This window comes from Streptomyces sp. M2CJ-2 (genome assembly GCF_016757295.1).
Taxonomy (GTDB): Bacteria; Actinomycetota; Actinomycetes; order Streptomycetales; family Streptomycetaceae; genus Streptomyces.
Genome location: NZ_JAESIF010000005.1, coordinates 1 through 57671, shown reverse-complemented (window position 1 = coordinate 57671; position 57671 = coordinate 1). Strand labels below are relative to the sequence as shown.

Annotated in this window: 48 protein-coding genes and 3 pseudogenes; 37 read left to right on the top strand and 14 right to left on the bottom strand. The window is 70.4% G+C overall.

Features of this window, described 5'->3' with window-relative positions:
• Positions 1-298 precede the first annotated feature (298 nt).
• The 3 genes from JL475_RS06935 (at position 299) to JL475_RS41440 (ending at position 4730) form a co-directional block, all read left to right on the top strand.
• Positions 299-2479: a DEAD/DEAH box helicase gene (locus JL475_RS06935; protein ID WP_202276457.1), complete on the top strand. Its 2181-nt coding sequence runs from the start codon at positions 299-301 to the stop codon at positions 2477-2479.
• Between the two features lie 136 nt (positions 2480-2615).
• Positions 2616-3806: a hypothetical protein gene (locus JL475_RS06930; protein ID WP_202276456.1), complete on the top strand. Its 1191-nt coding sequence runs from the start codon at positions 2616-2618 to the stop codon at positions 3804-3806.
• A 114-nt stretch (positions 3807-3920) separates the two neighbouring features.
• Positions 3921-4730, top strand: coding sequence for a LysR family transcriptional regulator (locus JL475_RS41440; protein WP_202276455.1), 810 nt, complete (start codon positions 3921-3923; stop codon positions 4728-4730).
• Here the strand turns inward: JL475_RS41440 and JL475_RS06920 are convergent.
• Together JL475_RS06920 and JL475_RS06915 are read right to left on the bottom strand one after the other, a co-directional pair.
• Positions 4622-5278 carry an MFS transporter gene (locus tag JL475_RS06920; protein ID WP_202276453.1) on the bottom strand — a complete coding sequence of 219 codons (657 nt, stop codon included), beginning with the start codon at positions 5276-5278 and terminating at the stop codon, positions 4622-4624. The genes JL475_RS41440 and JL475_RS06920 overlap by 109 nt on opposite strands.
• Positions 5275-5823: an isochorismatase family cysteine hydrolase gene (locus tag JL475_RS06915; protein WP_202276451.1), complete on the bottom strand. Its 549-nt coding sequence runs from the start codon at positions 5821-5823 to the stop codon at positions 5275-5277. Before JL475_RS06915 ends, JL475_RS06920 begins: the two co-directional genes overlap by 4 nt.
• A 402-nt stretch (positions 5824-6225) precedes the next feature.
• On the opposite strand from JL475_RS06915, the gene JL475_RS06910 reads away from it, so the two are divergent.
• Complete coding sequence (locus tag JL475_RS06910) at positions 6226-7356, top strand: FUSC family protein (RefSeq protein WP_307824988.1); 1131 nt, start codon at positions 6226-6228, stop codon at positions 7354-7356.
• A gap of 66 nt (positions 7357-7422) precedes the next feature.
• Here JL475_RS06910 and JL475_RS06905 read toward each other — a convergent pair whose 3' ends face one another.
• Positions 7423-7749 carry a plasmid stabilization protein gene (locus JL475_RS06905; protein WP_202276449.1) on the bottom strand — a complete coding sequence of 109 codons (327 nt, stop codon included), beginning with the start codon at positions 7747-7749 and terminating at the stop codon, positions 7423-7425.
• Positions 7750-7973: 224 nt separating this feature from the next.
• On the opposite strand from JL475_RS06905, the gene JL475_RS06900 reads away from it, so the two are divergent.
• From JL475_RS06900 to JL475_RS06850, 11 genes are all read left to right on the top strand, one after another.
• Positions 7974-8954: an SDR family oxidoreductase gene (locus tag JL475_RS06900; RefSeq protein WP_202276437.1), complete on the top strand. Its 981-nt coding sequence runs from the start codon at positions 7974-7976 to the stop codon at positions 8952-8954.
• An 81-nt stretch (positions 8955-9035) separates the two neighbouring features.
• Positions 9036-9926, top strand: coding sequence for an SDR family oxidoreductase (locus tag JL475_RS06895; protein ID WP_202276436.1), 891 nt, complete (start codon positions 9036-9038; stop codon positions 9924-9926).
• A 522-nt stretch (positions 9927-10448) separates the two neighbouring features.
• Positions 10449-12029, top strand: a complete 1581-nt coding sequence (locus JL475_RS06890) for a S8 family peptidase (RefSeq protein WP_202276435.1) — start codon at positions 10449-10451, stop codon at positions 12027-12029.
• A 289-nt stretch (positions 12030-12318) separates the two neighbouring features.
• Positions 12319-13584, top strand: coding sequence for a DUF4190 domain-containing protein (locus JL475_RS06885; protein WP_202276434.1), 1266 nt, complete (start codon positions 12319-12321; stop codon positions 13582-13584).
• Positions 13585-13731: 147 nt separating this feature from the next.
• Positions 13732-14484, top strand: a complete 753-nt coding sequence (locus JL475_RS06880) for a GntR family transcriptional regulator (protein ID WP_202276433.1) — start codon at positions 13732-13734, stop codon at positions 14482-14484.
• Positions 14485-14892: 408 nt separating this feature from the next.
• Positions 14893-15081 (top strand): SPOR domain-containing protein, encoded by a 189-nt coding sequence (locus JL475_RS06875; protein WP_202276432.1) that lies wholly within the window; start codon positions 14893-14895, stop codon positions 15079-15081.
• 65 nt (positions 15082-15146) lie between these two features.
• A complete protein-coding gene (locus JL475_RS06870; RefSeq protein ID WP_202276431.1) occupies positions 15147-15560 on the top strand; it encodes an NUDIX domain-containing protein in 414 nt (137 codons plus the stop codon).
• Positions 15561-15857: 297 nt separating this feature from the next.
• Positions 15858-16265, top strand: coding sequence for an ATP-binding protein (locus tag JL475_RS06865; protein ID WP_202276668.1), 408 nt, complete (start codon positions 15858-15860; stop codon positions 16263-16265).
• 291 nt (positions 16266-16556) lie between these two features.
• Positions 16557-19337 carry a SpoIIE family protein phosphatase gene (locus tag JL475_RS06860; RefSeq protein ID WP_202276430.1) on the top strand — a complete coding sequence of 927 codons (2781 nt, stop codon included), beginning with the start codon at positions 16557-16559 and terminating at the stop codon, positions 19335-19337.
• A gap of 51 nt (positions 19338-19388) precedes the next feature.
• Entirely contained in the window at positions 19389-19961 is a 573-nt protein-coding gene (locus JL475_RS06855) for a GNAT family N-acetyltransferase (RefSeq protein WP_202276429.1), read from the top strand.
• An 86-nt stretch (positions 19962-20047) separates the two neighbouring features.
• Positions 20048-21232: a glycosyl hydrolase family 18 protein gene (locus tag JL475_RS06850; RefSeq protein ID WP_202276427.1), complete on the top strand. Its 1185-nt coding sequence runs from the start codon at positions 20048-20050 to the stop codon at positions 21230-21232.
• A gap of 6 nt (positions 21233-21238) precedes the next feature.
• On the opposite strand, the gene JL475_RS06845 is transcribed toward JL475_RS06850, so the two are convergent.
• Genes JL475_RS06845 through JL475_RS06830 form a run of 4 tightly spaced genes read right to left on the bottom strand, consistent with a single transcriptional unit; the run spans position 21239 to position 25140 of the window.
• A complete protein-coding gene (locus JL475_RS06845; RefSeq protein ID WP_202276425.1) occupies positions 21239-22003 on the bottom strand; it encodes a succinate dehydrogenase/fumarate reductase iron-sulfur subunit in 765 nt (254 codons plus the stop codon).
• Complete coding sequence (locus JL475_RS06840; protein ID WP_202276423.1) at positions 22000-23943, bottom strand: fumarate reductase/succinate dehydrogenase flavoprotein subunit; 1944 nt, start codon at positions 23941-23943, stop codon at positions 22000-22002. The genes JL475_RS06845 and JL475_RS06840 overlap by 4 nt, the downstream gene beginning before the upstream one ends.
• 18 nt (positions 23944-23961) lie before the next feature.
• Entirely contained in the window at positions 23962-24798 is an 837-nt protein-coding gene (locus JL475_RS06835; protein ID WP_202276421.1) for a hypothetical protein, read from the bottom strand.
• Between the two features lie 48 nt (positions 24799-24846).
• Positions 24847-25140: a hypothetical protein gene (locus tag JL475_RS06830; protein WP_202276419.1), complete on the bottom strand. Its 294-nt coding sequence runs from the start codon at positions 25138-25140 to the stop codon at positions 24847-24849.
• 302 nt (positions 25141-25442) lie between these two features.
• Between JL475_RS06830 and JL475_RS06825 the strand changes: the two genes are divergently transcribed.
• The 12 genes from JL475_RS06825 (at position 25443) to JL475_RS06770 (ending at position 42434) form a co-directional block, all read left to right on the top strand.
• Positions 25443-27836 (top strand): ABC transporter family substrate-binding protein, encoded by a 2394-nt coding sequence (locus tag JL475_RS06825; RefSeq protein WP_202276417.1) that lies wholly within the window; start codon positions 25443-25445, stop codon positions 27834-27836.
• A 385-nt stretch (positions 27837-28221) separates the two neighbouring features.
• Complete coding sequence (typA, locus tag JL475_RS06820) at positions 28222-30138, top strand: translational GTPase TypA (protein WP_202276415.1); 1917 nt, start codon at positions 28222-28224, stop codon at positions 30136-30138.
• A gap of 671 nt (positions 30139-30809) precedes the next feature.
• Positions 30810-32432, top strand: a complete 1623-nt coding sequence (locus JL475_RS06815; protein ID WP_202276413.1) for an ABC transporter substrate-binding protein — start codon at positions 30810-30812, stop codon at positions 32430-32432.
• A gap of 132 nt (positions 32433-32564) precedes the next feature.
• A complete protein-coding gene (locus JL475_RS06810; RefSeq protein WP_202276411.1) occupies positions 32565-33494 on the top strand; it encodes an ABC transporter permease in 930 nt (309 codons plus the stop codon).
• Positions 33487-34452: an ABC transporter permease gene (locus tag JL475_RS06805; RefSeq protein WP_202276409.1), complete on the top strand. Its 966-nt coding sequence runs from the start codon at positions 33487-33489 to the stop codon at positions 34450-34452. The genes JL475_RS06810 and JL475_RS06805 overlap by 8 nt, the downstream gene beginning before the upstream one ends.
• Before the next feature lie 11 nt (positions 34453-34463).
• Positions 34464-35519 carry an ABC transporter ATP-binding protein gene (locus JL475_RS06800; protein ID WP_307824987.1) on the top strand — a complete coding sequence of 352 codons (1056 nt, stop codon included), beginning with the start codon at positions 34464-34466 and terminating at the stop codon, positions 35517-35519.
• Positions 35512-36660, top strand: a complete 1149-nt coding sequence (locus JL475_RS06795) for an ABC transporter ATP-binding protein (RefSeq protein WP_202276407.1) — start codon at positions 35512-35514, stop codon at positions 36658-36660. Before JL475_RS06800 ends, JL475_RS06795 begins: the two co-directional genes overlap by 8 nt.
• 217 nt (positions 36661-36877) lie before the next feature.
• Positions 36878-38512 (top strand): ABC transporter substrate-binding protein, encoded by a 1635-nt coding sequence (locus JL475_RS06790; RefSeq protein WP_202276405.1) that lies wholly within the window; start codon positions 36878-36880, stop codon positions 38510-38512.
• Between the two features lie 5 nt (positions 38513-38517).
• A complete protein-coding gene (locus tag JL475_RS06785; protein ID WP_202276403.1) occupies positions 38518-39441 on the top strand; it encodes an ABC transporter permease in 924 nt (307 codons plus the stop codon).
• Positions 39434-40414: an ABC transporter permease gene (locus JL475_RS06780; protein WP_202276401.1), complete on the top strand. Its 981-nt coding sequence runs from the start codon at positions 39434-39436 to the stop codon at positions 40412-40414. Before JL475_RS06785 ends, JL475_RS06780 begins: the two co-directional genes overlap by 8 nt.
• A 9-nt stretch (positions 40415-40423) precedes the next feature.
• Positions 40424-41398: an ABC transporter ATP-binding protein gene (locus JL475_RS06775; protein ID WP_202276399.1), complete on the top strand. Its 975-nt coding sequence runs from the start codon at positions 40424-40426 to the stop codon at positions 41396-41398.
• Entirely contained in the window at positions 41391-42434 is a 1044-nt protein-coding gene (locus JL475_RS06770; RefSeq protein ID WP_202276397.1) for an ABC transporter ATP-binding protein, read from the top strand. The genes JL475_RS06775 and JL475_RS06770 overlap by 8 nt, the downstream gene beginning before the upstream one ends.
• A 150-nt stretch (positions 42435-42584) precedes the next feature.
• Here JL475_RS06770 and JL475_RS06765 read toward each other — a convergent pair whose 3' ends face one another.
• Positions 42585-43628, bottom strand: a complete 1044-nt coding sequence (locus JL475_RS06765) for a hypothetical protein (RefSeq protein ID WP_202276395.1) — start codon at positions 43626-43628, stop codon at positions 42585-42587.
• A gap of 230 nt (positions 43629-43858) precedes the next feature.
• On the opposite strand from JL475_RS06765, the gene JL475_RS06760 reads away from it, so the two are divergent.
• Positions 43859-44509: a DUF6518 family protein gene (locus tag JL475_RS06760; RefSeq protein ID WP_307824986.1), complete on the top strand. Its 651-nt coding sequence runs from the start codon at positions 43859-43861 to the stop codon at positions 44507-44509.
• Between the two features lie 45 nt (positions 44510-44554).
• Here JL475_RS06760 and JL475_RS06755 read toward each other — a convergent pair whose 3' ends face one another.
• On the bottom strand, positions 44555-46675 hold the full coding sequence (locus JL475_RS06755) for a S9 family peptidase (protein WP_202276393.1): 2121 nt from the start codon (positions 46673-46675) through the stop codon (positions 44555-44557).
• Positions 46676-46851: 176 nt separating this feature from the next.
• Between JL475_RS06755 and JL475_RS41435 the strand changes: the two genes are divergently transcribed.
• Positions 46852-47046, top strand: coding sequence for a hypothetical protein (locus tag JL475_RS41435; RefSeq protein ID WP_202276665.1), 195 nt, complete (start codon positions 46852-46854; stop codon positions 47044-47046).
• 183 nt (positions 47047-47229) lie between these two features.
• Here the strand turns inward: JL475_RS41435 and JL475_RS06745 are convergent.
• Positions 47230-48210: pseudogene (locus JL475_RS06745) on the bottom strand (BtrH N-terminal domain-containing protein); the annotation flags it as partial.
• Positions 48211-48322: 112 nt separating this feature from the next.
• On the opposite strand from JL475_RS06745, the gene JL475_RS06740 reads away from it, so the two are divergent.
• The gene (locus JL475_RS06740) at positions 48323-49234 is read left to right on the top strand and encodes a helix-turn-helix domain-containing GNAT family N-acetyltransferase (RefSeq protein WP_202276391.1); all 912 of its coding nucleotides are present in this window, start codon (positions 48323-48325) and stop codon (positions 49232-49234) included.
• Positions 49235-49293: 59 nt separating this feature from the next.
• Here the strand turns inward: JL475_RS06740 and JL475_RS06735 are convergent, their stop codons facing one another.
• A complete protein-coding gene (locus JL475_RS06735; protein ID WP_202276389.1) occupies positions 49294-49503 on the bottom strand; it encodes a DUF397 domain-containing protein in 210 nt (69 codons plus the stop codon).
• The gene (locus JL475_RS06730) at positions 49500-50384 is read right to left on the bottom strand and encodes a helix-turn-helix transcriptional regulator (RefSeq protein WP_202276664.1); all 885 of its coding nucleotides are present in this window, start codon (positions 50382-50384) and stop codon (positions 49500-49502) included. The genes JL475_RS06735 and JL475_RS06730 overlap by 4 nt, the downstream gene beginning before the upstream one ends.
• 146 nt (positions 50385-50530) lie before the next feature.
• Here JL475_RS06730 and JL475_RS06725 point away from each other — a divergent pair, with 146 nt between their 5' ends.
• From JL475_RS06725 to JL475_RS06710, 4 genes and pseudogenes are all read left to right on the top strand, one after another.
• On the top strand, positions 50531-51007 hold the full coding sequence (locus tag JL475_RS06725) for an ATP-binding protein (protein ID WP_202276663.1): 477 nt from the start codon (positions 50531-50533) through the stop codon (positions 51005-51007).
• A gap of 220 nt (positions 51008-51227) precedes the next feature.
• Positions 51228-52147, top strand: a pseudogene (locus JL475_RS06720) (helix-turn-helix domain-containing protein).
• A gap of 52 nt (positions 52148-52199) precedes the next feature.
• A complete protein-coding gene (locus JL475_RS06715) occupies positions 52200-52802 on the top strand; it encodes a Uma2 family endonuclease (RefSeq protein WP_202276387.1) in 603 nt (200 codons plus the stop codon).
• Between the two features lie 287 nt (positions 52803-53089).
• Positions 53090-53557: a hypothetical protein gene (locus JL475_RS06710; protein WP_307824985.1), complete on the top strand. Its 468-nt coding sequence runs from the start codon at positions 53090-53092 to the stop codon at positions 53555-53557.
• Between the two features lie 118 nt (positions 53558-53675).
• Here the strand turns inward: JL475_RS06710 and JL475_RS06705 are convergent, their stop codons facing one another.
• Positions 53676-54866 (bottom strand): flotillin family protein, encoded by a 1191-nt coding sequence (locus tag JL475_RS06705; RefSeq protein ID WP_202276383.1) that lies wholly within the window; start codon positions 54864-54866, stop codon positions 53676-53678.
• Between the two features lie 61 nt (positions 54867-54927).
• Positions 54928-55098 carry a hypothetical protein gene (locus tag JL475_RS06700; protein WP_202276381.1) on the bottom strand — a complete coding sequence of 57 codons (171 nt, stop codon included), beginning with the start codon at positions 55096-55098 and terminating at the stop codon, positions 54928-54930.
• A gap of 247 nt (positions 55099-55345) precedes the next feature.
• On the opposite strand from JL475_RS06700, the gene mshB reads away from it, so the two are divergent.
• The 3 genes and pseudogenes from mshB to JL475_RS06685 all read left to right on the top strand — a co-directional run.
• Positions 55346-56239: an N-acetyl-1-D-myo-inositol-2-amino-2-deoxy-alpha-D-glucopyranoside deacetylase gene (mshB, locus tag JL475_RS06695; protein ID WP_202276379.1), complete on the top strand. Its 894-nt coding sequence runs from the start codon at positions 55346-55348 to the stop codon at positions 56237-56239.
• A 95-nt stretch (positions 56240-56334) separates the two neighbouring features.
• A complete protein-coding gene (locus tag JL475_RS06690) occupies positions 56335-56727 on the top strand; it encodes a DUF6113 family protein (RefSeq protein WP_202276662.1) in 393 nt (130 codons plus the stop codon).
• Between the two features lie 195 nt (positions 56728-56922).
• Positions 56923-57671 (top strand): annotated as a pseudogene (locus JL475_RS06685) (hypothetical protein); the annotation flags it as partial.

Genomic DNA, 57671 nt, shown 5'->3' with positions numbered 1-57671 from the left:
GTCGCCCTCCCGCCGGGGCCGCATCGGGGGCAGGCCCGCACCCGGAACCCCACCCCGGGACGGGTCACGCCACGAGACCGTGGACGGGAACCTGCTGTCGCTCGGGGTGGTCCTCTCGGGATGGTTGCTCATTCCGCGCGTTTGTCCGCTCTCCTGTCACTTGCACACCCGGTGCACACCCCGGGCCCGGGCCGAGAACGCGTGGGGTCGGGACGATCCGCAGCGCACCGCGGACGTCCGACGGGGCCCGGCGGGGGCGGTGGGAGGATGCGGGGAGGGCGAGGGAAGGGCGGGAAGCGTGGGGCGGGGCGAGCGGGACACGGTCGCGAGGGGAGCGCGACTGTACGAGGCGGCGCAGGCGGTGGTCGGTGACCACGGCGGGGCCGTCGAGGCGGTGCGGGCGGCACTGGAGCCGATCCACGACGCGGCGGTGCGGCGGGAACTCGACGCCGTCCCCGTCGCCCGGCTGCAGGACGTCACCGAAGGGCGGCTCCGGCTGGGCGGCGTCGAGAAGAGCGGACTGCGCACGGTGGGCAGCGTGCTCGAAGCGGGCCCCTACCGGTTGCGGCAGATTCCCGGTGTCGGGCAGCGCACCGTCGACCGGATGCTCGCCGCCGCCCGCCGGCTTTCCGAGGCCGCGCACGAGACCGTGGCCGTCCACATCGACGTGGACCGGCCGGAACCGGGCACCACCGCGCTCGTCAGGGCCCTGCACGTACTGGTGGAGGCCGGCCCGGACGCCCGGCGCGCCGTCGACAGGGCCACCGCGCTGTCGGAGCGGCTCGGTCCGTTGCTGGCCGATGCCAGGCCCGCCGCCGGGCGTCTTCGGATGCTCATGGCGGGCCGGGAGAAGAGGGCTCGCGCGCTGGCCGCGGTCACCGGGATCCGGGCGCTGGTGGACGAGGAGGAGCAGGCGGGCCTGCCCGGACTGCTCGCCCAGGCTTCGGTGGACCTGCTGCGGGGGCCCTCGTCCGACGTCGCGGCCTGGGTGGACTTCGAGCTCCGCTCGGCCGAGTACTACAGCCTGCTCGCCGAGATCTCCGGACGGCTGCCCGACGCGGCCGCCACCGAGGGGTTCCTGCCCGACGAGATCGCCGAGCGGGTGCGGACCCAGCATCTCGACGACTCCCACCGGCGGGTCTCCCTGCGCGGTTACCAGGCGTTCGGCGCGCGGTTCGCCCTCACGCAGCGCAAGGTGATACTCGGCGACGAGATGGGGCTCGGCAAGACCGTCCAGGCGATCGCCGTGCTGGCGCATCTGGCCGCCGAGGGACAGAGCCACTTCATGGTCGTCTGCCCGGCGAGCGTCCTCGTGAACTGGACCCGGGAGATCGAGACCCGCAGCGCACTGCGCGCCATGGTGCTCCACGGCCCCGACCGGCACGACGCGTTCGCCGACTGGAAGGGGCGGGGCGGGGTCGGGGTGACCACGTTCGACGCGCTGCGGGGGTTTCCCATGCCGGGAGGCGGAGAGGTCGGACTGATCGTGGTCGACGAGGCGCACTGTGTGAAGAATCCGAAGGCCAAGCGGTCCCAGGCGGTCGCCCTGTGGGCGGAGCACTGCGAGCGCGTCCTCTTCATGACCGGAACCCCGATGGAGAACAGGGTCGCGGAGTTCCGCAACCTGGTCCGGATGCTCGACCACGGTGTCGCGGAATCCCTGGGCGAGGGGGACGCGCCGGCCGGATCGGTCGCCTTCCGCAAGGCCGTCGCCCCGGTCTACCTGCGACGCAACCAGGAGGACGTGCTGACGGAACTGCCGAGTCTCCAGCAGACCGACGAGTGGGAGGAGCTGAGCGCTTCGGACGAGGAGGCATACCGTGAGGCCGTGCGCGCCGGAAACTTCATGGCGATGCGCAGGGCCGCGTACGCGCGCCCCGGGAAGTCGGCCAAGCTGGGCCGACTCCGGGAGATCGTCCAGGAGGCCGGTGAGAACGGGCAGAAGACGGTGGTCTTCTCCCACTTCAAGGACGTCCTGGGCGTGGTGAAGGAGGCACTCGACGCAGGGCCCGCTGACGGCACCGCGGTCTTCGGTCCGCTCACCGGAGGCGTCCCGGCCGGACGACGGCAGCAGATCGTCGACGACTTCGCCGGTGTCCCGGGCCCCGCGGTGCTCCTGGCGCAGATCCAGGCGGCGGGCGTCGGCCTCAACATGCAGGCCGCATCGGTCGTCATCATCTGCGAACCCCAGATCAAGCCGACCCTCGAGCACCAGGCGGTGGCCCGGGCCCACCGCATGGGCCAGGTCAGGCCGGTCTGCGTGCACCGCCTCCTCGCCACCGGGGGAGTGGACGAACGCATGGTGAGGATGCTGGAGGACAAGACCCGCCTGTTCGACGCCTACGCACGCCGCAGCGCCGTGGCCGAAGCCACCCCGGACGCGGTCGACGTCTCGGACACCGAGTTGGCGCGCCGGATCGTCGAGGAGGAGCAGGCACGCCTGGGCATGACCGGCGGGAGGCCCACGGCACCCGAGTGAGCGACAGAAAAGCGGCAGCTCACCGGGCCCGGTCGCCGACGGGCCGTCCACTGCCCGAGACCGTCGTTGATCAAGTCCATCGCCCGAGGGGACACTGGGCCGCGTCGAATGGGTGCGGGGTGCCGGAGGTGGGTCGGTGAGGACGGCGGGGGCGGGCCCGGTGTTCCGGTGGGTACTGCTTCTGGGGCTGCTGCTGGTGGGGGCCGGGGCCTGCGTGCATGAGACGGCGACCGAGATCGAGCTGGTCGAGCTGACGGTACTGGAGGAGCAGTCCGACGGCCGGTGCGTGGTCGAGTGGAACGATCCCTGGGCCGGCCCGCGGGAGGGTGAGTACCTCTGCGATCTCGGGCGCGATCCGTCGCTGTTCGGCCCTCCGGTCCGAGGGGACGGCCCCGAAGGGTGGGACACGGGCTGGATCGAGATGGAGGGCCCGGACCGTGGGGACCTCACCTCGGTCGAGACGTGGAACGACCGGATGGACCTCTCCTACGAGTTGTTCCTGCTCGCTCTGCTGTCGGTGTCGGTGGGCCTGGTGGGCGGAGGTGCCCGCCTGGTGCTGCGGTTGCGGGGGAGGGGCCGCGGGCCGGTCGGGGTGGGCTCGATGCTGCCCTGGCACACGGTGGGGAAGCAGGCGGGGGGTGCGGTCCTCCTGATCGTCGCGCTCTTCCTGGGGCTTCTCGGCCAAGACCTGTTCACCGGTATTCCGGAGGACGTCGCCCGCCACCGGGCCTACCGGGCCGCCGTTCCCTGCTCGCCGGCCACGCCCTACGAGAAGGGGGAGGAGTGCCTGCGTGCGGTGGACTTCCGGGTGGTGGACGTGGTGACGGTGACGCATGCGAAGGGTTCGGACGATCACGAGCTGACCCTGGCCGGCTCCGGCCGCTGGGACGGCACGGTCCGGATGCGAGGCGAGGAACCGCTCTTCCACCGCCTGGAGCGGGGGGACCGGGTCACCGGAACCGTCTGGCGCGGCGAGGTGGTGGCCGTCGCCCGGGGCGACGTGCGGCAGGTGACGCAGAACGAACCGCTGTACCAGCCTCAGCTGATCGCCGCCACCAGCGTCTACCTGGGCTACCTGGCGGCCCTGGGGGCGCTGGCCGGCTTCGCCCACCTGCTCCGTCCGCGGCGTTACGGCAGCGCTCTGTGGGGCTGGTTCGTTCTTCCGCTGGTGGTGACCGGGGCGGGGGTCGCCCTGGCGGCCTGGGCGATCGGGGCCGCGGGCGACCGGCCGGTGTCCCCCCTGGCCCTGGGCACGGCCGTGGTGCTGCTGGTGCAGGCAGGGCCGGTCGCGGCGCTGTCCCACCGGGCGAGGCGTGCGTGGGGGTGAGGAACGGGGCGGCGAGCGGCCCGCGGTCGCGTCGGTCCGCGGCAGGTCACAAGGGCTCCGGGAGGAAGTAGGGTCCGTCTCATCCAGTTCGCTCGTGACCGGGACGGGGCATTCGTGGACCTTGAGGCCCTTCACTCCTTCCTCGCGGTGGCCAGGCACCGGAGCATCTCCAAGGCCGCCGCCGCCCTCTACGTCACCCAGCCGACCATGAGCCAGCGGCTGCGCAGGCTGGAGGAGAGCCTCGGTTTCGCGCTGTTCGAACGCGGCTGGACCGGCGTGGTGCTCACCCCCCAGGGGTCCTACTTCCTGCCCTACGCGGCCCAGCTCATCCAGGACCTGTCGAACGCCTCGGCGGTCCTCGGCGACAAGGACCCGGCCAAGCCGCGGAGCTTCGCCGAAGTGGCCGGCCATCCGCACCGGGTCATGTTCGGCGTGGACAACTGGCTGTCCGAGCGCTCCGTACGGGCCGTGGTCAGCAGCGCGCTCGGTGACTACGGAGCCGGCGAGTTCCGGGTCACCAGCCGGCCCGCCACCACCCTCATCGACCTGTTGGAACTCAACCAGCTCGACGCCGGGCTCTTCTACTCCACGGAGCCCGACCACCCGTTCGGCACCGAGGTCATCGGCACCGAGGACATGGCGCTGGTCCATCCGCCGGGGACCGTCCTGGAGGAGATCAGCGCCCTGGCCCTGAAGGACCTCCTCTCCCGTCACCGGTTCGTCCTGTTCGACAACCCCGTGCTGACCCACCACGCGCGGATCACCACCACGCTGATCGAGACGTACGAGATCTCCCGGTTCCACGCGGTGGACGACTACCGGACCATGTACGCGCTCATCCGGTCCTGGGGAGAGACGGGGGCGACGGCGGACTCGAAGGCCGGCAGCTGGTGCGGCTCGCGGATGGTCCGGAAGACGAAGTAGGCCAGCACCAGGCCGGGCAGCAGCATGATGGCGAAGACCCAGTGCCAGCTCGGCAGGATCCTCAGCAACTGGGTGGCGATGATGGGCCCCAGGCCGACCCCGAACAGGGCGAAGGTGCTCTGCTGGATGTCCATGTTCAACCCGCGCCGCTCGGGTCGCGACGCCTCCGCCGTGGCGGCCACCGCGGTCGGGGAGAACGCCTCCTCGGTGACGCCCATGACGACCCGCACCAGGAGCAGGCTGACGAGCCCGCCGACCATGCCGGTCAGCAGCGAGCAGACCGAGAAGAACACGATCGAACCGACCAGGACCCCGCGCCGTCCCAGCCGGTCGGAGAGACCGCCCATGAGGAGGGAGGAACAACCCCAGGCCAGACCGAGGACACCGATGATGTTGCCCAGGTCCTGGTAGTCGAGCCCGAGTTCCTTCATCATCGAGGGGAAGAGCGGGCTGATGATCCAGCGGTCCAGGCCGACGAGACCGAATCCCAGGGACAGCAGCAGAACAGCCGAGCGCTCATAGCGGACGTCGTACTCTTTTGTCGTCATGCCGCTCTTCCTTCTCTGCTTTCGCTTTCACGGATTTCCGCGACCAGTTCTCCGCTCTTGAGGACCCGGCCGAAGAACGTGCCCATGGTGTCCTCCGTCGCCTTCTGTGCCGCGTCGCTGCGCGCTCCGGTGGCGTCGGAGACGAAAGCCACCTTGAAGTCGCGCATGTACGCGCCGCGCGCGGTGGAATCGCAGCAGACCTCGGTGAGGGTGCCGATGATGATCACCGTGTCCACCTGGCGCAGGCCCGAAATGCCGGCCAGTACGCTTTCCAGCCGCGTGTTGTGGAAGGCGTCGTAGCGGTGCTTCTGAACGACGACGTCCTCGGGCTCCGGTGCGAGGGCGTCGACGACCTGCGCGCCGAACGTGCCGCCGCGCATGCCCGCGGTCAGCAGCGCCGGGTTGTAGGTGGATTCCAGCGGCGACACGTCGAACGTGTCGAGCAGAATGTGCCGGGTGTAGATCACCGGAATTCCGGCCTCTCGGCACCCGGTAATGACCTTCTGCATCTCCGGTATCCGCCGGCGTGCCATCGGCACCTCCATCGGATACCCTCCAGAACGAAATCGTTCTGCATGTCGATCACGAGCAGTGCCGTATTCTTCGGCTGTACGCGCCACATCGCGTTCAACGGATGGACTCCTCTTGCGCGGCGAAATGCGGAAGGCCTGGATCCCGGCCCGGATGATTGAGGCACGAGCCTAGCCGCGAAGAGTGTTTCCTCGGATATAGGAATTCTTTATACCGTCCAGGCCGGCCGGGTGCGCGTGTCCCGGGCTGCGCCGGGGTACTCGCGCCGATGCGAAGGGGTGGAGCGGGGGTTGTCGCCGACGCGCAGGCCGCACCGACTGGGCGGCCGGGAGAGGCCGGACGCGGAACAGGAGGAAGATCGGTTGGCGGCGTGGCTTCGAACGGTGGCTCGCCGGCTGGGGTGGGAGCTTGCCGCGGTGGGCCGTAGCGCCCGCTCCGCACTGAGGCACCCGGGCCCCGAACGGGACACCATGGTGCAGTCGCTCAAGGCCGCCGGCGCGGCGATCGCCGCCTGGGCGCTGACCGGATGGTGGCTCGAGGCGCCGATGGCCCTGCTGGCACCCTGGACCGCCATCGTGCTGGTGGCGAGCACCGTCTACCGGTCGGTGCACTCGGGGGTGCAGCAGTTCGCCGTCATCGTGGTGGGCACGCTGTGGGCTTCGGCGGCACTGGCCGTCACCGGAGATTCCACCCTGGGCGCGATGGCGCTCACCCTGCCGCCCCTGGTGCTGATCGGCAACCATCGCCGACTGGGCAGCCAGGGCATCTACGGCGCCACCACGGCCCTGTTCGTCATCACCTACGGCGCGTCCACAGCGGGAGACGTCGGCCACCGGCTGCTCGAGACGCTGATCGGTGCCGTGGTCGGTGTCGCGGTCAACGCGTTCGTGCTGCCGCCGGTGCATCTGCGCAGTGCGCGGGAGAACCTTCACGCACTGGTCAGTCGCAGTGGGGAGCTACTGGCATCGGTGGCCGAGGGGCTCCGCGGGGAGGACGGGATCTCGGACGCCGGAGAGTGGTACGACCGCGCCTGGCGGCTGGGTGGGACGGTGCAGGCCCTGGCCGATGCCAGGCAGTGGACCGCGGAGAGCTACCGGTTCAACCCCGGGCGGCGGATGCGCCGCAACGGTCCCGCGCTGCCCCCGGCCGAAGCGGACATGGCCTGGGAGCGGATCAGCGGTCACCTCGTCGCCATCACCCGCACCCTCGAGGGCGCGGCCGGCAACGAGCCGCGCCTGGTGGCCCCCTCCTCCGCGTACCTGGCCCGCTGTGCCGAAGTGCTGGGGCGGGCGGCGACCGTGTGTCGCGTGGACGCGGAAATCCTGGAGAAGGTCGGACGGCCCCCCTCCGCAGCGCAGCAGGACCGGCGGGACGCCGCGCTGGAAGAAGCGCTGGCCGCCCACGACGCACTGGCCACGGACATCCAGCGGGAGGAAGGGGCGGCGGTCGCCACGGGCGGCGAACTCGTCGTCGAGACGCACCAGCTTCTCCGCGAGCTGGCGAACGCGGCTGAACGCCATCGCCGCGCGCCCGCACCGGGGCGGTAGGGGCGGGCGCGCGGCGCCGGCGTTCAGCCGCGGGGCGGCCCTGCCGGTCCGTTCCGGCGTGGGCGGTCAGCGCCCGACGGCCTTGCGCAGTTGTTGCTTGTTCATGGACGAACGGCCTTCGATGTTCTTCTTCTTCGCCTCTTCGTAGAGCTGATCCTTCGTGGGGCCCTGCGCACCCCTGTGGGAACGCTCTCCGCCACGCTGCGAGGCGGACTTCGGGTCCTGTGTGGAGGTCTTGCTCGAGGTCTCGGCCTCACCCGAACGCGCACGCTCCTTGTCCACCGTGCGTGCGGCGATCTCCTCCGCACGCTCCTTCGACCTGCCGCGCTCCTCGGCGCTCTCCTTGATGTGCTCGTACTGCCGCTCTCGTTTGGCGCTCGATCCGGACGGCATGACGCGTCTCCTCTGTCTCGCGTGTCTCACACGGATGTCACAGGCACTGGCGCTCTGCGGGTACCCGCAACCAGCGGCACGCCACACCGCGCTGCCGCACCGCGCTGCTCCACCGCGCCGTGCCGCAGGCGTTAACCGCGCACGACAGGGGCACTCGTCCGCGAGGCACCCCGGTCCGCAACGCCAGGAAGCCGCGCGGGCCGCGCACGTACAAGGAGGCCGTGATGTCACCTCTGACCGCTTCCCCGTCCATCCGGGGACTGTCAGCCGTGGTCACCGGCGGCTCGCGGGGGCTGGGGCTGCTCCTCGCGGACGAGCTGGCGGCTCAGCACTGCGCCGTGACGATGGTCGCCCGGGACGGCGAAGAGCTGACCCGGGCGGCGGACCTGCTCCGGCGGCGCCGCGGGGCACGCATCCGTACAGCGGTGTGCGATGTGCGGAACCGTGCGGCCGTGCGGGACGTGCTCGGCGAAACCGCCCGGGAATGCGGAGGCGTCGACCTGGTGATCGCCAACGCGGGGATCATCCAGGTGGCGCCCGTGGAGGCCGTCGGCGCCGAGGAGTTCCGGTCCGCGATGGACACGATCTTCTACGGCGCGTTGCACACCTCGCTGGAGGCGCTGCCGTATCTGCGGAGGAGCCCGGCCGGCGGCCGGCTCGCGCTGATCGGTTCGGTCGGCGGGCTGCTCGCCGCCCCGCACCTGCTGCCGTACTCCTGCGCCAAGTCCGCCGTGGGAACGCTGGCGGAGGGGCTTCATGCCGAAGCCGCCCGCGACGGGGTCACCGTCACCGCCGTCCATCCGGGCCTCATGCGCACCGGTTCGCACCTGCACGCCGTCTTCGGGGGTGAGCAGGAGAAGGAATTCGCCTGGTTCTCGACGGTGGCGGGCATGCCGTTGGTGTCCATGGACGCCGGCCGTGCGGCGAAGGCCATCGTCCGCGGCATCCAGCGGCGGCGTACGCGCCTCGTGCTCACGCCCGCCGCCCGCGCGGCCGGCCTCGCGCACGGTGTGGCACCGGCGCTCACCACCCGGGCCACCTCCCTGGCCGCCCGCATGCTGCCGTCTGCCGGAGACGGCCATCGAGGGCTTCGGAGGGGCGCCGAGGTCGGACCCCCGTCCCATCCGGTGGCGCGCAAGGTCCGTGCGTGGGGCAGCGCGCTCAACGACCGCGCGTCGAGGGCGTACAACCAGCGTTCCGTGTGACGGCCGGGTGCGAGGCGGACAGAGCGCGGCACGGACAGAGGGCGGCGCGTACAGAGGCGACGTGAACAGGAAGGCGACACGATGACGGACGGAAACGACGCACCGCAGGACCCCACCAGCCTGCACCCGCAGCCGGACTTCCCCTCGCAGGACCAGCCGCACCCGGGGTGGACCGGCCCGATGGACCCGCCGCCCGACCACGGCGAGGATTCCTACCGCGGCAGCGGGCTGCTGAAGGACCGGAAGACCGTGATCACCGGAGGCGACTCCGGTATCGGCCGAGCGGTCGCCCTCGCGTTCGCCCGGGAGGGCGCCGACGTCCTGTTCACCCATCTGCCGGAGGAGGAGGACGAGGCGCGCGAGACGACGCGGCTCGTGGAGGAGGCGGGCCGGCGCGCCGTGGCCGTCGCCTGTGACATCCGCGAGGAGTCCCGGTGCCGGTCGCTGGTCGACGGGGCCGTGGCGGAATTCGGGCGCATCGACGTCCTCGTCAACAACGCCGCCTACCAGATGGCTCAGCCGAAGGGCATCGGCAGCATCTCCACCGAGCAGTTCGACCGGGTCGTGCGCACGAACCTCTACGGCATGTTCTGGCTGTGCAAGTTCTCCCTGCCGCACATCCCGGCGGGCGGCTCGATCATCAACTCCGCGTCCGTCCAGGCCTACAAGCCCACCCCCCATCTCCTCGACTACGCGATGACGAAGGGGGCGATCGTCACGTTCACGCAGGGCCTGGCCCAGATGCTCACGTCCGACGGGATCCGGGTGAACGCCGTGGCGCCCGGGCCCGTGTGGACCCCGCTGATCCCCGCGACGCTGGAGGACACCGCCGAGTTCGGCAAGCAGAGCCCTCTCGGCCGCCCCGCCCAGCCGGCGGAGATGGCGCCGGCCTATGTCTATCTGGCCTCGGCGCAGGCCAGTTTCATCACCGCGGAGATCCTCAACGCGACGGGTGGTACGCCCCTGCCCTGACCCCATGACGGGGTCGCCACGGCCGGCCACCGGCGGGAGCGGCGCGCCGGCCGTCCCGCGGGTGGGCAGGCCCGTACGACGAAACCGCTGTCCGTCCGCCGGCCCGCGCTGACGTCGCCGCCCGGGGCGTCGACCCTTTCGGATCCGTTCGCGGGGCCTGGCGGGGCCCCGCGGTCATCTCGTTTTCACTGAGCCGCACTTCGACCGAAGTGCGGCTTTCGCGTGTTCGCTCGAGGGTGTTCGGCGGGGCCTCCCGCGTGGCGTGGCGCGCCGCCGGGGGAGGCCCCGCCGAAGACCCGGCGGGAATATGACGCGTGCATGGCAGCTCTGTTTCGTTCGTGCAGGGCCCTTGTGCGATTCCTGTGGAACCCTCAATCTTTCATCTGGCGCACGGAGTTGACCGGTCACTGAGAGTTGTCATGGGCAGGTCATTAATGGGCCCGCTGTGCCACCTCCGCAGCACGTGCGCCGCCCGCACCGCCCCCCACAGCAACGCACCACCGACTGAGGAGGAACCCTCACATGGCAGTGATGCGTCATCCCCGGCGAAGAATGGCCACCCTCGGCGTCGCGACCAGCGCGGCGCTCGTGGCGGGGCTCGTCGCCGCGTTCCCCGCCGGCGCGGCCCCCGCCGCTGCCGAAGGCCGCATCCAGTACGAGGGTGCGGCGAACGCCGTCGCCGACAGCTTCATCGTGACCCTGAAGGCGGACGAGGCGAAGGCCGGCTCCGCCAAGGGCCGTGCCCTGGCGGAGAAGTACGGCGCCGAGATCGAGCGGACCTACACCAAGGCCCTCAACGGCTACGAGGTCGAGGCGTCCGAGGCCGAGGCGAAACGTCTCGCCGCCGACCCGGCCGTCGCCTCGGTGATCCAGAACCGCACCTTCCACATCACCGCCACCCAGCCCAGCCCGCCCTCCTGGGGCCTGGACCGCATCGACCAGCGGAACCTGCCGCTGAACAACTCGTACACCTACCCGGACTCGGCCGGGGAGGGCGTGACCGCCTACGTCATCGACACCGGCGTCCGCATCACGCACAACGACTTCGGCGGCCGTGCCTCCTACGGCTATGACGCCATCGACAACGACAACACCGCCCAGGACGGCCACGGCCACGGCACCCATGTCGCGGGCACCGTCGCCGGCAACGCCTACGGCGTGGCCAAGAAGGCGAAGGTCGTCGGCGTCCGGGTGCTGAACAACTCCGGCTCCGGCACCACCGCCCAGGTCGTCGCCGGCATCGACTGGGTCGCCCGGAACGCGGTCAAGCCCGCCGTCGCCAACATGTCCCTCGGCGGCGGCGCCGACAGCGCCCTCGACACGGCCGTACGCAACGCGGTCGCCTCCGGCGTCACCTTCGTCGTCGCGGCAGGCAACGAGTCCACCAACGCCTCCACCAAGTCCCCGGCCCGCGTCGCCGAGGCGATCACCGTCGGCGCCACCACCTCCAGCGACGCCCGCGCCAGCTACTCCAACTACGGTTCGATCCTCGACCTGTTCGCCCCGGGCTCCTCCATCACCTCCGCCTGGAACAGCGGCGACACCGCCACCAGCACCATCTCCGGTACGTCCATGGCGAGCCCGCACGTCGCCGGAGCGGCCGCCCTCCACCTGGCCGCCAACCCCTCGGCCACCCCCGCCCAGGTCTCCTCCGCGCTGACGGCCGCCGCCACCACCGGCGTCGTCGGCAACCCGGGCAGCGGTTCCCCCAACCTCCTGCTGAACGTGGGAGAGGGCGGCACCACCCCGCCGCCCACCGGTGACCGCTTCGAGAGCACCCAGGGCGTCGCCATCCCCGACCGGTCCACCGTCGAGTCCCCGATCACCGTCTCGGGCGTCTCCGGCAACGCACCCTCCGACCTGGCCGTCGAGGTGGACATCACCCACACCTACATCGGTGACCTCCGGGTCCAGCTGATCGCCCCCGACGGCACGGCGTACACGCTGAAGTCGTACGGCACCGGCGGCAGCACGGACAACATCAAGACCACGTACACGGTCAACGCCTCCTCGGAGACCGCGAACGGCACGTGGAAGCTGCGGGTGAGCGACAACGCCTGGTTCGACTCGGGCCGGCTCAACGGCTGGGCCCTGCAGTTCTGACACAGGACCTGACTCCGCGTCAATGCTGTTCCTGTGCCTCGTCCCCGTGGTCGGGCTCCGGGTCGGTGACCCGGCCGCCCGCCGCGGGGGCGGGGCGTGTGGCATGCCGTGAGGTCCTGAGAGGCCCCGAGGGGTACGCGGTCCCGCGGACTCGGCCCGGCCCGAACCGGGACGCCCCGACGGTCCCCGCGTACAGCCCGCTTACGATGCGCGCGGAGCCGTATGTCGGCTCGCGTCCAGCGTATGCACCTCTCCGCGTCAGCACGGCAGAACCAGGAGCACGGCACCCGTGTCCATACCCCCGCCCCCCGGGCCCCGTCAGCCCGAGGGCTTCCAGGGCCCGCACGCCCAGGGGCAGTACCCCCAGAGCCCGTACGCCGCTCCGCAGCCGCAAGGGGCCCATCCACCACCGCAGTTCCCCTACGGGCCTCAAGGCCCCCACGGCCCCCACGGCCCTTATCCACCGTACGGCCCCTACGGGTTCCAGCCCCCGGCCGGCGCCGTCAACGGGGTCGCCATCGCCGCCCTCGTGTGCGGCCTGCTGTGCTTCCTGCCGGCCGTCGGGCTCGTACTGGGGCTGATCGCGCTGTGGCAGATCCGGCGGCGCTCGGAGCGCGGCCGGGGCATGGCGATCGCCGGGTCCGTGCTGTCCTCCGTCGGGCTGGCGCTGTGGGTGCTGTCGCTCTCCACCAACGCCGCGGCCGACTTCTGGGAGGGCTTCAAGGAGGGGGCGCGCGGCAACACGATCCTCCTCCTGGAGGAGGGCGACTGCTTCGACTCGCCCGACGGCCTGGTGGGCTGGACGATCGAGGCCGACCAGGTGCCCTGCTCGCAGGAGCACGACGGGGAGGTCTTCGCCCTCGTCACCCTGCCCGACGGCGCCTTCCCGGGCGACGACAGCCTCGTCGAAACCGCCGACGACCGGTGCTACGCCCTCCAGGACGGTTACGCCATGGACGCCTGGGCCCTGCCGTCCGACGTGGACGTGTACCACATCACGCCGTCCCGGGAGAGCTGGGACTACGGCGACCGCGTGATCACCTGTGTGTTCGGCAACCGGGACGCGGACGCCACCCTCACCGGGTCGCTGCGCCGGGACGAGAGCACGCTCGACGCGGACCAGGTGGCCTATCTGAAGGCCACGCACGTCCTCAACGCGGCGCTGGACCAGATCCCCGTGGAGGAGGCCGAGGAGGACCTGCCCGGCAACCAGAAGTGGGCAGGGCAGATGTCCGAGGCGCTCGCCGAGCAGAGCGGGATGCTGCGGGAGCACGAGTGGCCCGCCGACGCCGAGCGGCCGGTGACGAAACTCGCCGGTGAGCTCGAGAAGGCCGAGGCCGCATGGGCGAAGGCCGCCGAGGCCGACGGCCTGGACGCCTTCTACGAGCACTCCGCTCAGGGGTGGGAGCTCATCGATTCCCGCAAGACGGTCACCGCGCGCAAGGCTCTGGGCCTGGCCACCACCCCGCCGACGTTCGGCGAGGACGAGAGTGAGAGCGAGGACGGGACCGGAAGCGGGGACGGCGGGGCCGATGACGGCAGTATCGAGGTGTGAGGGCTCCTGCGACGGGGAGAAAGTGCCTGGGTAAAGACCATGGCAAGGACCCTTCATCACTTCGAGTGATTCTCTGGCCTTCACTTGCCCGGTACAACCTACGGTTGCCACCCTGTCGCTATCTGTACAACCTGACGGGAGCGGCCAGTGACATTCGGTGAGCAGCCGGCATATCTGCGTGTCGCGGGTGATCTCCGTAAGAAGATCGTCGACGGTCGGCTGCCACCGCACACCCGTCTCCCGTCCCAGGCGAGGATCCGCGAGGAGTACGGCGTCTCCGACACGGTCGCGCTGGAGGCGCGCAAGGTGCTCATGGCGGAGGGCCTGGTCGAGGGCCGCTCCGGCTCGGGGACCTACGTCCGGGAGCGGCCCGTCCCCCGGCGCATCGCCCGTTCGGGGTTTCGTCCGGAGCGCGGCGCCACCCCGTTCCGGCAGGAGCAGGCGGACGGGAGCGTGCAGGGCACCTGGGAGTCGAGCAGTGCGCAGGCCGATGCCTGCGGGGCCATCGCCGAGCGGCTCGAGATCGAGCCGGGCGACCGGGTGATGCGCACCCGGTACCTCTTCCGGGAGGCAGGCGAGCCGATGATGCTCTCCACCTCCTGGGAGCCGCTCGCCCTGACCGGCCGGACGCCCGTGATGCTGCCCGAGGAGGGACCGCTCGGCGGCATGGGCGTGGTCGAGCGCATGCGCGCCATCGACGTGATCGTGGACAACGTCACCGAGGAGGTCGGCGCCCGCCCCGGCCTCGCCGAGGAGCTGGCGTCGCTGGGCGGCGTCCCCGGTCACGTCGTCCTGGTCGTCCGGCGCACGTACTACGCCTCGGGCCGCCCGGTCGAGACGGCCGACGTGGTGATCCCCGCCGACCGCTACCGGGTCGCGTACCACCTTCCGGTGAAGTAGCCGCCCCGCCCCGTCCCGGAGCATCGCGGGCGGACGGCCCCTGGGGATCGCTCCGGGGCCTCGCCCGGCCCGAAGTGCTCCGTCTGCGCCCCATCCGCGCTCCGTTCCTGCGTCCGGGCGGGGCGGGGGCGGCGGCATGCCCGGTCGGGCGACGTAGAAATCTGGCCGTTCTCGCAGGTGGCCCCGAGCGGGGGTGCCGGGGCGGCATGCGGCTGACCGGATACGTCGGGCTTGCGTACGGCGCGTTCGCCCCCGTGCGCCCCCTGGGTACTGGCTGGTTGCGTACCTCTTTGTGCAAACCCATGTTCGCTGCGTAAAGGTAAGGCGTAGGCTCGGGCATATGCGGATTGGGGTTTCCTTACCGGGCTGGGCGCGGCGCAGGTCGCGGGCGGGAAGTGGAGGGGCGCGATGAGCGACGGCACGGCCACGCTTCCCTGGCTCGTGGTGCGGCAGGACGACAACGGCAACCGGTACCGCGTGGGCCGGTACGCGACCCGGGCCGAGGCGCAGAAGATCGCGGACAGCCTCGACGGCCGCGGGCACAAGCAGCTGTACTGGGTCGAGCGCATCGGGCAGAACGCGACGGCCGCCGACTGACGTCACGCGTCCCGGTAGGGTCCCGTTCGACTGCGGTTCGGACGAGCGGAAACGGGACGGGTTCGGTGCTGATCGACACGGTGGCCTGGGTGCGGATCGAGAAGGGCCGCATCCTGTGCGCGCGCCCGCGCGGAAAGGACGTCTTCTACATCCCCGGCGGCAAGCGCGAGGGGGCGGAGAGCGACGTCGAGACGCTGCTGCGGGAGATCAGGGAAGAGCTTGCGGTCGCACTCGACCCGGACACGGCCGTCCACGTGGGCACGTACGAGGCGGCGATCCCCGGGACCCTCGGAACCGCCGGCCTTCCCAAGGGCGCGGTCGTCCGGATGGCCTGCTACACCGCCGAGGGCGAGGGTGAGCCGGAGCCGAGCAGCGAGATCGAGGAGATGGCCTGGTTCTCGTACGCCGACCGGGAACTGGTGCCGCCCGTGGACCAGTTGCTCTTCGACGATCTGGCCGCCACCGGCGAACTCGCCTAGCCCGCCCGCCCGACCTCGTACCCGCCCGAGGGCCCTGCCGCTTGATGCGCGGTGGGGCCCTTCGAGGTCCCGGGACCGGGAGGAGTCGCCGGACTCGCCTTCCCCGAGGCGGGTACCCGTCCGTTCGCCTCGCACCTCATGGGCGACGCCGAACGCGGAGCCCGCGGTGCGTTCGAGGTGACGGACCTGTGACCGATGTCCGTATGCGCGATACCCGGGCAGGGATGCCGGGTATGTATCTCTTGACCCCATGAAGCCTGATATGGGGAGCCTGTTGTCAGCCCCGGAGTGACGGAAGTGGTCCGCGTGATCGACACCGACGACGACCGGGTCACGTGGACCTTCCCCGCGGAGCCGGGTGCCGTGGGCGCCGCGCGCTCCACGGTCCGTGCGCAGTTGCACGGCTGGGGTCTCGACGGCGTCGGTGACCTGGCGGCCCTGCTGGTCAGCGAGCTGGTCACCAACGCCCTGCGGCACGCCACCGGTCCCATCGGGGTCTGCCTGTCGCGTTCCTCCGGCCCGGACGGCGTGCTGCGGGTCGAGGTCTCCGACCCGCTGCCGGACCTCCCGCACGAGCGCGTCGCCCGGCCCGAGGACGAGGGCGGGCGCGGGCTGCAGCTCGTCGCCCGCACCGCCCGCCGCTGGGGCACCCGGCCGGGCGAGGTGGGCAAGACGGTGTGGTTCGAACTCACGGTGCCCGAGTGAGGCGTTCGCGTCCGGCTGAAACGAGGCGCTGTGCCGCGCCTCGGCCGTGTACGCACGGGCCACTCCTGTCGAGCGGCCGGTTCCGGCCCCTGATGGTTGTCGAAGAAGGGGGTTCGATGACGTGTCCGCTGGTTAGAAGACTGGGAGTGTTCTCACAGTTAGGACCGAAAAGCATCGGGAGCGTGCTGTGATCGTGAACACCGTGTTGTGTGGCGCCGTAGTGCTGGATACTGCGGGCAGCCGCCCCCGGCGACCGGTGCCGGACGCGGTGAGCTGGAGGGGACGGTTCGCGTGAGCGAGATACCAGCGAAGGCCACGGAGTCCGAGGACCCGTCGGACGGCGCAAGGGCCGAGGCCACTGACGGCCTCACTTCCGGCGACGCCTCGTCCGGCGACGTCCCGCCCGCCGGCGCAGCGGCCGGCGTTTCTCCCGTCGAGGCGTTGGCCGCCGACGCCTCTTCCGTCACTCCTTCCGGCACCCCTCCCTCCACCGGCGCCCCGACCGTCGACGGGATGTGGCAGAGCAGCCCTCCCGGCTCCATGTACGACTACATAAAGGTCGCGTCCTTCTCCATCGGCCCCGACGGACTGGTCGACCAGTGGAGCCTGAGGGCCGAACAGCTCCTCGGCATCCCGGCGGAGCGGGCCGTCGGGATGGACCCCATCGCGGCGTTCGTCGACCCGGACCGGCGTGAGCGGGGCCAGCGCAAGATGGCCGAGATCCTTGACGGCCGGGAGTGGACCGGAGTCGTGCCCTTCCGGATCCCCGACACCGTGGACGACGAGCCCGTCCGGGAGGGGATCGCCGAGGTCTACGTCATGCCGACGCGCACCGAGGACGGCGAGAAGGCAGCCGTCTGCATCGTCGTCGACGTGCGCACCCTGCGCAGCATCGAGACCGATCTCGCCGCCTCGCAGGCCATATTCGGCCAGTCCCCTTTCGGCTTCCTGCTGATCGACCTCGACCTGCGGGTACGCCGCGCCAACCAGCGGTTCGCGTCCACCTTCGGCGGCATGCCCGACGACCACCGGGGCAAGGGTGTCCACGACTACCTGCCGCGCGCCGAGGCCGAGCGGGTGGCCGCGACCATGCGCAGGGTGCTGGAGACCGGCGAGTCCATCACGGACATGCACGTCACCGGATTCATTCCGGACGCCGACGGGCGCCGCCACTGGTCGGTCAACCTCTACCGCGTGCACAGCGGCAGCGGCCGTCCCATCGGCATCGCCTGGCTGGGAACCGACATCACCGCCCGCCGTGCCGCCGCCCGCGAGGCCGCTGCCGCACGGCGCAACCTCGCCCTGCTCAACGAGGCCGGCGCCCGGATCGGCAATTCCCTCGACCTGGAGACCACGGCCCGCGAACTCCTGGACGTGGTCGTCCCCGGCTTCTGCGACCTGGCCACCGTCGACCTCTACCAGGGGCTGCTGGTCGGCGACGAGACCCCGCCGGGACTGGCCGACGGCAGTGCGGACGTGCGCCGCGTCGCCTTCGCCAGCGCCGTCTCCGAAGCGCCGTTCAGCGTCACCGGCGAGCCCGTCAAGCTGGGTGCCGTCCACAACTACGCGTTCAACTCGCCGTGTGCGGACGCCCTGCGCACCGGCCGCCCGCGACTGGTGCCGGGCGAGGAGGGCGGGCTGGTGCGGACCACGCTCGCCGTGCCGATGGTCGCCCACGACACGGTGGTCGGGCTCGCCCAGTTCGCCCGTACCAAGGGCAGCGAGCCGTTCGGGGACCGCGACCGCGACCTCGCCGTGGAGCTGGCCGCGCGCGCCGCCGTCTGCATCGACAACGCCCGCCTCTACCGGCGCGAGCACGAACGCGCCCTGCTGCTGCAGCGGTCCCTGCTGCCGCCCGGCGACCCGGAGGCCTCCGGCCTCGACATCGCCTGCCGCTACCTGCCCGGCAGCGCGACGACCGGCCGGTCCGGCGAGGTCGGCGGCGACTGGTTCGACGTCATCGAACTGCCCGGCCACCGCACCGCGTTGGTCGTCGGGGACGTGATGGGGCGGGGGCTGCGTGCCGCGGTGGCCATGGGTGAACTGCGCAGCGCCGTCCGCACCCTGGCCCAGCTCGACCTCGAACCCGCCGAGGTGCTCTCCCATTTGGACGAGATCGTCCAGGGGCTCGGTGCCCCCGGAGGGGTCCAGCAGGCGACCCGGGCCGCCCGCCGTCCCCGGGAGGCCGACCTCTCCGAGGTCTACCTGGCGACCTGCGTCTACGCGGTCTACGACCCGGTGACCAGGCGGTGCACCTTCGCCAACGCGGGCCATCTGCCGCCGGTCCTGGTCGAACCGGGGGAGGCCGCCCTGATGCTGGACGTGCCGCCGGGCATGCCGCTCGGCGTGGGCGGGGAGCCCTTCGAGGAGGTCGAGGTCGAACTGCCCGAGGGCGCCCTGCTCGCGCTCTACACGGACGGGCTGGTCGAGAGCCGCGACCACCCCCTCGACGAGGGCCTCCAGGCCTTCGTGGGCGCCCTCACCGACCCGCCCCGCCCGTCGCCCGGCCGTCACCCCGCGACGACGGCGCCGCGCGCCGACACCCACAGGGACCTGGAGGACGTCTGCGACCACGTCCTCAACACCCTCAACACCCATCACGGCGAGGACGACATCGCGCTGCTGATGGCCAGGGTCCAGGGGCTGCCCGCCGATTCCGTCGGCGACTGGACGCTGCCGCGCGAACCCCGCAGCGTGGGCCGCGCCCGCGAGTACGCCCGCGCGCAACTGCTCGCCTGGGACCTGGAACCCCTCGTCGACACCACGGAACTCCTGGTCAGCGAGCTGGTCACCAACGCCCTGCGGTACGGCGAGGGAGAGATCAGGCTCCGCCTCCTGCTCGACCGCACCCTGGTCTGCGAGGTCTGGGACTCCGGCCTGGTCCAGCCGCGCCGCCGCCGCGCCCGCGACACCGACGAGGGCGGCCGCGGTCTCCAGCTCGTCGGCCTGCTCAGCGCGGCCTGGGGCTCCCGCCGCACCCCCCGCGGCAAGACCGTCTGGTTCGAACTCCCCCTCCCCGGCGGGGAAACCTCCCTCCCCGACCCGGCCGAAGCCCTCATGAGCCTTTTCTGACCTCGACACTTCGACACCTCGACCGACAGCCGCTCGTCTACGCTCGTCCCCATGCCCCCGATCCCGACGCCCCCGATCCCGTTACGCCTGGCAGCCGGCGCCCTCACCCTGCGGCCCTGGAGCCCGGAGGACTCCGCAGGCCTGGTCGAGCTGTTCCAGGACGAGGCGATGCGCCGCTGGACGAGCGCCGCCGTGCACGACGAGGCGAGCGCGGCGCGCTGGGTGACGGCGCAGCAGCGGGGCTGGGAGGCGGGGGACAGGTTCGCGTTCGCCGTGCGGGAGACGGGGGTTCCCGGCTCCGCTCCGCGGCTCGTCGGCCACGCCGTCCTCAAGTACGCGGCCAGGGGATCGGGTTCCGCCGAGGTGGGCTACTGGACCGCGGCGCACGCCCGCGGCCGGGGAGTGGCCCACCGGGCTCTGACGGCACTGACCGACTGGGCGTTCGCGGCCTTCACCCGGGAAGGCCTGACCCGCCTGAAGCTGGTGCACCAGGCCGACAACGTGGCGTCCTGCCGCGTCGCCGCGAAGGCCGGTTTCGCACTGACCGGTGTCCTCCCGGCGGCACCGCCCGCCTTCCCCCTGGACGGACACGTGCACGAACGGCACGCGCCCACCGCCGCCTGAAACGCAACCGCGGGCCTCCCGGCGTCGTCCTCCTCCGCAAGATCAGCCGCGCGGCCCGGACGGACCGGCGGCGGAGGGGACGCGCGATGCCGGGCACGGAGTCCACGAAGTCCACTGAACCCACGGAGCCCACTGAACCCACGGAGCCCACTGAACCCACGGAGCCCACTGAACCCACGGAGCCCACTGGACCCGCGGAGTCGGCCGCACCCCGATCCGCTGACGCGGAGCACACCCGGGACCGGCCGGGGGACCGGCCCCGGAGCTGGAAGCGCCGACTCATGTGGACCGCGCTCGCGGTCGTGCTCGTCGTCCTGGTGCCGCTGCTGACCGTCGGGGCGGTGTTACGGGTCAACTTCGCCGGCGACCCCGCCGACGGGACGTACACCCGGGACCGGGACGCCCTCTGGCTCGGGCACGCCTGGGTCGACGGGCGGAAGAAGGACGCCGACGTCACCGCGCTGGCCCGTCGGCTCGACGGCACCGGCATCCGCGACCTGTACGTCCACACGGGACCCATGGAGCACGACGGCACCCTGCCCGAGTCCCTGTACCCCGAGGCCGGCTGGCTGATCGACGCCGTGCACCGCGAGCTGCCCGGCGTCCGCGTCCAGGCCTTCCTCGGCGACGTCCTCGCCACCGAGGGCCCCGACGGCATGCGCCTGGAACGCACTGCCACCCGCGCCGCCGTCGTCCGCAGCGCCGGTCAGGTCCTGGACGTGGGCTACGACGGCGTCCACCTCGACCTGGAGCCCCTGCACTCCGGCGACCGGGACTACCTCTCCCTCCTGGACGACCTGCGCGCCGTCACCCGTGCCCGGGACGCGCAACTGTCCGTGGCCGCCCACCAGATCGATCCGCTGCCGGCCCTCCACACCGTCGCCGGTCTCTTCGCCGAGCACCCCAAGTGGTGGTCCCAGGAGTTCTTCGGCCAGGTCGCCCGGCGCGTCGACCAGATCGCCGTGATGTCGTACGACACGGCGCAGCCGCTGGAGAGCACCTACGGCGGTTACGTGGCCCTGCAGACCTCCCTCGCCCTGGAGGTCACCCCGCCCACCACCCATCTGCTGATGGGCCTGCCCTTCTACCACGAGAGCAACTTCAGCCACTGGGGCCATGCCGAGACCGTCGCCGCCGCCGTGCGCGGCGTCCGCCTCGGCCTCTCCCGCACGGACGCCGACCGGAAGCTCTTCGGTGTCGCCCCGTACATCGACTTCGCGGCGACGGAGACGAACTGGGACGAGTACCGGGAGGGCTGGGTGACCCCCTGACGACCCCTAACGCCGCCTGATCTTCGACCCCAGCCACACCAGCGGGTCGTACTTGCGGTCGACCGCCCGTTCCTTCAGCGGGATCAGCGCGTTGTCCGTGATCCGGATGCCCTCGGGGCACACCTCCGTGCAGCACTTGGTGATGTTGCAGTAGCCGAGCCCGTGCTCGTCCTGGGCCGTGGCCCTGCGGTCCAGGCCGGTGTCCTCGGCGGCGTCCAGCGGATGCATGTCCAGCTCCGCCACCCGCATCAGGAACCGCGGCCCCGCGAACGCCCGCTTGTTCTCCTCGTGGTCGCGGACCACATGGCAGACGTCCTGGCACAGGAAGCACTCGATGCACTTGCGGAACTCCTGGGAGCGTTCCACGTCCTCCTGCGTCATCCGGTACTCGCCGGGCCCGAGGCCCTCCGGCGGTACGAAGGCCGGCACCCGGCGGGCCTTCGTGTAGTTGAAGCCGACGTCGGTCACCAGGTCGCGGATCACCGGGAAGGCCCGCAGCGGGGTCACCGTGATCGTCTCGTCCCGGTCGAACACCGACATCCGGGTCATGCACAGCAGCCGGGGACGCCCGTTGACCTCAGCCGAGCACGAACCGCACTTGCCGGCCTTGCAGTTCCAGCGCACGGCCAGGTCGGGGGCCTGGGTGGCCTGGAGCCGGTGGACGATGTCGAGGACCACCTCGCCGTCGTTCACCTCGACCCGGAAGTCCTCCAGGCCACCGCCCTCGACATCCCCCCGCCACACCTTGAAGCGGGCCTCGTAGCTGCTCACTCGTAGAGCTCCTCTTCGGCGAGGTACTTGACCAGCTCCTCCTTCTCGAAGAGGGCGAGCAGGTCGGGGCGGATGGGTTCGGTGGTCTCACGGGTCAGGGTGATCTGGCCGCGCTCCGGGGCGGTGGCCGCGATGCCGCCGGTGGGATCGGTCATCGCGCACAGCAGATTGACGTTGCGCCAGGCGCGTTCCATCTCGGAGTGGTCCTCGCGGGTGTGCCCGCCGCGCGACTCGGTGCGCTCCCGCGCGGCCCGTGCCACACACTCGCTGACCAGCAGCATGTTCCGCAGGTCCAGGGCGAGGTGCCAGCCCGGGTTGAACTGCCGGTGCCCCTCGACCCCGGCCCGGCGCGCCCGTACCCGCAGCTCGGCGAGCTTGTGCAGGGCCTCCTCCATCTCGTGCTCCCGGCGGATGATGCCGACCAGGTCGTTCATCGTCTGCTGGAGTTCCTGGTGCAGGGTGTACGGGTTCTCCGGAGCGGTCGCCGGGCCCTTCGCCGGTTCCCCGGCCTCGGCGGAGAAGGGGCGCAGGGCCTCCGCCGCCGCGGCGTCGACCTGGGCGTCGTCCACCCGGGGCCGCTCGGCGGTGTACGCCCCCGCGTGTTCGGCCGCGTGCAGGCCCGCCCGGCGCCCGAACACCAGCAGGTCGGACAGGGAGTTCCCGCCCAGCCGGTTGGAGCCGTGCATCCCGCCGGCCACCTCGCCGGCCGCGAACAGCCCCGGCACCCCGCGTGTCGCCGCCGTCTCGGAGTCGACGGCGATGCCGCCCATCACGTAGTGGCAGGTCGGGCCGACCTCCATCGCCTCCGCCGTGATGTCGACGTCCGCCAGCTCCTTGAACTGGTGGTACATCGACGGCAGCCGGCGCTTGATGACGTCGGCGGGCATCCGGGTGGACACGTCCAGGAAGACCCCGCCGTGCGGGGAGCCGCGGCCCGCCTTCACCTCGGCGTTGATCGCGCGGGCGACCTCGTCGCGGGGGAGCAGTTCGGGGGGACGCCGGTTGCGGTCCGGGTCGTCGTACCAGCGGTCGCCCTCCTCCTCGGACTCGGCGTACTTCTCCTTGAAGACGTCCGGCACGTAGTCGAACATGAACCGCTTGCCCTCGGAGTTGCGCAGCACCCCGCCGTCGCCGCGCACCGACTCGGTGACCAGGATGCCCTTCACCGACGGCGGCCAGACCATGCCCGTCGGATGGAACTGCACGAACTCCATGTTGAGCAGCGGGGCCCCGGCCAGCAACGCCAGCGCGTGGCCGTCCCCGGTGTACTCCCACGAGTTCGACGTCACCTTGAACGACTTGCCGATGCCGCCCGTCGCGAGGACCACGGCGGGCGCCTCCAGCACGAAGAAACGGCCGGACTCCCGCTCGTAGCCGAAGACGCCGGAAACGTGGGAGCCGTCCTTGAGGACGCGGGTGACCGTGCACTCCTGGAAGACTTTCAGCCGGGACTCGTACTCCCCGGTCTCCCGGAAGTCCTCCTGCTGGAGCGCGACGATCTTCTGCTGGAGGGTGCGGATCAGCTCCAGGCCGGTGCGGTCGCCGACGTGGGCGAGGCGGGGGTACTCGTGGCCGCCGAAGTTGCGCTGTGAGATCCGGCCGTCCTCCGTCCGGTCGAACAGCGCTCCCCAGGTCTCCAGCTCCCACACCCGCTGCGGTGCCTCCTGGGCGTGCAGCTCGGCCATCCGCCACTGGTTGAGGAACTTCCCGCCGCGCATGGTGTCGCGGAAGTGGACCTGCCAGGTGTCGTGCTCGTTGGCGTTGGCCATGGCGGCGGCGATGCCGCCCTCGGCCATCACGGTGTGCGCCTTGCCGAACAGCGACTTGCAGATCACCGCCGTACGCGCACCCCGCTCGCGTGCCTCGATGGCGGCGCGCAGCCCGGCGCCGCCCGCACCGACCACGACGACGTCCCATTCCTGCCGGTCGACCACGGTCATCTCAAAAGGCCCCACTCATCAGAAGAAGCGCGGATCGTCGAAGGCGCCGGACGCGAGGAGATAGACGTAGAAGTCGGCGACCGCCACGCTCACCAGCGACGCCCAGGCGAGTTGCATGTGCCGGGCGTTCAGCCGGCTCACCCACTGCCACATCCGGTAGCGCACGGGATGCTTCGAGAAGTGCTTGAGCTTTCCGCCGACGATGTGCCGGCAGGAGTGACAGGAGATGGTGTAAAGCCAGATCAGCGTGATGTTGACCAGGAAGACGAGGGTGCCGAGCCCCATGTGGCCCCACGCGTAGTGCTCGTCGCGGAAGGCGAGGACGGCGTCGTAGGTCAGCACCCCGGCGACCAGGAGCGCCGCGTAGAAGAAGTACCGGTGGACGTTCTGCAGGATCAGCGGGAAGCGGGTCTCCCCGGAGTACTTCTTGTGCGGCTCGGCCACCGCGCAGGCCGGCGGGGCGGCCCAGAAGCCCCGGTAGTAGGCCTTGCGGTAGTAGTAGCAGGTCAGGCGGAAGCCGAGCGGGAAGACCAGGATGATGATCGCCGGTGAGATGCCCCACCAGCCGCCGAACAGCTCCCAGTTGGGTCCGGCGCGCATCGTCTCGCAGTTCTCCGCGAGGCACGGGGAGTAGAACGGCGAGACGTACGGCGCCGCGTAGTAGTCGGCGTTCGCGAAGGCCCGCCAGGTCGAGTAGACGACGAAGGCGAGCAGACCGGCCGCGGTGGCGGCCGGGGCCAGCCACCAGCGGTCGGTCCGCAGATGCGGAGCGGCGATCGCGGCGCGGCTACCGGCGCGCACGCCGGTACGTCGGGGGTGGGGTTCGGTGGCAGGGGGTTCCGTACCAGTGGCCACTTGTCCGCTCCGGTAGGGGTCAGGGGGCACTGCGGGTCCGGTGGGGGGTCAGGGGGCGCGGCGGTCGCGGACGCCGAGGCCCTCGTCGTCCGAGTCCACCCACAGGGAGGGGTCGTACGGCGTGTCGGAGATGGTGACGAGGTCGGGCCGCTTCGGCGCGGTGGTCCCGGTCGTGGCCGTCTCCCGCAGCAGCGCGACGCTCTCCCGCAGATGGTTGGTGTCGGATCGGACGCGGCGCATCTCCAGGCCGCCGCTGCCGAGCTGTTTCTCCAGGCGTCCCACCGACCGGATCAGGTCGTCGAGGCTGCGCTGGACGGATGCCAGTTCGTCGTGCACGGACATGACTTGCCCTCACTTCCCGCGGGTCCTTCATGGTCCTTCAGGCCCAAGGCGGCAACGTTCATGCGCCTGCGAGTGTCGCGCGTCACACCTTGCGCTGTGAAGGGATGTGCACCGATTGGCCGAGGCGCAGGGGTGCATCGTGCGGTGCGCTACGTCGTACGGGTGAGCTTCCCGCCCGTGGTCGCCGTGTCGCTCTCGGTTGCCGAACCCTTTCCTCTTCAGTGGCCGCATACATCAGATGAACACTAAAAATGCTAGCAAAAGTGATCATAACGCCCGCGGCTTCCCGGAGGTAACCAGAGATGTCCCACGACGGCGTCGCCCCGCGCGCGGTCATGCGCTCGGTCGTCTTCCTCACCGCGGGCGCTCTCGTGGTGCCCGCTCTGGCCGGATGCAGTTCCGAGGACCCGGCCGGCCTGCCTCTCGCCGCGGGGGACGTCGCACGCGCCGACCGCACGGCGATCGCCGACGGCGGCACCCTGCGCTGGGCGGTGGACACCGTCCCGGACACCCTGAACACCTTCCAGTCGGACGCCGACGCCACCACCACCCGGATCGCGCAGGCCGTCCTGCCGTCGATGTACCGGATGGACGACCGGGGACGCCCGGTGCGCAACGCCGACTACCTGGAGTCCGCCGAGGTCGTCGAGACCGAGCCCAAGCAGGTCGTCCTCTACCGGCTCAACCAGCAGGCCGTCTGGAGCGACGGCCGGGAGATCGGCGCAGCCGACTTCGCCGCCCAGTGGCGTGCCCTGTCCGGCGAGGACACCGCCTACTGGACCGCCCGCAACGCCGGCTACGACCGCATCGAGAAGATCGAGCGCGGCAAGAACGACCTGGAGGTCAAGGTCACCTTCAGTCGCCCCTACGCCGACTGGAAGTCCCTGTTCACACCGCTGTACCCGAAGGACGTCATGGGCGCCCCGGACTCCTTCAACGACGGGGCCCGCAAGAAGCTGAAGGTCACCGCCGGCCCGTTCAAGGTGAAGAAGGTCGACCGCAAGGGCGAGGAGGTCACCCTCACCCGCAATGCCCGCTGGTGGGGCGAGCCGGCCCGGCTCTCGACGATCGTGCTGCGCGCGGTGCCCCGCGACGAACGGATCGCCGCGCTCACCGCCGGCACCCTGGACCTGGCCGAGATCGACGCCACCGGCGCCCGCCGCATCGTCGCCGCCGGCCCGCGGGGCGAAAGCGCACGCGGGAGCGGGGAGGGCGGCGAGCAGGAGAGCGAGCGGGACGGGAAGGGAGGGGCCGAACGGGTGAGTGCGCCCCTGGCGGGGCCCCTCGGTGCCGGTAGGTCCGCCGCCCACGCCCTGCGCTCCTGGGCCGTCGCGAACGGCTCCGACGAGGACGCCGCGGACGAGGAGATCTCCGCCCGCGAGCAGCGGCGCGAGGCCGCCGCGACGCACGCGCGTCGGCAGAAGGCCCTCAGCGGGTTCGAGGTGCGCAAGTCGCTGGAGCCCGCCTACACCCAGCTCGCCCTCAACGGCGACGAAGGCCCGCTCGCCGACGAGCGGGTCCGCCGTGCCGTGGCCCGTGCCCTGGACCGGGAGGCCCTGGCGAAGGCGGTCCTCGAGCCGCTCGACCTGCCCGCCGAGCCCGTCGGCAGTCACGTCGCGCTGTCCGGGCAGGCCGCCTACGCCGACGGGAGCGGCGCCCTCGGCGCCCAGGACACCGCGGAGGCGCGCGCCCTGCTCGCGGACGCCGGCTGGGTGCCGGGGGGCCCGGTCGACCAGGAGAAGGACGAGAAGGACGAGAAGGAGGAGAAAGCCGAGAAAACCGAGAAGGAGGAGAAGGACGAGAAGGACGAGAAGAAGGGGGACGAGGAAGAAGAGGACGGCGAGGAGGCGGCCGGTGCGGAGGGCAAGAAGGCCGGGTCGTCCGACAAGCGCTCCAAGAGCGGGTCGAAGGACGACGACACGTACATCGTCGGCGAGGAGGGCGCGGCGGACGACGACAAGAGCGGTGCCGACGGCACCGCGGAGCACCTCGCGCAGGACGGCACCGAGCACACACAGCTGCACCGGGGCGGTGCCCCCGGCGCCTACGCCCCCAAGGGCACCGCCGCCCCCGCCCAGGCGGAGAACGCCCCGCTCGCCAAGGACGGCAAGGCGCTCACGCTCGACTTCGTGCTCCCCTCCGGGCCCGGCTCACAGACTCTGGGCGTCGTGGCCGACCGGATCACGCGGATGCTGGAGCGGGTCGGTATCCGCACCGACATCTCCACGGTCGACGACGAGAGCTATTTCACGGACCACATCGCCGCCGGTGAGTACGACCTCGCCCTCTACTCCTGGCCCGCGACCGCCTTTCCCGCCACCGACGCCCGCCCGGTCTACGCCAAGCCGGTCCCGGCCGCCGACGGCTCGCTGAACGTCGGGCAGAACTACACCCGTGTCGGCACCGACCAGGTCGACCAGCTCTTCGACCAGGCCCTCACGACGCTCAACGACGCGAAACGTGCCGAGCTGCTCCGCAAGGCCGACTCCCGCATCTGGGCGGCGGCCGGTTCGATCCCCCTCTACCAGCGCCCCCAGCTCACCGCGGCCCGGAAGGACCTGGCCAACGCGGGCGCCTTCGGTTTCCGCACCCCCGTCTACGAGGACATGGGCTTCCTGAAGAAGAGCGCGCGGGGCCCGGCCGGGACACCGGTGGAGAAGACAAGGAAGCCTTCGGGCTCCTCCTCGGCGCGGTAGTCCCGGTCACCGGGCCGACGTGAGGCAGATCTCGGCACTTTTTCCGCACTCCCCGCCCCCGGCGGAGCGGCCACCGCGGGTGGCCCGCGGACGGGGCGGGCGCCGGGGACGGCCTCCCGTCCTGCTGAACTGGGGTGAGGCCGGACCACGGGGTTCTTGACGGGGCCCGCGTCGTGGGCCCCGGGCCGCCCGTGCGCGCGGGGAGCGGCCACGACGAGGGGAAGGCCACCGGCCCCTCGAGGCACCCCGGCGGAGGAGGCGCGAGTGTCCGGTTCCATGGGCCCGTAACATGGGGAGAGGCCGTGGCGTGTTCAGCCCGGCAGGGCCCGCGCACCACAGCCGTCTGCGCAGGGCGCTTCTCACCATTTCGGGAGTACGCCAACCCATGGCTTCGTCCATCCAGCGTCACGACATCCGCAACGTCGCCATCGTCGCTCACGTCGACCACGGCAAGACCACCATCGTCGACGGCATGCTCAAGCAGGCAGGTGCCTTCGCCGCCCACCAGCTCGACCAGGTCGACGAGCGCATGATGGACTCCGGCGACCTGGAGCGTGAGAAGGGCATCACGATCCTCGCCAAGAACACGGCGGTGAAGTACCACCCCAAGGACGGCGGGGACCCGATCACGATCAACATCATCGACACCCCCGGCCACGCCGACTTCGGTGGTGAGGTCGAGCGCGCCCTGTCGATGGTCGACGGTGTCGTGCTGCTCGTCGACTCCTCCGAGGGTCCGCTGCCGCAGACCCGCTTCGTGCTGCGCAAGGCGCTCCAGGCGAAGCTGCCGATCATCCTGTGCATCAACAAGACGGACCGGCCGGACTCCCGTATCGACGAGGTCGTCAACGAGGCCTACGACCTCTTCCTCGACCTGGACGCCGACGAGGACCAGATCGAGTTCCCGATCGTCTACGCCTGCGGCCGGGACGGCATCGCCTCCCTGACCAAGCCGGCGGACGGCACGGTCCCGACCGACTCCGACTCCCTGGAGCCGTTCTTCTCCACCATCCTGCAGCACATCCCGGCCCCCACCTATGAGGAGGGCGCCCCGCTCCAGGCCCACGTCACCAACCTCGACGCCGACAACTTCCTCGGCCGGATCGCCCTGCTCCGCGTCCACCAGGGCGAGCTGAAGAAGGGCCAGACGGTCGCCTGGATGAAGCGCGACGGGTCCGTGCAGAACGTGCGGATCTCCGAGCTGATGATGACCGAGGCGCTCACCCGCAAGCCCGCCGAGAAGGCCGGCCCCGGTGACATCTGCGCGGTCGCCGGCATCCCGGACATCATGATCGGTGAGACCCTGGCCGACCCGGAGAACCCGGTTCCGCTGCCGCTGATCATGGTGGACGAGCCCGCGATCTCCATGACCATCGGCACCAACACCTCGCCGCTGGTCGGCCGCGGCGGCACCGGCAAGGGCGCCGACGCGAAGGCGGCCGTGAAGGACCGCAAGGTCACCGCCCGCCAGGTCAAGGACCGCCTGGACCGCGAGCTGATCGGCAACGTCTCGCTGCGCGTCCTGGACACTGGCCGTCCCGACGCCTGGGAGGTGCAGGGCCGGGGCGAACTGGCGCTGGCGATCCTGGTCGAGCAGATGCGCCGTGAGGGCTTCGAGCTCACCATCGGCAAGCCGCAGGTGGTCACCCGGGAGATCGACGGCAAGGTGCACGAGCCCGTCGAGCGGATGACGATCGACGTGCCCGAGGAGCACATGGGCGCGGTCACGCAGCTCATGGGCGTCCGCAAGGGCCGCATGGACAACATGTCGAACCACGGCTCCGGCTGGGTGCGCCTGGAGTTCGTGGTGCCCTCGCGCGGCCTGATCGGCTTCCGTACCGAGTTCCTCACCCAGACCCGGGGCACCGGCATCGCGCACTCCATCCACGAGGGCCACGAGCCCTGGTTCGGGCCGCTCACGACCCGTAACAACGGCTCCCTGGTCGCCGACCGCGCCGGCGCGGTCACCGCGTTCGCGATGACCAACCTGCAGGAGCGCGGTGTGCTGTTCACCGAGCCCGGCACCGAGGTGTACGAGGGCATGATCGTCGGCGAGAACTCCCGCTCCGACGACATGGACGTCAACATCACCAAGGAGAAGAAGCTCACCAACATGCGGTCGTCCTCGGCCGATTCGTTCGAGGCGATCGTCCCGCCGCGCAAGCTGTCGCTCGAGCAGTCCCTGGAGTTCTGCCGGGACGACGAGTGCGTCGAGGTGACCCCGGAGTCCATCCGCATCCGCAAGGTGAACCTGGACGGCCGTGAGCGCGCCCGCGCCGCGAGCCGCGCCAAGCACGGCTGACCCCGGCCGCACACCGCACCCGCAAGAACGGCGCCGGGCACCCCTTATCGCAGGGGTGCCCGGCGCCGTTCTTGTGCGTGCCGGAATCGCGTTCCGGAATCTCAGAAGAGAAAGGTAGGGATAACCCTCGATCTGGCCGGGAGGCGTCCCTGAACTGGCTGACTCCCACTACTCTGCTCTGGAAGCGGACCGGTGCGACGGCCCACGCGCCCCATCACATCCGGGGAAAAGCGAAAGCCGCGCCTCGTCGGCCAAAGGCCTTGCCGCCCAAGCGCGTTGAGCGCACGGCAGCCCTGAAGGGCAGCCTGCACGGAGGCCACGCTACCCGCAACGGGTTTTCCTTACATTGCCGTCCGATATGCGGACACGCACCCCCGATAGATGTGTAACAAGTCCGTTTCGCAGGGATCTTTCACCAAACCCTTTGTCCGGATTTTGGAAGATGTAGGCATCAGCTGTGATCGAACCGAGACCTCGTGGGTGTGGTTCGGTCCTGGCACATGGCAGATAGTTAGGCGCGTAGAGCTCGGACGAACGGGTCACGCGCTGAAGGCGCCGACTCACGAGCGCGGGGGCACTTGACGATCTCCGACACCGGCGACGGGCGGTGGACGGTGACATGTCGGGTGCTCCTCTTTGCGGTGAACCAATGGACTCATGAGGAGGAACCCATGCGCGGTGCCAAGAGCGCCAAGTGGGTCGCGGGTGCGATAGTCGTGGCTCTGGCTGCCACTGCCTGCGGAGGCGGCAGCGACAGCGGCGACAACGAGGGGAAGGGCAAGGGCCCCGGCCCCGCCGGCTACGTCTCGATCGACGTCGGCGAGCCGCAGAAGCCGCTGATGCCGGCCGACACCAACGAGTCCAACGGCGCCTACGTGATCCGGTCGCTGTTCACCCAGCTGCTCGACTTCGACGCCAAGGGCGAGCTCGTCTACACCAACGCCGAGTCCGTCGAGACCGAGGACTCGAAGAACTGGACGGTCAAGCTCAAGAAGGGCTGGAAGTTCCACAACGGCGAGGAAGTCACGGCGAAGTCGTACGTCGACGCCTGGAACTGGTACGCCAACATCAAGAACAACCAGCAGAACTCCTTCTGGTTCTCGGACATCAAGGGCTACGCCGACGTCCACCCGGAGAAGGGTGAGCCGAAGGCCGACGCGATGTCCGGTCTGAAGATCGTGGACGACCACACCTTCACGATCGAGCTGAACGAGCGCGTCCCGTACTTCAACTACAAGCTGGGGTACACCACCTGGGCGCCGATGCCCAAGGTCTTCTTCGACGACCCGAAGGCCTTCGGCCAGAAGCCGGTCGGCAACGGTCCCTACGAGTTCGAGAAGTGGGACCACAAGAAGCTCATCCAGGTCAAGGCGTACGCGGACTACCAGGGTCCGAACAAGGCCCAGAACAAGGGCATCCAGTTCAAGAACTACTCGACCGTCGAGGCCGCCTACCGGGACGTCGTCTCCGGCAACCTGGACATCATCCGCCAGGTCGGCCCGACGGACCTGCCGAAGTACAAGTCGGACCTCGGTGACGGCGCCATCGAGCAGCCGTACGCGGCCATCCAGACGCTGGTGCCGGCGTTCTACACCAAGACGTTCAAGGACATCGACCCCAAGGTGCTTCAGGGTCTGTCCATGGCGATCGACCGTGACACGATCACCAAGACCGTCCTGAACAACACCCGTACGCCGGCGACGAGCTTCACCCCGCCGGAGGTCAAGGGCAACCAGTCGCTGGACACCGACGTGTTCACGTACAACCCGGAGAAGGCCAAGAAGCTCATCAAGGACGGCGGCGGCGTCCCGGGCAACAAGTTCTCCATCCAGTACAACAGTGACGGCGGCCACAAGGAGTGGGTGACCGCGGTCTGCGAGTCCATCCGCAAGGCCACCGGCGTCGACTGCGTCGGCGACGCGAAGCCGGACTTCCCCACGGACCTCGAGGCCCGTGACAACAACCAGGTCAAGGGCATGTACCGCGGTGGCTGGGTGGCCGACTACCCGGTCAACGTGAACTTCATCAAGGAGCTCTACCACTCCAAGGCCGAGTCCAACAACGGTCGTTTCTCCAACAAGGAGATCGACGGTCTGATGGCCGAGGGTGACAAGGCGGAGTCCCTGGAAGAGGCCGTGAAGGCCTACCAGGAGGTCGAGAAGAAGCTCCTCGAGAAGATGCCGGCCATCCCGCTCTGGTACTACCGCATCAACGGCGGCCACGGTGAAGCGGTCGACAACGTCAGCGTCGACTACCACGGTGACATCACGCTCACCGAGGTCACCGTCAAGTAAGGAGGCCCTGGGCCTCAACACTCTCGGCCGTTGCCCGTCACCGCCGGTTTCCGGCGGTGACGGGGGGTCGACCGGGGCCGTTCCCTCATGGACGGCCCCTTCGGCCGTAGCACACCCCTCACGGAGGCACGCATGGGGCGTTATGTCGTACGACGACTGCTCCAGATGATCCCGGTATTCATCGGGTCAACCTTGTTGATCTTCCTCATGATGTACGCCCTGCCCGGCGATCCCGTCAGGGCCCTCATGGGAGATCAGGCGTTCGATCCCGCGGTCGTCGCCAACATCAGAAAGGACCTCGGGCTCGACCTGCCCATTTGGCAGCAGTACGCCAACTACCTGGGCGGTCTGGTGCAGGGCGACTTCGGTACGGAGATCGTCAGTCAGCGTCCCGTCGCCGACATCATCGCCGACGCGTTCCCGGTCACCATCCGGCTCACGCTGTTCGCGTTCGCCTTCACGGTCCTCGTCGGTATCGGCCTCGGTATCGTCGCCGGTCTGCGCCCGAACACGCTGCAGGACCGCGGACTGCTGGCGCTGACCCTGGTCCTCATCTCGATGCCGTCCTTCGTGCTGGGCTTCCTGATGCAGTACCTGTTCGCCTTCCAGTGGCAGCTCATCCAGCCCAACGTGCGTGACTCCGAGAACTTCGGCGAACTCCTGCTGCCCGCCATCGTGCTGGGCTCCCTCTCGCTCGCCTACGTCGCGCGACTGACGCGTACGTCGATGGCGGAGAACCTGCGTGCCGACTACATGCGCACGGCGGTCGCCAAGGGCCTGCCGAAGCGCCGTATCGTCGGCGTCCACCTGATGCGCAACTCGCTCATCCCGGTGGTCACCTTCCTCGGTACCGACATCGGCAACCTGATGACCGGCGCCATCGTCACCGAGGGCATCTTCAACGTGAAGGGTGTCGGCAACGCCGTCTTCGAGGCGCTCCTCCGCCGCGAGGGTGCGACCGTCGTCGGCATCGCCTCACTGATCGTTCTGGTGTACCTCGCCACCAGCCTGCTCGTCGACCTGCTGTACGCGGTCCTGGACCCGAGGATCCGGTATGCCTGAGAAGACCGCCGAACCCGAGAAGACCCTCGACGGGAAGACGACCGCCGCGGTCCCCGTGCCGGCCGCCGCCGTCGAAGCGGGCCCCGCGCCCGACAAGGCGCGCAGCCTGTGGAGCGATGCCTGGTACGACCTGCGGCGTCAGCCCATGTTCCTGGTCTCCTCCGTGCTCATCCTGCTGCTCCTGGTCATGTCGTTCGCGCCGGGTCTGTTCACCAGCGCCTCACCGCGCGACGCGGACCTGGCGGCCCACTACCTGCAGCCGCCGAACTGGAGCCACTTCTTCGCCGAGGACTGGCTCGGCTACGACGGCCAGGGCCGCTCGATCTACGCGCGCATCATCCACGGTGCCCGCGCCTCGATCATGGTCGGTGTCGGCGTGACCATCCTGGTGACCGTGTTCGGCACGCTCATGGGCATGATCGCCGGTTACTTCGGAGGCTGGCTCGACAGCCTGCTGTCCCGCCTCACCGACGTCTTCTTCGGCATCCCCTTCCTGCTGGGTGCCCTGGTCATCCTGACGACGTTCGAGCAGCGCAGTGTCCCGGTCGTGATCCTGGCTCTGGCCTTCCTCGGCTGGACCCAGATCGCCCGTGTCGCCCGCGGTGCGGTGATCACCGTCAAGCAGTCGGACTACGTCGTCGCCGCCAAGGCGCTGGGCGCGTCCACCAGCCGCATCATGTTCCGGCACATCCTGCCGAACGCCGTCGCGCCCATCATCGTCGTCGCGACCATCGCACTGGGCGGATACATCGCGGCCGAGGCCACGCTGTCCTTCCTCGGTGTCGGTCTCGAAGAGCCGACCGTGTCGTGGGGCGTCGACGTGTCGCTCGGCCGCACGCAGCTGCGCAACGCGCCGTTCACGCTGATCATCCCCTCGGTGATGGTGTCGATCACGGTGCTCTCGTTCCTCATGTTCGGCGATGCGGTACGCAACGCCCTCGACCCCAAGCTGCGCTGAGGGAGGCGTACGTGAGCATCATCGACAAGAAGGACGTCGTCCTCGAGCCCAGTGCCGAGGACTTCGACGGCCCCCTGCTCGACGTCCGTGACCTGCACGTGGAGTTCCACACGCGGGACGGCGTCGCCAAGGCCGTCAACGGGGTCAACTACTCCGTGAATGCCGGCGAGACCCTCGCCGTGCTCGGCGAGTCCGGCTCCGGCAAGTCCGTGACCGCGCAGGCGATCATGGGCATCCTCGACATGCCGCCCGGGCGCATCCCGCAGGGCGAGATCATGTTCCGCGGCCAGGACATGCTGAAGATGTCCGAGGAGGAGCGGCGCAGGATCCGCGGCCGGAAGATCGCCATGATCTTCCAGGACGCGCTGTCCTCGCTCAACCCCGTGCTCTCGGTGGGCTACCAGCTCGGCGAGATGTACCGGGTGCACCAGGGCCTGTCCAAGAAGGCGGCCAAGGCCAAGTCCATCGAGATGATGGACCGGGTGAAGATCCCGGCCGCCGCGGCGCGGGTGGACGACTACCCGCACCAGTTCTCCGGCGGCATGCGCCAGCGCATCATGATCGCCATGGCGCTGGCCCTGGAGCCCGACCTGATCATCGCCGACGAGCCCACCACCGCCCTGGACGTGACCGTCCAGGCCCAGGTGATGGACCTGCTGGCGGAGCTGCAGCGCGAGTACCACATGGGGCTCATCCTGATCACCCACGACCTCGGCGTGGTCGCCGACGTCGCGGACAAGATCGCGGTGATGTACGCGGGCCGCATCGTGGAGCAGGCCCCGGTGCACGAGCTCTACAAGAAGCCGGCGCACCCCTACACCAAGGGTCTGCTGGACTCGATCCCGCGCCTGGACCAGAAGGGCCAGGAGCTGTACGCAATCAAGGGCCTGCCGCCGAACCTGACGCGCATCCCGAGCGGCTGCGCGTTCAACCCGCGCTGCCCCAGGGCCGAGGACGTCTGCCGTACGGACATCCCGCCGCTGCACCCGGTCACCGGGCCGGACGGAACCGAGCTGGTCGGCCGTGGCTCGGCGTGCCACTTCTGGAAGGAGACGCTCCATGGCTGAGCTCAGCAAGAACGACGAGCCGGTCGACGCCACACCGAACGTCTCCGAGGTGGAGGTCGTCGAGGCCCGGACCGAGGCGGAGGAGGTCGCCGCGCTCGAGGTGCCGGTGGAGCGCGGTGAGCCGATCCTCCAGGTGCGCAACCTGGTGAAGCACTTCCCGCTCACCCAGGGCATCCTGTTCAAGAAGCAGGTCGGCGCGGTGAAGGCCGTCGACGGCATCTCCTTCGACCTGTACCAGGGCGAGACCCTGGGCATCGTGGGCGAGTCGGGTTGCGGCAAGTCCACGGTGGCCAAGCTCCTGATGAACCTGGAGCGGGCCACCGCCGGCGAGGTCTTCTACAAGGGCCAGGACATCACCAAGCTGTCCGGGCGCGCGCTGAAGGCGGTCCGACGGAACATCCAGATGGTGTTCCAGGACCCGTACACCTCGCTGAACCCCCGGATGACGGTGGGCGACATCATCGGGGAGACCTTCGAGATCCACCCCGAGGTGGCCCCCAAGGGCGACCGGCGCAAGAAGGTCCAGGACCTCCTCGACGTCGTCGGCCTCAACCCGGAGTACATCAACCGGTACCCGCACCAGTTCTCCGGCGGTCAGCGCCAGCGCATCGGCATCGCCCGCGGCCTGGCCCTGAACCCCGAGATCATCATCTGCGACGAGCCGGTCTCCGCGCTGGACGTCTCCGTCCAGGCGCAGGTCATCAACCTGATGGAGGGACTGCAGGACGAGTTCAACCTGTCGTACCTCTTCATCGCGCACGACCTGTCGATCGTCCGGCACATCTCCGACCGGGTCGGCGTGATGTACCTCGGCAAGATGGCCGAGATCGGCACCGACACCCAGATCTACGACCACCCGACGCACCCGTACACCCAGGCGCTGCTGTCGGCGGTCCCGGTGCCGGACCCGGCGGCCCGCGAGGGCCGGGACCGGATCATCCTCACCGGTGACGTGCCGTCCCCGGCCAACCCGCCGTCGGGCTGCCGCTTCCGCACCCGCTGCTGGAAGGCGCAGGACAAGTGCGCCGAGGAGGTCCCGCTGCTGGCGGTCCCGGAGCGCTTCAAGGGCTCGGACACCCCGGCGGCCCACGAGTCGGCCTGCCACTTCGCCGAGGAGAAGGACGTCGTCCACGTGGTCTGACGCCCTTTCGGTCCTCTTCCGGAACCCGGCACCCTGCACAGGGTGCCGGGTTCCGGCGTCTTCGGACCCGCCCCCTCCGTACGGAGAGCCGCTCATACGTACATACGGCTGGAGTTCCGTCCGCGCAGGTGTCGCACGTACACGCGATGCCCCTTTTGCGTTGATATGTACGCGTGACGGATCGGTGCACCACCGCGTACGTACGAGGAGGCACTCCATGCGCGGAGCCACGCACGCCGGATGGGCCGTATGCGCGGTGGCGGCAGCCCTCGCGGCGACGGCCTGCGGAGGGGGCGGGCACAGCGGCGGCGGCAGCGGTGACGCGGGTGCGGTGCTGAGTGCCTCCTGGGGCGACCCGCAGAACCCGCTGGAGCCGTCCAACACCAACGAGGTGCAGGGCGGCAAGGTCCTCGACATGATCTTCCGGGGGCTCAAGCGCTACGACCCGGAGACCGGCGCGGCCCAGGACATGCTCGCCGAGAAGATCGAGACCTCGGACTCGCAGAACTTCACCATCACCGTCAAGGACGGCTGGACCTTCAGCAACGGCGAGAAGGTCACCGCGAAGTCCTTCGTCGACGCCTGGAACTACGGCGCCGGCCTGAGGAACAACCAGCGCAACGCCTACTTCTTCGGCTACATCGAGGGCTACGACAAGGTCCACCCCGAGGCGGGCGAGCAGAGTGCCGACACCCTCTCCGGCCTGAAGGTCGTCGACGACAGGACCTTCACCGTCAAGCTCACCCAGAAGTTCTCCACCTTCCCCGACACCCTCGGCTACGCCGCCTTCGCCCCGCTGCCCCGGTCCTTCTTCGACGACCACGCCGCCTGGGTCGCCAAGCCGGTCGGCAACGGCCCGTACCTGGTCGACTCGTACGCCAAGGGCTCGCAGATGTCCCTGCGCAAGTGGGACGACTACCCCGGCGACGACAAGGCACAGAACGGCGGCGTCGACCTCAAGGTCTACACCGACAACAACACCGCCTACACCGACCTCATCGCCGGCAACCTCGACCTGGTCGACGACGTCCCCGCCGCCCAGTTGAAGAACGTCAGGAACGACCTCGGCGACCGCTACCTCAACACCCCCGCCGGCATCATCCAGACCCTCGCCTTCCCGTTCTACGACGAGGCCTGGAACACGTCCGGCTCGGAGAAGGTCCGCAAGGGCCTGTCCATGGCGATCAACCGGGACCAGATCACCGACACCATCTTCGCCAGGACCCGCACCCCCGCCACCGACTGGACCTCCCCCGTCCTCGGCAAGGACGGCGGCTACCGGGCAGGCCTGTGCGGGGACGCCTGCGAGTACCACCCCGGCCAGGCCAAGAAGCTCATCCAGGAGGGCGGCGGCCTGCCCGGCGGCCGCTTCACCCTCACGTACAACGCGGACACCGGCTCCCACAAGGACTGGGTCGACGCCGTCTGCAACTCCATCAACAACGCGCTGGACGACGAACGCGCCTGCACCGGCAACCCGGTCGGCACCTTCGCCGACTTCCGCAACCAGATCACCCAGCAGAAGATGAGCGGCCCGTTCCGAGCCGGCTGGCAGATGGACTACCCGCTCATCCAGAACTTCCTCCAGCCGCTCTACTACACCGACGCCTCCTCCAACGACGGCGAGTGGTCCAACCAGAAGTTCGACGACCTCGTCGACCGGGCCAACCGCGAGACCGACAACGCCAAGGCCGTCGGCCTGTTCCAGCAGGCCGAGGAGGTCGTCCGCGACAACATGGCCGCCATCCCGCTCTGGTACCAGAACGGCAGCGCGGGCTGGTCCCAGAGGCTGTCCGACGTGAAGCTCAACCCCTTCAGCGTCCCCGTGTACGACCAGATCAAGGTGAGCTGACCGCCATGGGACGCTACGTCGTCCGGCGTCTGCTCCAGATGATCCCGGTGTTCGTCGGGGCCACGCTGCTGATCTTCCTCATGGTGAACGTGATGGGCGACCCCATCGCGGGCCTGTGCGGCGAACGGCGCTGCGACCCGGCGACGGCCGCCCGGCTGAAGAAGGAGTTCGGCCTCGACAAGCCCGTCTGGCAGCAGTACCTGACCTACATGGGGAACGTCTTCACCGGCGACTTCGGTACGGCGTTCAACGGCCAGGAGGTCACCGAGCTGATGGCGACCGCGTTCCCCGTCACCATCCGCCTCACGATCGTCGCGATCCTCTTCGAGATCGTCATCGGCATCGCCCTCGGCGTGGTCACCGGGCTGCGCCGGGGGCGCCCCGTCGACACCGGCGTCCTGCTGCTCACCCTCGTCGTCATCTCCGTCCCCACCTTCGTCACCGGTCTGCTGCTCCAGCTGCTGCTGGGGGTGAAGTGGGGCTGGATCAGGCCGTCGGTCTCCTCCGCGGCACCCCTCGACGAACTGATCCTGCCCGGCCTGGTGCTGGCCTCCGTCTCCCTCGCCTACGTCACCCGGCTGACCCGTACCTCCATCGCCGAGAACCGGCGCTCCGACTACGTCCGCACCGCCGTCGCCAAGGGCCTGCCCCGGCACCGGGTGATCACCCGGCACCTGCTGCGCAACTCCCTCATCCCCGTGGTCACCTTCATCGGGGCGGACATCGGCTTCCTCATGGGCGGCGCGATCGTCACGGAGCGGATCTTCAACATCCACGGCGTCGGCTACCAGATCTACCAGGGCATCCTGCGGCAGAACACCCAGACCGTCGTCGGCTTCGTGACCGTGCTGGTGCTGGTGTTCCTGGTCGCCAACCTCGTCGTCGACCTCCTCTACGCCGTACTCGACCCGAGGATCCGCTATGCCTGAGCAGCACCACGACCCCGAGCGCGCCATCGCAGGGACCGGCATGGGCGGCGGCATGGACCTGGGCGTCGACGAGGCGGAGACACTCGAGCGCACCCCGGACGGCCCGCAGGGCACCGGATCACAGAAAAAGCCCCGCTCCCTGTGGTCCGACGCCTGGCGCGACCTGCGCCGCAACCCCGTCTTCATCGTCTCGGCCCTGATCATCCTCTTCCTGATCGTCATCTCCCTGTGGCCCTCGCTGATCGCCTCCGGCAGCCCCCTCAAGTGCGACCTCGCCAAGGCCCAGGAGGGCTCGCAGCCCGGCCACCCCTTCGGCTTCAACGGCCAGGGCTGCGACGTCTACACCCGCACCGTCTACGGCGCCCGTACGTCCGTCGCGGTCGGTGTCCTCGCCACACTCGGCGTCGCGCTCCTCGGCAGTGTCCTCGGCGCGCTGGCCGGATTCTTCGGCGGGGTGGGGGACTCGATCCTGTCCCGCATCACGGACGTCTTCTTCGCCATCCCCGTCGTCCTCGGCGGTCTGGTGCTGCTGTCCGTCACCACCAGCAACACCGTCTGGCCGGTCATCGGCTTCATCGTGCTGCTCGGCTGGCCGCAGCTGTCCCGGATCGCCCGCGGCTCGGTCATCACCGCCAAGCAGAACGACTACGTCCAGGCCGCGCGGGCGCTCGGCGCCTCCAACTCCCGCCTGGTGCTGCGGCACATCGCGCCCAACGCGATCGCCCCGGTCATCGTCGTGGCGACCATCGCGCTCGGCACGTACATCTCGCTGGAGGCCACCCTGTCCTACCTCGGCGTCGGCCTGAAGCCGCCGAGCGTCTCCTGGGGCATCGACATCTCCGCCGCCTCCCCCTACGTCCGCAACGCCCCGCACGCTCTGCTGTGGCCCTCCGGCGCTCTCGCGGTCACCGTCCTGGCGTTCATCATGCTCGGCGACGCGGTGCGCGACGCCCTCGACCCGAAGCTGAGGTGAGTCGCCGTCATGCTGCTCGAAGTGCGTGACCTGCACGTGGAGTTCCACACCCGGGACGGCGTCGCGAAGGCCGTCAACGGCGTCGGCTACGGCGTCGACGCGGGGGAGACGCTGGCGGTGCTGGGCGAGTCCGGTTCCGGCAAGTCGGTGACCGCGCAGGCGGTCATGGGCATCCTCGACACGCCGCCCGGCCGGATCACCGGCGGCGAGGTCGTCTTCCGGGGCCGCGACCTGCTGGAACTGAAGGAGAACGAGCGCCGCAGGGTCCGGGGCGCCGAGATGGCGATGATCTTCCAGGACGCGCTGTCCTCCCTCAACCCCGTGCTCTCCGTCGGCGACCAGCTCGGCGAGATGTTCGTCGTGCACCGGGGCACGTCGAAGAAGGAGGCGCGGGCCAGGGCCGTCGAGCTGATGGACCGGGTGCGCATCCCCGCCGCCAGGGAACGGGTCGGGCAGTACCCGCACCAGTTCTCCGGCGGCATGCGCCAGCGCATCATGATCGCCATGGCGCTGGCCCTGGAGCCGGCCCTGATCATCGCCGACGAACCGACCACCGCCCTCGACGTCACCGTCCAGGCCCAGGTCATGGAACTCCTCGCGGAGCTGCAGCGCGAGTACCGCATGGGGCTCGTCCTCATCACCCACGACCTCGGCGTGGTCGCCGACGTCGCCGACCGGATCGCCGTCATGTACGCGGGCCGGATCGTCGAGTCGGCCCCCGTGCACGACATCTACAAGGCTCCCGCCCACCCGTACACCCGGGGTCTGCTGGACTCCATCCCCCGCCTCGACCAGAAGGGCCGGCAGCTCTACGCCATCAAGGGCCTGCCGCCCAACCTCATGAACATCCCGTCCGGTTGCGCCTTCCACCCCCGCTGCCCGATGGCCCGCGACGTCTGCCGGACCGACGAGCCCCCGCTGTACGAGGTCTCGGGGACGCGGGGGAGTGCCTGCCACTTCTGGCGGGAGTGCCTGAATGACTGAGCCGATCCTGGAGGTGTCCGGCCTGGTCAAGCACTACCCGCTGACCCGGGGCATCGTGATCCGCAAGCAGGTCGGCGCGGTGAGGGCGGTCGACGGCGTCGACTTCGCCCTCGGCCGGGGCGAGACCCTGGGCATCGTGGGCGAGTCCGGCTGCGGCAAGTCCACGGTCGCGAGGATGCTGGTCCACCTGGAGCGGCCGACGGCCGGCGTGATCCGCTACAAGGGCGAGGACATCACCCGGCTGTCCGGGAAGGCCCTCAAGGCCGTCCGCCGCAACATCCAGATGGTGTTCCAGGACCCGTACACCTCCCTCAACCCCCGGATGACGGTGGGTGACATCATCGGGGAGCCGTACGAGATCCACCCCGAGGTGGCTCCCAAGGGCGACCGGCGCCGGCGGGTCCAGCACCTGCTGGACGTGGTCGGCCTCAACCCGGAGTACGTCAACCGGTACCCGCACCAGTTCTCCGGTGGCCAGCGCCAACGCATCGGCATCGCCCGCGGGTTGGCGCTGCGCCCCGAGGTGATCGTCGCCGACGAACCGGTCTCCGCGCTGGACGTCTCCGTCCAGGCCCAGGTCATCAACCTGATGGACCGGCTCCAAAGCGAGTTCGACCTGGCGTTCGTCTTCATCGCCCACGACCTGTCGATCGTCCGGCACATCTCCGACCGGGTCGGCGTGATGTACCTCGGCCGGATCGTCGAGACCGGCACCGACACCCAGATCTACGACCACCCGACCCACCCCTACACCCAGGCCCTGCTCTCCGCCGTCCCCGTCCCCGACCCGGCGGCCCGCGAACACCGCGAGCGGATCATCCTCACCGGAGACGTCCCGTCCCCCACCGACATCCCCTCCGGCTGCCGCTTCCGCACCCGCTGCTGGAAGGCCCGGGAGCGCTGCGTGGTGGAGGTCCCGCTGCTGGCGGTCCCCGAGGCCTTCCGCGAGGCCGGCGGCCCGGCGGCCCACCCCTCGGCCTGCCACTTCGCCGAGGAGAAACAGGTGGTACCACCGGAGGGACCCCCGGGCCCGTGAAGCGCTCGAAGAAGACGTCCCCCTGCCCACCCGGATGGGAGGTTGTCCAGGGTCAGGATGATCGGGCGGCCGGCCACGTGCCGGTCGTGGCGTCGGCCGGCAGCAGGTGTTCGGCGTGCCCGGCCCGGTGCTGGAGTACGGCAGGGGGTCTCACCGGCCGGAGGGCAACCGAAGGTCCGTGCAGCCGTGCCGTTTCGCCGAGCGTTCGGCGAACGCGCTCAAGGTGTCGACGAGGAAGCGCGTGTCCGCCCCGTTCGCGTATTCCGTCGCGGTGATGGTGAAGAGCGCCTTCGGAGCGCCAGGGCAGGAGGCCGTGGCCCACGCCCGGCCCGGGGCGACACCCGCGGGCTCGTCCCGCAGGCTCGATTCGTAGGTCGCCGCGCGCCTGGCCTGTGCGTACGGCCCGTAGTAGGCAGACAGCCAATAGAGTTCCTCGTCGCGTGCCCTGGTCTCCCCCAGCACGCACCGCTCCACCGGCGTGGCCGCGGAGGCCCGGCTCTCCTTGATCCAGTGGATCTGGAGGTCGTCATAGGGGATCGACAGGCCTTGGCACGTTCCGGTGGCGCTCTGAGGCTTGGGAAATGACTCCCCCGCCGATTCCGACAGGGGCGGGACAGGGCCTCCCGGCTCGGCCGTGCACGACCAGTGGTCAGCCGCTTTCCGGCCGATGCCGGCGGCCAGTTCCGCCACGTCGCGAGCCTCCTGCCGGTTGGTGTGCGACGCGTCGCTCTCGACGTCGACCACGACGTACCCGGGCCTGTCGGTGCACGCCAGCACGATGCCGGTGCTCTGCAGGTCCGTGTAGCCGTACCAGCCGCCGCCGAGGGCCATGGGTAGGAAGTCCGGTGAACTCGGGGCCAGTTCGCCGAGAATGCTGTCCCCTCGCATGAGTGCCTCGCCGGCCTCGGCGGGAACCTGGCCGACGGACACCTCCATGTCGGCGACCTTGCAGAAGTGGAAGGCGTCGTCACCCGAGTTGCGCTGCCGGTCGAGCGGAAGACCCACTTCCGTGTTGTACCCGGTGAAGACGGCGGACTCCTCGAGCGGAATCAGGCCGGCGCAGTACGACGTCAGCCTGTCCTCGTAGCGCCAGCGCTGGCCGGTCTCGCTCGTCCGGTACCAGGCATAGCCCGCGACGAGGGCGACCGCCAAGGGCACCACCACGAACAGGGCGGCCCGCCGCAACACCTTCATCTCGCCCCGTCTCTCCTCCTGTTGGTCTCCATACCCTAGTGGCCGGTGTTGAGCGGCCCGCGAGCGGTCAGACCGTCAGCCGTCGGCGACATCGGAGCGCCGGCCGCGGTGAGGCGCGCTTGTCTGTAAATCTTTCGGCCGGTGTCCCCCGACGGCGGCCGTCCGTAGGCTCCGGGTGGGCAGGGGCTCCGTGCGCCTGCCCCGGTCAGTGAAAGGACCCTCCGGACGTCGTGTCGGCTTCGCTCACGGGCTCCCGCCCCCGTACCCGCATCCTGGTGTTCTCGGCCGCGCTGACCGTCGGTGCGGTGGTCGGGGTGCTCGGGCCCCTTCTGATCGACGCCACCCACCCGGTCGGCCACGCCGCTCATCTGGTCCTGTCCGCCGGATGGTCCTGGGCCGCACTGGCGTTCTGCGTCGGCCTCGCCCGGAAGTCCAGGGCCGAGTCGGTCTTCCTGGCCACCGCTTCCCTGGTCACCGCGGTGATCGCGTACTACCTGACGAAGCTGGGGCAAGGGACGTACCTGACAGTGGACTTGGACGACCCCACCGGGGTGACGCCCTATGTCCTCTGGAGTGCGTTCGCCTCGAAGACGCTGCTCTGGTGCGTGGTCGCCTGTGTCACGGGGCCCGTGCTGGGGCTGGCCGGGAACCTGGCCCGGAATCCCGGACCGCGCGGTCTGCCCTTCCGGATGCTGGTTCCCCTGCTGACTGTCGTCGAGATGTCGGAGCGGCTCCGCGTCGAATCGCCGCTGCAAGGGCCCGTGGTCGGTGCGACATGGACCCTCGTACGGATGGCAGCGCTCACTGTCCTGGTGGCCCTGGCGGGGCGCGCGGTGATGACGTGGCGGCTTCGGCCCGCCGCCGGGCAGGCGGAGAAGTGACGTGTGCCTGCCCGGCGCAGGGGCCGCGGTCGGTTCCTTCGGTGGTCAGTCCGTGAGGCCCAGCGAGCGTTTGAGGAAGTCCACCTGGAGCAGGAGCAGGTTCTCCGCGACCTGTTCCTGGGGGGTGATGTGGGTGACGCCCGACAGGGGAAGGACCTCGTGGGGGCGGCCGGTGGCGAGGAGGGCGGAGGACAGGCGCAGGGAGTGGGCGACGACCACGTTGTCGTCGGCCAGGCCGTGCACGATCATCAGCGGGCGGTGCCGGTCGGCGGGGGAGGAGAGGCCCTCGGCGGTGACCAGCGAGCTGTTCGTGTACGTCTCCGGGCGTGCGGCCGGGTCGCCCAGGTACCGCTCCGTGTAGTGGGTGTCGTACAGCGTCCAGTCCGTCACCGGGGCGCCCGCGATGCCGGCGTGGAAGACGTCAGGACGCCGGAGCACCGCCAGCGCCGCGAGGTAACCGCCGTAGGACCAGCCGCGGACGGCCACCCGGGAGAGGTCGAGGGGATGGGACGCGGCGAGGTCCTGGAGCGCCTCGATCTGGTCGTCCAGGGTGAGCGTGAAGTCGTGGTGGACCGCCTTTTCCCAGGCCGGGGAGCGGCCGGGGGTGCCGCGGCCGTCGGCGACGACCACCGCGAAGCCCTGGTCGGCGAACCACTGCGAGGTCAGATGGGGGTTGTGCGCGGCCACCACGCGTTGGCCGTGCGGGCCGCCGTAGGGGTCCATGAGGACGGGGAGCGGGGCGTCACCGGAGTAGTCCCGGGGCATAAGCACGGCGCACGGGATTTGGCGTGCGCCCCCTTGGGTGAGGGTCACCCGTGGGGACATACCGGGGTCTTCGGCGTACGAGGGGACAGTCGCCGTCTGTTTCCCGTCACGCAGGACCACCGCCCGGGAACCTGGCCGATCCGGTGTCGCGGAGACGAGCACGGTGACGCCCCCGGAGCGTACGGCGGAATGCACGCCGGGCTCCTGCGAGACGCGCTCCACGCCGAGCTCGTTCACCCGGTAGACGTGCACCTCGCCGATCTCCGGATCGGCCGCCTCCTCGCCCGCCGACGCCGAGACCAGCACATCGTCGTCGGAGACGTCCAGGACAGCCCGGATGTGCAACTGCCCTCCGGTGAGCGGTCGTTCGCCCACGGCGAGTCGTCGTGCGCCCCCCTCGTCCGTGATCCGCACCAGCTGCCCGGACGGGCTCCAGCACGGCACCCCGGGGAAAAGATCAAGCCAATCTGGATCTTCATCGGCGTGCACCATCCGGGTCGCCCCGGAATCCGGGTCCACCGCCAGGATCAGCTGACCGCGCTGGTCGCGCGCCTGTACGAGCAGCAGCGGCGCCCCCGCCGCTGACCAGTGCACATGCGCCAGATACGGATACCGCGCCCGGTCCCAGGAGACCTCCGAACGCACCCCGTCCAACCCGATCACGAACAGCCGCACCTCCGCGTTCGCGGTGCCCGCCGCCGGGTACGCCACCCGCTGCGGCTCCCGCTCCGGATGCGCCGGATCGGAGATCCACCACCGCTCCACCGGCGTGTCGTCCGCGCGCGCCACCAGCAGCCGGTCCGACCCGGGCGCCCACCAGAAGCCCCGCAGACGGTGCATCTCCTCGGCCGCGATGAACTCCGCCAGACCGTAGGTGACGTTGTCCGCCTCGGGAGTCGCCAGCGCCCGGTCGTCCTCCCCCTCCGCCCCGACGACCCGCAGCGCACCCTGCGCGACATAGGCGACGTGGCGTCCGTCGGGCGACGGGCGGGGGTCGATCACCGGTGTGGGAGTGGGCAGTTCGCGTGCCGTCCCGGCCTGCAGCTCGGCCGTGAAAAGCCGCCCTGACAAGGCGAAAGAGGCCAACTCCACGGCCGCGTCGGTGGCGTAGCCGACGATGCCGGCGCCCCCCTCACGGCTGCGCTCGCGCCGGGCCCGCTCCTCGGCCGACAGGCGCTCCGAGGCGCCGCCCAGGAGGGCTCGCGGGTCGGCCGCCACGCGCTCCCCGCCGCTCTTCGGGTCGAGGACCCACAGCGAATTCGCCCGGTCCGTACCGGAACCCGAGCGCAGGAAAACCACCCGGGAACCGTCGGGTGCCACGGTGAACGCACGCGGCGCGCCGAGCGTGAAGCGCTGGGTGCGGGCGTGCCGTCGGGGGAAGGAGTCAGCATCGGTCGTCATGCCATGACCATATTGGCCATGCGCCCCCTTGTGCGGCCGTGCGCCGACCGATGCGCACGTACGGATAGTTATGATCGTTAGCGCATAGTGGGTATGAACCTGCTGGCTGCTGTGTGGATGTATCTGCCCCCATATCCCTACCCCCCGCGACCTGGGGTCCTTGGAGGTGAGCCGCCGTGGCACTCTCGATTTCGGTGGTGGTGCTGCTGGCGATCATCGTCTTCCTGCTGATCAAGAAGTCGGGCCTCAAGACCGGGCATGCGGTGGTCTGCATGCTCCTCGGCTTCTACATGGCGTCGTCGACGATCGCGCCCACGATCAGTGAGTTGACGACCAACATCGCGGGGATGATCGGCAGCATCAGCTTCTGAGCCGGCCGACCGGGGGCGCGGGCCCGAGTCCGCGTCTCTGTCGGGGGATTGGCTCTTACGGAGCGGTGCGCACATGTTCCGGCCCGTCGCACGGGCCGGAACTGCGGCACGAAGCGCGCCACGGCTCTCACCGTCGCCTCGATCCGATTCCGGCTTCGCGCGTGACCTGCCGGGCAGGGCCTGGAGCAGGCTGAGTGCCTGCATCGCCTCGCGTTCGATGCGCGAGAGCTCGTGGAGGAGGCAGCCGGCCTGCACGAGGTTCTTCGCGTCGCCGGATTCGCCTGCTGCCGCGACGAGTGCGGCCACCTGCGTCCAGAGGGTGGCGGCCTCGGCATACAGGGCGTGGCCGGTGCGCAGGTGGCTGCTGTCGATCAGCTGGGCGCACTCGGCGAGGAAGTCCCGGTAGAGATTGCGGAACAGGGCGCCGCCGGTGCCGGCCCTCTCCATGAGGACGGCGGTCCGTGACAGGTCGTCCCGCGGATCGTCGCTGCGTCGCAGCCACTTCGGCACTTGCCCGGCGGCCTTCTCGATGCCCCGGTGGCCCAGGTTCGCGATGGGCGGGTTCAGGAAGGCGTCGGCGCAGGTCTTGATCGCGGGAATGATCCGGTCCCGCGGTGGCGTCGGGCCGCCGGGCGCTGTGAGGGTGAAGGAGCGGTGCCTGGCGGTCATGGGGCCGCGCGCGGCCCTGGCTCTGGCCAGGCCGGCGAGGCCGGTGGAGACGGCTCCGCCCTGCTGGTCGGTGTCCACCAGGTGGGCGTCCTGTCCGTCGTAGCCGTACATGGCCACGACGTGCCCGCCGAAGTGCACCTTGGTACTGAAGTAGTCCAGGTGGTAGCTGTCGAGTTGCAGGCCGACCGGCCGACCGGCGTCGAGGGGTGCCGCCACGTTCCGCCATGCCTTGCGCGGGGAGGTGGTCTCCTCGACCAGCAGCTCGAGCCCGAGGGCGGAGGCCAGGTTCCTGGTGAGCTCGAACGGCTTGACCCGGCCTCCCAGGAAGGGAAAACCCATGGCCTTGCTGTCCCAGTAGACGAAGGACAGCCCGGAGCCGAGCCCGAACAGCATGGGCTCGGACAGGTCGATCCCCTCATGCCGCAGCAGCACGCCCAGCGCCGTCGTCTCGCAGTGCTGCGTGCCGCGGGCCTCGACGCCCTTCACCATGGCCATGCCGCTCATTCTCCATACCCGACCGCCGCCCACCGCACCCACGCTTCCTGAAGGGCGACACGGCCACCTCGTCCGGTTTACTCGGTGGCCATTGTCTGACTAAGGTCAGACAATGGCCACGGAGCAAGTGATCGAGCAGGTGGAGCAGGTACGGCGCTTCAACCGGACGGTTGCCGAGCGTGTGGGAGTGCTGCACGACCACTATCTGGGCGGTGCGCGCCCCTACGGGCAGGCTCGGCTGCTCTGGGAGATCGGCGACGGGGGCACGCACGACGTCCGCAGCGTACGGGCCCGGCTCGGCCTCGACTCCGGCTACGTGAGCCGACTGCTGCGGGCGCTCGAGCGCGACGGCCTCGTCGCCGTCGAGCCCCACCCCCGCGACCGGCGGGTACGCACCGTGCGGCTGACCGAGGCCGGGCTGCAGGAGCGCGCTCGTATCGACGACCGCAGCGACGCACTCGCCGCATCGCTCCTCGACCCGCTCGATGTCCGGCAGCGAGACCGGCTGACCACGGCCATGGCCGAGGTCGAGCGACTGCTGACCGCCTCGTTGGTCTCCTTGGACGTGCTCGACCCCGACCACCCGGACGCCGTGCACTGCCTGCGGTCCTACGCCGCCGAACTGCAGGAACTCTTCGAGGGCGGCTTCGACCCCGCACACAGCCTGCTGCCCGACCCGGGCGAACTGCGCGCGCCACGCGGTCTGTTCCTCGTCGCCCGGCTGCACGGCGAGCCGGTGGGCTGCGCCGGGCTCAAGCTGCCGACCGGAGCACCTGCCGAGATCAAGCGGCTGTGGGTCTGCCCCCGCGCCCGAGGGCTCGGCCTGGCCCGGCGTCTCCTGTCCGAACTCGAGGAACGCGCCACCCGGCACGGCAGCGATCTGGTGCGGCTCGACACCAACAAAGCCCTGGAAGCGGCCACTCGCCTCTACCGCAGCAGCGGGTACGCCGAGGTCCCCGCCTTCAACGACGAGCCTTACGCCCACCACTGGTTCGAAAAGCGGCTCACCCCGAGAACGCAGTAGAAACGCAGATCGTTTCAGGCGCCGTGCTCACCGCCGTCGGCTTTCGCGCCGGACGGCTCCTAGCCCTCGACCGCGTACGGCACGAAGTCGGCCCACGCGGCGGGGGAGAAGGCCAGTCGGCCGCCGTCCACGTCCTTGGAGTCACGGACGTGGACGGTGTCGGGCGCGGTGGCGATCTCCACGCACGAGTCGCCCTCACTGCCGCTGCTGTAACTGCTCTTGAACCACACCAGGTTGGAGGCATCCCTGGCTGAGGTATTCCGGATCATGTTTCCCCCAGCAGTTGTTCGATGAAGGCCGTCGACTCACGTGGTGTGAGCGCTTGAGACCGGATGATGCCATACCACAGTTCCAGGATGCGGAGCTGCTTCAGGGCGTAAACCGGCCGTCCGTTGGCCACTGCTGGTGAGCGGCCGATCGCTGAACCGTCCTCGAACTTGAGCACCTCGATGCTGCCGTCCACCCCGGCATGTTCATCACGTTCCATCGGCATCACTTGAAGCTCGACGTTACGCAACCGTCCTGCTTCGAGGAGGTGCTCAAGCTGGGCGCGCAGGACTGCCCTCCCGCCCAGTGGTCGTCGAAGCGTCCACTCTTCCAGGATGAAGCTGAGTTCGGGCGCCGGGTCCCGTTCGAAGATCGCTTTGCGTGCCACGCGTGCGGCAATGAACTGCTCCACCTCGTCCGTTGAATAGGCGGGGCGCCGCATGGACAGAAGGGCGCGTGCGTACTCCGGGTGCTGCACCAACCCATGGATGCTCAAGGGGTCGTACAACTGAAGCTCAACTGCCCGCGCCTCCATCTGCGCCAAGTCCCGCACCTTCTTCGGGTGCCGGACCTTCTTCACGTCCTCCTTCATCGCCGAGATGAGGCCGTCGGCGTTGAACAGTTCGTCCGCCGTGTCCAGGTACTCGGGCCGGGGGATGCGTTTGCCGCTCTCGATCTTGTAGACGAGGTCGTCGCCGTAACCGACCGTCACCGCGAAGTCGCCGACCCGCATGCCCGCCGCCTCCCGGCGGAGCCTCAACTGCCGTCCCACGGTAGCCACTACTGCGAGTGCCCAGTCGTCGTCCGGGTCGACCTCCCACCCCGGTTCGTCCGTCTGGTCCGTCTCGGTCGTGACCCGCACCGCCTCGCCGTTCACCGACATGTCGCGCTCCTCCGTTGTGCCGCGCAGTACCGTCACGACGTGCGGGTGGGAGCCGCGTCGACAGTTCGGACAGGGCCGGACGAGCCGTGGACGGTCACCCTACGCAGTGCCGTGATCACTCATCACGGTATGTCCGGTCGGCCACGCTGAGTGACGTGAATCAGGAAATTGCCGAGACCAGATATCGACCCGCCAGCGGAATCCGTAACTTCACCGTGCTGCTGTCGTCCACCCCGCGCGGTGCCCGTCTCGCCCGTCTGCTCGCGGCGGACGCGCTCCGGGACTGGGGACTTCCGCAGGAGGCGGCGAGCCATGTCGTGGCGGAACTGGCGGCCAACGCGGCCACCCATGGCCGGCTCCCCGGGCGCAGCTTCCGCCTGACGCTCTACGTGGTCGGCGGCACGCTCCGCATCGAGGTCGCCGACACGCGTGGCGACCGGATGCCCGCGCTCCAAGCGCCCGATGGCGGGGCCGAGTCGGGCCGGGGCCTGCTGCTCGTCGAGGCGCTCGCCGACCGCTGGGGGGTGGTCGAGGGGCGGTTCCCGCGCAAGACCGTATGGGCCGAACTGAGCCTGACGCCACCGGAACGCGACATCGCGGGCTCCGGCGGCGTCGACGGCTGAAAAGACAAAGAACGTCGGGGGAAAGAACCCCACCAAGCCCCACCCCTCCCGCCCGTGACGCGCACTCACTCGGGCGGGTGAACATCCCCGGTCCGGCTGGATTTTGTGGCCCTCCAGGCCCGACGCTCAGCGCAGGACAACAGCCAGACATGCGACGGCCCCCGCCGGGACTGCAATCCCAGTGCGAGGGCCTGACCACCGAGGAAGACAGGACTTCCCGATGGGTACCCAGAACCCTAGCGCGCCCCCGCGCGCCCAGGCCCGTATCGCGGGCAACAAGCACCCGAACCGGGGCCACCGCACCGGCGGGCTCCAGCACGACAACACCCGCCACACCACCCGCTTCACGGTCATCGGCAACCACCTCGCCCAGCACCAGGAGCTCTCGCTGCTCGCCATCGGGCTCGGCACGCACCTCCAGTCGCTGCCGAAGGGTGCCCCCGCCGACATCAAGACCCTCGCCGCCCGGTTCCCCGAGGGCGTCACCCGTATCGCCGCCGCCCTGCGCGAGCTGGAGGCCCACGGCCATCTGCGCCGCGAACGGGTACGCACCCCCTCCGGCCGGATCGTCACCCGCGCGACCTCCTGCAACCAGCCGGAGGCGGCCCGCCACCACGCCGAGGCTCCCGGCGCCGTCGCCGACAGCCCACCAGCGGCACCGCAACGGCAGGAGACGTGCGAGGAGCGCACGCAGCACAAGGCGCGCGAGAAGCGAACGCCCCGCAAGCCGCTCCCCGCCGTACCCGGCCCGGCGTACCCCGCCCCCGCGCTCCTCCAGGCCGCCACCGACCTCCTCACGGATCTCCACCGCCACGACCCCCGGCTGCTCCTCTCCGCCTGCGACACGGCCCACCTGGCCCCCGGCGTCGCCGCCTGGCTGGAGCGGGATGTCACGCCCACCGCCGTACGCCGCGCCCTGACCGCCGACCTGCCGCCCGAGGGCGTACGCCGCCCCGCCGCCCTCCTCGCCCACCGCCTCACCGCCCAGCTCCCGCCCCGCCGCCCTTCCGCGCACCGGCCGAGCCCTCACCCATCCGGTACGGGATGCGCAACTGTGACGGCTGCGACCGCGGCTTCCGCGGACCCGAATCCGAAGCCCGCTGCCGCGACTGCCGAACCGACCTTCAGGAGGACGCCTAGCATGGACGTGACGATCCTTGCCCCTGGGCACAGACGACGAGGAGCGAGCGCCATGACCATCGCACCTGACGACACGTACCAGGGCGCCTCTCACCCGTACCGGGCCATGCGCGACTTCGTTCAGTCCACGGGCGACACGCTGCCGGGCAAATTCGAGATCACCAAGGAAGGGATCGTCCACGACATGATGTCGCCCAGCGGTCGGCACGAGCTGACGGCACTGCGGCTCCGGAAGCGCCTGGAGAAGGTCATGCCGGGGGAGCTTGTGGCCCATACGGGCGAGCCCGATGTGGAGGACGAGCCCGAAGGCGTCATGCGTCGGCCCGACGTCATGGTGATCGCTGAAGAGGACATGGACATCGAGGGATCCTTCGACGCCCGTACGCTCATCGCGGCCATCGAAGTCGTCTCCCGGTCCAATCCGCGGAACGACTGGGTGGGCAAGATGCGCGACTACCCGCTGCTCGGCATCCCCGTCTACGCGATCTTCGACCCCCGCACCGGCAGTGGCGCGGTTCTCACCGACATCCATCCCACCCCGGACGGCCCTCGCTACGCCACGCGCAAGGACTTCGTCTACGGCGAGGACGTCACCATCGGGGACTGGACGATCCCGACCGACGGCCTGCCGCGCTACGAGGACGGCAACGGGTAGGGAAGCCGACTCACCTGGAGCCGACACGGGCACTGCTGGAACGGGCAGCCGGGCACTCGACATCGCCCTCGGGAAAGGGACTTGGCCCGGCTTGCGGTGACTTGAAGAACGTGGGGATGCCTGCAGAGGAAAATGACGGTTCCTGGTAGGACTGGGCCGTGCCGCTCAGGAGCAGCACGGACAGCCACCTTGCCCGGCGGATCCCCTCCGCCCCGGCCTTCCTCCTGGAGCCTGCTTTGTCTTTGCGGACAGGTACCACTCGCCCGATATCCCTGCTCCTGTCGACCGTGTTCGCGGCCGGAACGCTCACCGGCTGCGCGCTGCAGGAACTCGCCAGGGACTGCGGGGGGACCGACGGCCGGGTGAAGGAGATGGCCGCGCTCGGCATCCTCGACTCCCGGCCCGGCAAGGCCACCGTCGCCCGGGGCTTCGAGGAGGTCGACGCCGGCTGCTGGGCGGACAGCGGCGATGTCGCGGTGTACGCCAACCGGACCTACGCCTTCCCCGGAACGCAGGGCGAAGTGGCCGCCCACTACCGGACGGCAGCGGCACGGGACGGATGGAATCCGGACCCCGAAGCCTCGTCCGACGACCTGTGCTTCGTCAAAGAGAAGATGTCCCTGTACATCGCCTTCCTCACCGCCGAGGGCCTCGCGGAGGACGGCCACGGAAGCCGCCCCGATCTCACCACCGGGGCCGGCTACTCGATCAATGTCCACTCGTTCGTGAACAGCGGCGTCGAAGCGGGCTGCTAGGAGTCGCTGCCGCAGTGTCACGCCCGCCTCAGGAGTGATGCGAGGGTGACGGATGCGGTGTGCGTGAGCGAAGCCCTCCGGCCGCAGGCCGTGAACGGGTCCGGACGCAGGGCCGACGCTACGGGGTGGGGCCGGGGATGCGCAGGTTGCTCTTTCGGTTGACGGTGGGGTCCTTCGTGTTCTGGAGGGAGTCAAGGATGGCCAAGCCCTGGCTCACCAGGCCCGCGGCCATCTGGTTGACGCCCTCGGTGCCGTTGAGGACGGTGAGGTGGGCGCCCGCCATACCGCGGGCGGCCGCGTCGGCGAGGGCCGGCAGGTTCTCCACCACACGGTTGGCGGCGATCAGCTCCTGGTTGCCGTCGCGCAGCGAGCGGGCGCGGGCGGTGTTCGCGTCGGCCTGGGCCTGGGCGAGGGTCCGCTCGGCGTAGGCGTCGCCGTCCGCCTCGAACTTGGCCCTGTCCCGGGCGGCTTCGGCCAGGGTGCGCTGGCGGTACGCCTCGGCGTCCGCCGGGCGCCTGACCTCTCCTTCGAGGCGCTGGGCCGCCAGTTCGGCCCGGCGCTTGGCGAGCGCGGTCTGCTCCTCGATGACCTCGTGGGACGCCGTGGCCTCGGCGAGCGGGCCGGCCTGGGCGGCCCGGGCCTTGGACTGCTCGGTCTCGGCGAGGAACCCGGCCCGCTTGATCGCGGTGTCCCGCTCGTACTCCGCCTTGAGGGCTGCCGCCTGCTGTTCGCGTTCGGTCGCCTCCTGGTCGGCCTTGGCCTGGGCGATGCGCGCCTGGCTGGCGACCGCGGCGGCGTGCGGGGCGGCGAGGTTGTTGATGTACCCGGTGGCGTCCTCGATCTCCTGGATCTGGAGCGCGTCGACGACGATGCCGAGTTTCTCCATCTCGCCGTGACTGCCCGCCATCACTTCCTGGGCGACCCGGTCGCGTTCCCGGATGATCTCTTCGACGGTCAGTCCACCGACGATGGACCGGAGGTGTCCGGCGAAGATCCGGCCGACGAGCTCCTCCATCTGCTCCTGTTCGGAGAGGAAGCGGCGGGCCGCGTTGGCGATCGAGACCGCGTCGTCGCCGACCTTGAACACGCAGACCGCGCGCACCCGCAGCTGGATGCCCTGCTGGGTGACGCAGTCCTCCGAGATCTCCGCTTCCCGCAGGGCCAGGGACAGCATGCGGGCCTTCTGCATCACCGGCAGTACGAAACTGCCGTGACCTGTGACGATACGGAACTGCGTGCCCTGCGCCTGCCGTTTCGTACCGGATATGAGCATGGCCTCATTGGGCGCGGGGACCTGCCAGAACAGCATGGGAGAACTCCCGTCGAGCAAGCGGGACGCAACATGTTTTCCAAGACCCTCGCAGGGCCGTTCAGGACGGCAGCGGCTCGACGATCACCGAGCGCGCCGAAAGGGAGTCGACGACGACGACCCGTGCGTTCCTCGCGAGGGGGGTGTTGGTACGCGACCACGCCGCGTAGGTCTCCGACCCCCCGCGCACGGCCACCAGGACCTCGCCCGGTCCGTCCGGAGGAATCCCCACGGTGATCCTTCCGATCGCTCCGACCGGACTCCGGGAGGACTCGTCAGCGCTGGGCACGGGCCCTCTCGCCGGGCACACGCCTCATGATCACAGGCGATCACCTCCGGCCCTGTCCTCGATCGGGAGCGGTCACGACACTCGAGTCGGCGGCGACGACTCTCTCGACGTCTTCACGGTACTCCCGCTCGGCAGGGGGCGGGACGGCGCCGTGCCCGCGGGGCGGTCGGGCGGCTCGTAGGCTGGGCCCATGACGGAACTGCCCTCTCGGCGGATGATGCTCGTACACGCTCATCCGGACGACGAGTCGATCAACAACGGCGCCACCATGGCCCGGTACGCCGCCGAGGGCGTGCACGTGACGCTGGTCACCTGCACGCTCGGTGAGCGTGGCGAGGTCATTCCGCCCGAGCTGGCCCACCTGAGCGGTGCCGCCCTCGGACAGCACCGGATGGGTGAGCTGGCCGAGGCGATGCGCGCACTCGGTGTCGACGACTTCCGGCTGCTCGGCGGCGCCGGGCGCTACAGCGACTCCGGGATGACGGGACTGCCCGACAACGACGACCCCGGGTGCTTCTGGCAGGCCGACGTCGACCAGGCCGCCGGTCTGCTCGCCGAGGTGATCCGCGAGGTCCGGCCCCAGGTGCTCGTCACGTACGACGAGCGCGGCGGCTACGGGCACCCCGACCACATCCAGGCGCACCGCGTCGCCATGCGCGCCGTCCAGCTGGCCGCAGCGTCCCCGGAGGACGGGCGGGACGGGTGGGACGTTCCCAAGGTGTACTGGAACCGGGTGCCCCGCTCCGTCGCCGAGGCGGCCTTCGCGCGTCTGGAGGAGGAACTGGCCGGGCTGCCGTTCGACAAGGCGGGCAGCATCGGTGACGTACCCGGTGTCGTCTCCGACGTGCACGTCACCGCCGAGGTCGACGGCACGGCGTACGCCGCCGCCAAGGCCGCCGCGATGCGGGCGCACGCCACCCAGATCACGGTGGCCGAGCCGTACTTCGTGCTCTCCAACGAACTCGCGCAGCCGCTGTTCACCACCGAGTACTACGAATTGGTGCGCGGAGAACGTTCCGTCGGCAGGGAGAACGACCTGTTCGCGGGAGTGGACACCGGAGTCCTGGCGGGGGAGGCGTCGTGAGCGACCGGAGCGACCGGAGCGACCGGAGCGACCGGAGCGACCGGAGCGACCGGAGCGACCGGAGCGACCGGAGCGACCAGGGCCGGCCCGTCTCGGTGCTGGCCCAGCCGCTGCGACTGCCCTCCGCCGGGCGGCTCGCCGCCTGCCTGGGGCTGTTCCTCCTCGGTGCCGTGGTCGGTGTGGCCGGGGCGCTGCTGCAGCCCGCCTGGTTCCCGGGCGGGCTGCTGCTCGCCCTCGCGGGCGAGGCCGGGCTCTGTCTCGGCGCGGGCCTCGCCCTCCGCAGCCGGGCCGGGGTCGCGTCGGCCGCCGGTGGCTGGGTGCTCGTCGTCCTCCTGCTCACCGCCAGCCGCCCGGAGGGTGACTTCCTGTTCGCCGCGGGAGCCGGCTCCTATCTCTTCCTGCTCGGCGGCATCGTCGTCGCTGTGATCTGTGCCACCCTCGCGCCGGTGCGGCAACCGGACGGCCGCACCGTCCGACTTGGGAAGTGACGTACCACTTCGCCGTGGTACGCGCGTGCCGGTCCCGTGCGGGTTTCCCCGGCGGTCCCGAGAAACGGGCCGGACGCGGCCAGTATGGTGGTGCGCGCGCCGCTGAGCCTCCCCGAACTCTCGGCTCCGCTCGAGTTGGGGGGGACCCCACCGTGAGGTCGTGACGGGCGGCGGAGCCAACCGGGAGAACCTGCCTTGAGTCGTGAAACTGACACTCCGTCCACCGGGCCCAACGGGCGCGGCGGAGCCGCGTACCCGTCGGGCACTCCGCCCTACGGGATTCCGGCGGTTCCGGACGAGGCGACGGCCGCGGGCCGTCCGGCCGCGCGGTCGGGCGAACGGCGTCCGGACGAACGCAAGACCGAGACCACCCTGACGACCAGAATCCGGATCAACATCCCCGGATCGAGGCCCATTCCGCCGGTCGTCGTGCGCAAGCCCGTCGCGGACGGCGAGGGCACGGGCGACGGCGGCGACGAGTCCGACACCCGTGCCGAGGGGCAGGCGTCGGCGCCTGGTGCACCCGGGCCCGCGGGCACCGGTACAGGCATCGGCCCCGGTTCCGTCGAGCCGCCCGCGGTGGCGGCTCCGGGTGCGCCGTCCGGCGGCTCGGGGCAGCTGGTTCCGCGGCAGGCGGCCCCGCAGCAGTCGGCCCCGGCGGAGAAGCCGACCAGTGACTGGTTCGCGCCCCGCAAGTCCGGCGCGGGCAAGGGCGGTACGGGCGGCGGCTCCGGCAACGGGGCGGGCGCGCCGAGCGGTTCGGGTTCCGCGGCGCCCGCGGGCGGCCCCTCCGGTGCCGGTGCGCCCGGTGGTGCGCGGCCGGGTGGACGTCCGGCCGGCGTGGTCGGCGGCATGAGTGTGACGAGCGGCGGCGCCCGGCCCGGTGTCCACGGCGGTCCCGGCGGCACGAACGGTTCCGCACCCGGCGCCGGGGCGGGCGGGCT

Bases quoted from the DNA above. Each gene is read 5' to 3' on its own strand.
- JL475_RS06920 (WP_202276453.1), bottom strand. From the start codon at position 5,278: ATGACGACAAAAGAGTACGACGTCCGCTATGAGCGCTCGGCTGTTCTG.
- JL475_RS06795 (WP_202276407.1), top strand. From the start codon at position 35,512: ATGGCTGAGCTCAGCAAGAACGACGAGCCGGTCGACGCCACACCGAAC.
- JL475_RS06825 (WP_202276417.1), top strand. From the start codon at position 25,443: ATGTCCCACGACGGCGTCGCCCCGCGCGCGGTCATGCGCTCGGTCGTC.
- JL475_RS06715 (WP_202276387.1), top strand. From the start codon at position 52,200: ATGACCATCGCACCTGACGACACGTACCAGGGCGCCTCTCACCCGTAC.
- JL475_RS06775 (WP_202276399.1), top strand. From the start codon at position 40,424: ATGCTGCTCGAAGTGCGTGACCTGCACGTGGAGTTCCACACCCGGGAC.
- JL475_RS06780 (WP_202276401.1), top strand. From the start codon at position 39,434: ATGCCTGAGCAGCACCACGACCCCGAGCGCGCCATCGCAGGGACCGGC.
- JL475_RS06890 (WP_202276435.1), top strand. From the start codon at position 10,449: ATGGCAGTGATGCGTCATCCCCGGCGAAGAATGGCCACCCTCGGCGTC.
- JL475_RS06735 (WP_202276389.1), bottom strand. From the start codon at position 49,503: ATGATCCGGAATACCTCAGCCAGGGATGCCTCCAACCTGGTGTGGTTC.
- JL475_RS06810 (WP_202276411.1), top strand. From the start codon at position 32,565: ATGGGGCGTTATGTCGTACGACGACTGCTCCAGATGATCCCGGTATTC.
- JL475_RS06875 (WP_202276432.1), top strand. From the start codon at position 14,893: ATGAGCGACGGCACGGCCACGCTTCCCTGGCTCGTGGTGCGGCAGGAC.
- JL475_RS06765 (WP_202276395.1), bottom strand. From the start codon at position 43,628: ATGAAGGTGTTGCGGCGGGCCGCCCTGTTCGTGGTGGTGCCCTTGGCG.
- JL475_RS06830 (WP_202276419.1), bottom strand. From the start codon at position 25,140: ATGTCCGTGCACGACGAACTGGCATCCGTCCAGCGCAGCCTCGACGAC.
- JL475_RS06785 (WP_202276403.1), top strand. From the start codon at position 38,518: ATGGGACGCTACGTCGTCCGGCGTCTGCTCCAGATGATCCCGGTGTTC.
- JL475_RS06905 (WP_202276449.1), bottom strand. From the start codon at position 7,749: ATGCCGTCCGGATCGAGCGCCAAACGAGAGCGGCAGTACGAGCACATC.
- JL475_RS06805 (WP_202276409.1), top strand. From the start codon at position 33,487: ATGCCTGAGAAGACCGCCGAACCCGAGAAGACCCTCGACGGGAAGACG.
- JL475_RS06850 (WP_202276427.1), top strand. From the start codon at position 20,048: ATGCCGGGCACGGAGTCCACGAAGTCCACTGAACCCACGGAGCCCACT.
- JL475_RS06730 (WP_202276664.1), bottom strand. From the start codon at position 50,384: ATGTCGGTGAACGGCGAGGCGGTGCGGGTCACGACCGAGACGGACCAG.
- JL475_RS06895 (WP_202276436.1), top strand. From the start codon at position 9,036: ATGACGGACGGAAACGACGCACCGCAGGACCCCACCAGCCTGCACCCG.
- typA (WP_202276415.1), top strand. From the start codon at position 28,222: ATGGCTTCGTCCATCCAGCGTCACGACATCCGCAACGTCGCCATCGTC.
- JL475_RS06770 (WP_202276397.1), top strand. From the start codon at position 41,391: ATGACTGAGCCGATCCTGGAGGTGTCCGGCCTGGTCAAGCACTACCCG.
- JL475_RS06900 (WP_202276437.1), top strand. From the start codon at position 7,974: ATGTCACCTCTGACCGCTTCCCCGTCCATCCGGGGACTGTCAGCCGTG.
- JL475_RS06840 (WP_202276423.1), bottom strand. From the start codon at position 23,943: ATGACCGTGGTCGACCGGCAGGAATGGGACGTCGTCGTGGTCGGTGCG.
- JL475_RS06790 (WP_202276405.1), top strand. From the start codon at position 36,878: ATGCGCGGAGCCACGCACGCCGGATGGGCCGTATGCGCGGTGGCGGCA.
- mshB (WP_202276379.1), top strand. From the start codon at position 55,346: ATGACGGAACTGCCCTCTCGGCGGATGATGCTCGTACACGCTCATCCG.
- JL475_RS06915 (WP_202276451.1), bottom strand. From the start codon at position 5,823: ATGGAGGTGCCGATGGCACGCCGGCGGATACCGGAGATGCAGAAGGTC.
- JL475_RS06705 (WP_202276383.1), bottom strand. From the start codon at position 54,866: ATGCTGTTCTGGCAGGTCCCCGCGCCCAATGAGGCCATGCTCATATCC.
- JL475_RS06740 (WP_202276391.1), top strand. From the start codon at position 48,323: ATGGCCACGGAGCAAGTGATCGAGCAGGTGGAGCAGGTACGGCGCTTC.
- JL475_RS06815 (WP_202276413.1), top strand. From the start codon at position 30,810: ATGCGCGGTGCCAAGAGCGCCAAGTGGGTCGCGGGTGCGATAGTCGTG.
- JL475_RS06855 (WP_202276429.1), top strand. From the start codon at position 19,389: ATGCCCCCGATCCCGACGCCCCCGATCCCGTTACGCCTGGCAGCCGGC.
- JL475_RS06755 (WP_202276393.1), bottom strand. From the start codon at position 46,675: ATGACGACCGATGCTGACTCCTTCCCCCGACGGCACGCCCGCACCCAG.